The sequence below is a fragment of the Brevibacillus sp. B_LB10_24 genome (genome assembly GCF_046036945.1).
GTDB lineage: Bacteria > Bacillota > Bacilli > Brevibacillales > Brevibacillaceae > Brevibacillus_C.
In genome coordinates this window covers 1-48,991 of sequence record NZ_JBJQOQ010000038.1, presented here as the reverse complement: position 1 = coordinate 48,991, position 48,991 = coordinate 1, and the positions used below count along the sequence as shown (strand labels likewise).

Sequence of the window (48,991 nt, the reverse complement as noted above, 5' to 3'; positions counted from 1 at the left end):
GAGAGATTGGAAATCCTTGTTAGATAATTGGTCAGTCGTAGTTTTAAAAACCGATTTGCAGTATTTCAGTTTAAAAATGATACCTGAGGTTGCTTCCCTAAACAAAAATAATGTTAAGATATTAAATCCCAAACATGCATGGAATAGAATTGTTGAAAATCCAAACGATTGGAACGCGATTTCGGTGATCATCTCTAAGGTAATGAGAGAAGGTGCTAAGAACGTCTTTATGAAAACAAATGGCGTGAAAAACACTGCATTTTACAAGGCATTGCAAATTGGTGACAATATTGTTGAAGTAACCCTATCAGAAAATAGATGGTGTTATTAGAATTTCTAATGCGTGGGTGAAAACAAGATGATAAAAGAGGCAATTTTAAAAGGGGATTTGTTAACCGCGAAGGAGCAAGTGGCTGCAATTGACTTTTCTGTACTTAGCGATCTTTTGCATGAACTGGCATACGAAACTGGTGATTTGGTTTGCTACACCTTTGTTAACTTTTTAATTTACTCTCAGGGAGAAAGTAGTGATCTACATCACCTTGCATCATCTTTGCTCAGTCATCCTTTGTGCTATATTGAAGGAGCGTATCGATCTGCATTGTTACATTCTAGAAGAGCATTAGAACTGTCTCCTGAGGATGTAGGTTTAAAAGAGTATTTGTTGCTTTTTCATATTATCCCGGAAGAATTGGTCTCCAAAGAAGAAGCTATTGAAATAGCAAATATGGTGTTACAAATTGATCCAAAGAGTCAGGTTGCAAAGAATATTATATCAAGGTACGAATAGTTAAAAGATATCCATACCCCAGATGAGTAAACAACGCTCGTCTGGGTTTCCTTGTGCGCCCGGCATGGGCGTCCATCTATAGGGTGAAAGTTCCGAACGGGGGCTGGCGATAGGAGGAAGTATTGATGCTGACTAGCCACCCTTGAAAGAAAAGAACAATTGAAATAAAGAAACTTAGTACCGAATGAATCCATCATTTAACCGCCAACATAATTAACGGCAGAAAACAGTTGCAGAAACTTTCTCAACGCAAACGAATGATAGGCTCCTTTTTTTGTTACAAAGCCTAAATTCCATAAAAGAGGTGATTTTAATGGAATCGTTTTAATGGTTGGATTGCTTTGCCTTTCAAAAAGGATCTTGGGCAATAGCGTTATGCCAAGTTTAGAAGCAACCAGTTCCAAAATTAGATCCCACTGTGAACTCTTATAAGAAATGGAAGGGGTAAATCCTGCCTTTTCACACGCATTGATGATAAAGTTGTGCAAGGTGAAATTTCTTGAAAAAATAATAAATTGTTCGTCTTTTAATTCATATAAAGCAACAGATTCTCTATTGGCAAGCAGGTGTTCGCGATGAATACACAAGACAAATTCGTCGCTGAAAAATGGATAAATATGGAAAAGAGTTTCATCAACGGGCAGAACAATTAATCCAAGGTCAATCTTTCCTTCTTCAACAAGCTGCTCGATCAATTTTGCCCCCAGTTCTACCAGTTCAAGTCTCACATTCGGATATTTCTCTTTGAAAGTACTGGCAATATGCGGAAAAAAAAGCGTTCCAATCAGCGGCGGTATCCCGAATTTTATTTCCCCCACTGCCACATCAACTAACTCCTTCAACAAATTATGGATCTCATTCAGGGACGAAATGGCTAATTGCCCTTGTTTGTAGACAATTTCTCCAGCGTCAGTCAAGTGAAGATCTCGTGATGAACGGTCAAAAAGTTCAACTTGTAATTCTTCTTCCAGCTTTTTAACGGCCTTGCTTAACGAAGGTTGTGATAAATACGTATTCTCTGCTGCTTTCGTGAAACTACGGTGATTAGCTACTTCAATAAAAGACTTTATATCGCGAATCTCCATGTAAAAAATCTCCCTATTATTCTATATGAGAATGAAATGTATTCCAATTATTAATTTTACTTATATTCATACAAAATGTAAACTTCTACATAATAAACAGCATGAGGAGGTATTGATGTGAGCAAATTAATGAATTCTGCTTTGGAAGCGATTTCAGATATTCCAAACGGTGCAACACTTGTTGTTGGCGGATTTGGCTTATGCGGCATACCTGAGAAGGCGATTGAAGCCCTTCATCAACAAGGGACAAAAGATCTTACCGTTTACAGCAATAATTGCGGTGTAGATGATTGGGGGCTCGGCCTTCTGTTAGCGAATAAACAGATTAAAAAGATGATTGCTTCATATGTTGGTGAAAATAAGATTTTTGAACAACAATATTTAAGCGGCGAACTCGAAGTGGAGTTGACGCCGCAAGGAACGCTTGCAGAGCGCATGAGAGCCGGAGGAGCCGGAATTCCTGGTTTTTATACCGCGACTGGTGTAGGGACGCCAATCGCTGAAGGGAAGGAAACAAAGGTATTTAACGGAAAAACATATTTGCTTGAAGAAGGGATCGTTGCGGATTTTGCTCTGGTAAAAGCGTGGAAAGCCGATACTCTCGGTAACCTTGTATACCGAAAAACGTCTCGCAACTTTAATCCCCTTGCAGCAATGGCAGGCAAAATCACGATTGCAGAAGTAGAGGAAATTGTAGAGCCAGGCGAACTGGATCCGGATGAAATCCATACACCCGGCATTTATGTGCAACGGCTCATCGTCGGAACAGATTATCAAAAACGAATTGAACGCAGGACCGTGTTCAAGGCGTAAAAGAAAAACAGGAATGGATTGAAATCTGCGTTCCATAAAAGACGGCTTTCCCAGGACATATAAAGGAGCGGATGATGATGAGGGATACGCGTTTAACAATTGTGAAACGAGCGGTACAAGAAATTAAAGATGGAATGAATGTGAATTTGGGCATCGGGATACCGACACTTGTGGCCAACGAAATTCCCGCCGATTTTAACGTCTTATTGCAATCAGAAAACGGCTTGCTTGGTATCGGTCCATATCCGGTGGAAGGCGAAGAAGATCCAGATTTAATTAATGCCGGTAAAGAAACGATAACCACGGTTCCAGGCGCCTCATTTTTTGACAGTGCCGAGTCTTTTGCCATGATTCGCGGCGGACATATCGACCTGGCCATACTTGGCGGCATGGAAGTCTCTGAAAATGGCGATCTGGCAAACTGGATGATTCCCGGTAAAATGGTCAAGGGAATGGGCGGCGCTATGGACCTTGTGAATGGGGCGAAACGTGTCGTTGTCGTAATGGAACATGTCAATAAAAACGGTGAAGCGAAAATTAAAAAAGAATGTACCTTGCCGCTAACCGGTAAAGGGGTTGTACATCGTTTAATTACGGATTTGGCTGTGTTTGATTTTACGGAAAATGGCATGGTACTTGTGGAGGTGGCAGAAGGCGTAACGGTAGATGAAGTAAAAGAGAAAACAGAAGCAAGCTTTACGGTTTTACCCGAACTTGAGGAGGTGAAAAAATGATCAAAACCGTCATTATTGAAGGTGCCCGTACTCCGTTTGGAAAATTTGGCGGCGCTCTCTCATCATTAACAGCAGCAGAACTTGGCGGAATCGCAATGAAAGAAGCGATGCGGCGTGCAGAAGTAAGTCCGGAAGATTTAGATGAAGTCATTTTTGGAAATGTACTGCAGGCAGGACAAGGGCAAATCCCATCGCGTCAAGCAGCACGAGAAGCAGGCATTCCGTGGAACATCAAAACGGAAACCGTTAATAAAGTGTGTGCTTCCGGCCTTCGAAGTGTGACATTAGCGGATCAAATAATTCGTACCGGTGATGAGGAGATCATTTTAGCAGGCGGAATGGAATCGATGTCAAATGTACCCTATGCAGTGTTCAAAGCACGATGGGGTGCACGAATGGGTGATACACCTATGGTTGATTTAATGATCCACGACGGTTTATCATGCAGCTTTACTGGCGTTCACATGGGCACATATGGCAATACGACTGCAGCAGAGCTTGGCATTACGCGCGAAGAACAGGACTCATGGGCAGTGCGCAGTCACAAGCGGGCGATTGCCGCTATTGAAAACGGAACCCTAGCCGAAGAAATGGTTGCAGTAGAAGTACCGCAGCGAAAAGGTGACCCGCTCGTGATTGATACAGATGAAGCCCCGCGTAAAGACACATCCATGGATGTCCTTGCGAAATTACGTCCTGTATTTGGTAAAGAGGGTACGATTACAGCTGGAAATGCTCCTGGCGTGAATGACGGAGCGGCGGCTCTCGTGTTAATGAGTGATGAACGGGCTAAAAAGGAAGGAAAAAACGTACTCGCAACGATCATCGCACATGCTGAAGTAGCAGTGGAAGCTGAGAAATTCCCGCAAACGCCGGGTCTTGTCATAAACGAACTTTTAAAGAAAACAGGTAAATCCGTTGATGACATCGACTTGTTTGAAATTAACGAAGCATTTGCGGCTGTTGCCCTTACAAGCAATAAAATTGCCCATATCGATCCGGACAAAGTGAATGTAAATGGCGGTGCCGTTGCACTTGGACATCCGATCGGCGCAAGCGGTGCGCGCATTATTCTTACACTTGCCTATGAATTACGCCGCCGCGGAGGCGGTGTAGGTATTGCTGCAATTTGCTCCGGCAGCGGGCAAGGCGATGCGATTATGATTGAAGTAAAGAAATAACAACGAAAGCTATCATTTCTATTTCGTATATTCCCAAAATATAATCATTTTTCCGTGGGTGGTGTGTGTTAGATGGAGATAAGAAAAGTAAATGAAGAGCAAGAAAGTCTGTCAGTACATGAAAAACAAGAGGGTTTTTTGGCCCGCATGGGTATTTCACTGGCAAATTGGAGTGAAAAGTGGTTCCCAGATGCCTATATTTTTGCTGCGGTTGCAGTTGTTTTGATTGCAATCATTGCATTATTAATGGGAAGGACACCTGTCGAAATTGGGGTAGACTTTGGAACGCACTATTGGGATCTGATTCCTTTTACCATGCAAATGGCCTTTATCATTATTACAGGTTACGTAGTAGCTTCTTCTAAACCGGTTCATCAACTAATTGCAAAGCTTGCCGAGATTCCTAAAACAGGAAAAGGCGCAGTAGCTTTTGTCGCTTTTTTTTCCATGTTTACTTCGCTCATAAGCTGGGGTTTTAGTCTGGTGTTTAGTGGAATCCTCATTAAGGAAATTAGCAGTCGGGTAAAAGGCGTAGACTATCGGGCAATGGGGGCTGCAGGGTTCCTTGGGCTTGGCAGTGTTTGGGCATTAGGACTATCATCTTCAGCTGCTTTGTTAATGGCAACGAAAGCTTCCATTCCAGCTGATTTATATAAAATTAGTGGTACAATCTCAATGTCACAAACGATTTTTACTTGGCAAAACTTTGTCTTGATCGTTGTTCTCATCGCTTTATCTGTTTGGATTGCTTTTGTCTCTGCCCCGAATAAAGAAAAAGCGAAGACAGCTGAAATGGCTGGGATTGATTACGGCAGAATCGGAACTGTCGAGGAGAAGAAGAAAGCTCAAAGACCGGGAGAATGGTTGGAATATAGCCCGCTCTTAAATCTCTTATTAGTTGCTGTCGGATTCATTTATATTATACATGTGATTTCAAAAACAGGAGCAATCGCGGCACTTAATCTTAATAATTATAATTTTATGTTATTAATGATCGGATTACTATTGCATTGGACACCTAGAAATTTCTTGAACTCCGTCTCGAATTCTGTTCCGGCTATTGGAGGCGTGCTCATTCAATTCCCTCTTTATGCAGGGATTTTCGGAATCTTAATGAACTCCGGACTGAATGATGTATTGGTGAAATTCTTTCTTTCCATTTCAACGGAGAATACATTTCCACTCGTCGCGGGAGTCTATTCAGCTATTCTAGGGCTTTTCCTTCCTTCAGGCGGCGGAAAGTGGATCGTGGAAGCACCATACTTGCTCGAAGCTGCAAAAGAATTAAATGTCAGCATGGCCTGGGTTGTACAGGTATACAATGCGTCTGAAGCACTTCCTAACATGGTCAATCCATTCTTTATGTTACCCTTACTGGGTGTCTTAGGCGTCAAAGCAAAAGATCTCGCTGGGTATTCGATGTTGCAATTGATTTTCCACGCTCCTGTTGTCCTTTTCTTACTTTGGATCTTAGCCAAAACAATGCCGTATGTAGCTCCGATATTTGAGTAAGGGGTAATACCAGCGAAGCTGTCACAGCCCGCAAAGGAAGCATCGGGGGGGTGTTCCATAAGTTCCAAAACTTGTGGGACAACCCCAGTTGTTTGTTGTTCCGAGGGGGAATAAATAACGGACTATTCCCAACTTTCCATCCGATCATGATATAATCACCCTAAGAACATGCGCTTTGCCCAAAACGAGGGCAAAAAAGGGGCGATAAAAGATGGATATGGAAACGGCTTATGAACAGGCCAAGCGGGACTATCTGCTGAGAACAAGCTCATCCCAAAAGGTTTTTGAACAGGCCGGACAGGTGATGCCAGGCGGAGATACGCGGACGACTGCCTTTTACAAGCCCTACCCGCTGACGATCAGCCGGGCGGAAGGGCCGACTCTGTACGACGCTGACGGGAATGCGTACACGGATTTCCTGAACAACTATACCGCGATGATTCACGGGCACGCCCATCCCGCCATCGCCAAAAACGTGCAGGCGGCACTCGCTCTTGGAACCGCTTACGCTGCGGTCATTCCCGAGCAGCTGCAGTTGGCCGGCATGATCTGCGAGCGGGTGCCGGGAATCGAGACGATTCGGTTTTGCAACTCCGGAACGGAGGCGACGATGTTTGCCGTCCGGGCCGCGCGCGCTTTTACGGGCCGTTCGGGGATCATCAAGATGGAAGGCGGATACCATGGGACGCATGAGACGGTCGAGTTTTCCATCGCTCCGCCGCACCGGCCGGGACTCCCGCCAGCCCCTTTGGTGCCGGTGCCCGCTTCGCCCGGCATCTCCGCCAATGTCTCTCGGGATGTGTACATTGCTCCGTTCAACAATCTGGACGCGATCGAAAGCATTCTGCGAACGAAAGCAAATGAAATTGCCGCCATACTTGTGGAGCCGGTCATGGGAGTAGCCGGTGTTATTCCTCCGCAGCCGGGGTACCTGGCCGGACTGCGCCAATTGGCAGACCGGTATAGTGTGCTCTTGATTTTCGATGAGGTGCAGACCTTGCGCCTTGGTCTGGGCGGAGCGCAAGGATTGTATCAGGTGACGCCTGACCTGACCGCCTTGGCCAAGATCATCGGCGGAGGCTTTCCCGTAGGGGCATTTGGCGGCCGAGCGGAAATCATGGCGATGTTCGATCCGACCCGGCCGAGATCTGTCTCGCAGGGCGGAACCTTTAACGGAAACCGAATCACTATGGCGGCCGGGATTGCAGCCATGGAAATGTTAGACGAAGCGGCTATTGCCCACTTGGAGGCGATGGCAGCGGAGCTGGAAGCGCGGATGGTCCGCAGCGTCCGGCAATCGGCTGTTCCTGTTTCCGTTACCCGAGTCGGTTCCTTGCTGAACGTTCACTTTACCGAGCAGCCGCCGACCGACTATGCATCCACGTACAGCCCGCACCAGCAGCTGGCCGGATTGGTACATCTGGAGCTGCTCAATCGCGGCATCTTTACGGCTCCGCGGGGCATGTGGAACCTGTCGACGGTGATGGGCCAAGAACATATTGTGAAAGCCGCAGACGCTTTTGCCGACGTCATGCAGCTCGTGGCCAGACTTGTTTAGGGAGTAGATCAGGCCGGCAACAGAAGAAAGCAGCCGTGGGCATCGCTGCCCCCGGCTGCTGCTTTTTTTCCAACGATTCCTACTGCGTGCTTTTTACTTCGGACCAGATGCGGTCGTACAACTTGATCGCATCTCCGACATCCTTTACGCCTTCCACGCGGCTCATTTCTTCCGCTGGCGGGTAGATGGCAATATTCTCGAGGACGTCTTTGGGGAGCAGCTTGCGAGCCTCTCCGTTGGGATTGATGTATGGGAAGGATTCGGAGATTTCGGCGCTGATCTCCGGCTCCAGGATAAAGTTGATAAAGGCTTCTGCCGTCTTTTTGTGCTTGGCACCTTTGGGGATGACGAAGTTGTCCATCGTGATCATGAGTCCTTCTTTTGGCAAAGCGGTCTTGATCTGGGGCTTTTCCCGCTGGGCGAGCGCGATCTCCGGCCCCCAGACGAGGGCGATGTTTACCTCGCCGTTGATCAGCAGGGTTTTCGGACTGTCACTGTCGAACGCCTTCACATTTGGCATCAGCTTCAGCATTTTCTGCTTGGCTTCTTCCAGATGAGCGGGGGCGGTATCGTTGCCTGGGTACCCGAGTGTCTTCAGCACGATGCCAATGATGAACCGCTGATCATCCACCAAGACGATCTGCCGTTTGAACTCTGGGTTCCACAGGTCGTCGTAGCTGGTGATTTCGCTTGTGATCTTGTCGGGATTGTAGCCGATCGAGACCGTATTGCCCATGTAGGGAACGGAGTACCTGTTGCCGGGGTCGAAATCCTTGTTGATAAAATCCGGCAGGTAATTCTTAAAGTTGGGAATGTTGTTCACATCCATCGGTTCGATCATGTCCTGCTTGATCATCGATTCGATGAAGTAGTCGCTGGCGACAGACAGGTCAAACACACCGCCGCCGGCAGACAGTTTGGCCAGCATCTCTTCATTAGACGAGAACATGCTGTAATTTACTTTTACGCCATACTTTTCTTCAAACTTTTTGATCACCGACTCTGGCAGATACTCCGACCAGTTGAAGACGTTCAACTCTTTGTCCAGGCCGGATTCGCTCTGTCCGGAGCCGCCTGATGAAGAGCTGCAGCCTGACACAGCCAGGGCTAAGGTAACGACCGTGGAGACGATAATGGACATCCATCCTTTTTTCATCTGTAGACCTCCCTTTTTCTCTTTATGCATTCTTTTTCATTCGCAAGCGCTCGGCGATGATCACGACGACCAAGGTGACGATCAGCATCAGCGTGGAGAGGGCGTTGATCTCCGGGGTTACGCCGAACTTGATCATCGAGAAGATCTTCAGCGGAAGCGTGGTGCTGCCCGGACCGGCGACGAAGAAGCTGATGATCACATCGTCGATCGACAGGGTGAAGGCGAGCAGGGCGCCGGCTACGACTCCGGGCGCGATAACCGGGAGCGTAACCTTGACAAACGTCTGCCAGGGGGTAGCTCCAAGATCCATCGCCGCTTCTTCCAGACTTCGGTCGAAGCCGTCAAGCCGGGCTCTGACTACGACGACAATGTACGGGATGGAGAAGGTGATGTGGGCGGCGATCAGCGTAAAATAGCCCAAGGGGATTTTAATTTGAGAAAACAGGGCGAGCAGGGAGATCCCCATGACGATTTCCGGGATGACCAGCGGCAGGTAGAGCATCGAATCCAGGACTGTCTTGCCGCGAAATTTGTACCGGTACATGCCGACTGCGGCCAGCGTGCCGATCACGGTGGCGGCGATCGTGCTCAGCAGGGCGACCGCCAGTGTCGTCTTGGCGGCCTCCAGCACTTCTCCGTTTTGGAACAGCCTGACGTACCAATCGAAGGTAAAACCCGTCCAGACCGCGTTGAGCTTGGACTGATTGAACGAGTAGGTGATCAGGATCGCGATCGGCGCATAGAGAAACAGATAGATCAGAAAAGCGTAGAAAAGCGCTGCCTTCCGTCCAAGAGAGAGGCGCATTTACAGCAGCTCCTTTCCTTGTTTGTCATTGGTGGTGCGCATGTAGGCGACGATGCAGAGCAAGGTGAGCGCCATCAGGATGATCGAGACGGCCGAACCAAACGGCCAGTCGCGAGCGGTCAAAAACTGGTTCTTGATCAGGTTTCCGATCAGCACGGACTTGCTGCCGCCCATCAGGTCGGGAATGAAAAACAGGCCGAGCGAAGGGACGAACACCAACAGGGAGCCGGCGACAATCCCCGGGGTCGTCAGCGGAAACGTAATCTTCCAGAACGCCTGCCAAGGCTTTGCGCCCAGATCGGCGGCGGCCTCCAGATACGATTTGTCCAGCTTCTCGATCGAGGCGTACAAGGGCAGCACCATGAACGGCAGCATCGTGTAGACCAGGCCGACCAGCACGGCGAAGTTGTTGTACAAGAGGGTCAGCGGCTGTTCGAAGATGCCGGCATTGACCAGCAGCGTGTTGATCACGCCTTCTGTGCGTAGCAGGAGGATCCAGGCATAGGTGCGGATCAGCGAATTTGTCCAAAACGGAATGATGATGAGAAAAAGCAAAATATTGCGATACCTCTGCGGCGACCGGGCGATGATATAGGCAAACGGGTAGCCGAACACCAGGCACAGCAGGGTCGTTGCCAGGGAGAGCAAGCAGGATACCCAAAGGATTTTTATGTAGAGACTGTCAAAAAACCGCGTGTAATTCTCAATCGTAAGCGGCAGCTCAATGCCGCCGAACGAACTGCGGGAGAAAAAGCTGACAAGCAGGATCAGCAGCAGCGGGATGAGAAAAAAGAAGGTCATCCACAGGGTTACAGGCGACAGCGTCCACCATTTGGCCCCATCCTTTGGCTGGCGCTGTTTGGGCTGTGATGGCATGCCTGTTTCGGCGGCAGTCGGCAAGGTTTCCATTTTCATGCGGTCAACACCACCGAATGGGCGGGATTCCAGGTGACGAACAGGTCGTCTCCTGCGGACACAGGTAGCAGCTGGTCTGTTTTCTCGTGAGCTACCAGTTGTTTTCCGCTGGGTGTGGCGACGACTGTCTTGGTCGTGACGCCAGTGTAGATGCGCTCCACCAGTTTGACTGGCAGTTGGTTGACGCCGGAATCGGCCGCCGCGGGAGGCTTAAGCGAAAGCAGGGCCTTCTCGGGACGGATCGCCACTGTGACATCTTGAAGCTTCCGGACCGCAATGCCGGCAGGGGCGATCAGGGAGCGTCCGTCACTTTCGATCACCAATCGGGATTGCCCAACCTCTTTTACCGTGCCGGTGAGCAGATTCGTCTCGCCGATAAATTCTGCGACGAACCTGCTGACAGGCCGGTCGTAGACATCGGTCGGCGTCCCGACCTGTTCAAGCTTGCCGCTGTTCATCACGGCAATGCGGTCTGACATCGTCAGGGCTTCTTCCTGGTCGTGGGTGACAAAGATAAAGGTGATGCCAAGCTGCTGTTGCAGGTGCTTTAATTCAACCTGCATCTGTTTGCGCAGCTTCAGGTCCAGCGCTCCCAGCGGTTCGTCGAGGAGCAGCACTTTGGGATTGTTGACCAGGGCCCGAGCGATCGCTACCCGCTGTTTCTGACCGCCGCTCAACTGATCCGGTTTGCGCCCGGAAAACTCTTCGAGCTGCACCAGCTTTAGCGCGTCTCTCACGCGTTTTTCGATCTCGCCTTTGGCGATCTTCTTCAAGCGCAGACCGAAAGCGACGTTTTCGAAAGTGGTAAGATGTGGAAACAAGGCGTAGTTTTGAAACACGGTATTTAGATTTCGCTGATAGGCGGGCCGATGCTGCACGATTTCACCGTCCAGCAGGATTTCACCCGATGTAGGCGGCTCAAAACCGGCGATCATTCGCAGGGTCGTCGTTTTTCCGCAGCCGCTGGGACCGAGCAGTGTCATGAATTCGCCTTGTTGAATCTCGAGCGATAATTGTTCCACAACTGTATTCTGGTCGTATTGTTTGGTAATCTGCTTCAACTCGACCATGCAATTTGTCAAATTGGATCCCCTCCCGGTGTCTTGTTTTTCTAACCACCTGAATATAGCAAGAATGGTGCCATTGTCATGAGCGGAAATAAAGATCAAATACCTATACATATTTCCCAATAGTTGGAATATTTGTTTAACCGGAAGGGATCGTACTGGATAAATTGGCTCTTATCTCCTGAATTTTCAATCCGAATAGTTCTTAATATTTAGAACTATTTCTCGATTTTGAGAAGCTTATAGGATTCCAGTTTCCGGTATAACGTGGCCAGGCCGATGTCCAGCTTCTCGGCGATCATCCGCTTTGCCTCGAGGGAATCGCCGTACCGTTCGAGATACTCCTGGATGATCAACTGCTCGTGCCGTTTCAGCAAGTCTTTGAGTGAATAGGTTTCATCGGTGGAATTGTCCGGAAGCGGGGCGTACACCGCATTCGTGATCCGCGGCGGAATCGCCTCCACGCCGATAAAGGGACTGCTTGCCATGTTGACAGCGTACTCAATCGCATTTTCCAGCTCCCGCACGTTGCCGGGCCAATGGTACTTCATGAAGATGTGCCGCACTTCCGGCGAGTAATCCAGGAGTTCGTGATCCGTGATCTGCCGGTGCTTCGCCAAAAAGTATTCCATCAAGAGCGGAATGTCTTCGATTCGATCGCGGAGCGGGGGCATGTGCAGCGGGATGACGTTGAGACGGAAGTAAAGGTCTTCGCGAAATTCCCTTGTTGCAACCATCTCTTCCAGGTTCTTGTTGGTGGCAGAGATCACGCGGATGTCGACCGGGATCACCTGATTGGAGCCGATCCGTTCCACTTGTTTTGCCTGCAGGACGTGGAGCAGTTTTACTTGCAGGTGAAGGGGAAGATCGCCGATCTCATCGAGGAAGATCGTACCCCCGTCGGCCAGCTCGAATTTTCCCGCTTTTCCTTCCCGCCTCGCCCCGGTAAAGGCCCCGCCGGCGTAGCCGAACAGTTCGCTCTCCAGGAGCGCTTCGGGGATCGCCCCGCAATTGACGAGAATAAAAGGACCGGAGCGGCGGCTGCTCGCAGAGTGGATCGCGGCGGCGAGCATGCTCTTGCCGGTCCCGCTTTCCCCGGTGATCAGAATGTTGGACGCCCCTCTCGCTACTTGTTCCGCCTGTTTTTTTACCAGTGCAAGCGCTCGGCTCTGTCCGTAAATCTCGGAAAAATACAGGTCTTTTGGCTCATTGGTCAGCACGTAGGCGAGTCGGCGCATGTCAGCCATCCGGCGGAAAGTGGCAACGGCTCCGATGACGGATTCATTGGCCAGGATGGGGCGGGCGGTGACGATGAAGTGCATGTCGCGGCCGTCCAACTGGTAACGTTCTTCCTGTTCGATGTACCCTTTGCCGCTGGACAGCACCGTAAGCATCGGCGATGCGGGCCAGATCTGTTCGAGCGGTTTTGCGATCAGTTGCTCGCGCTTCAGCCCGATGAGCTGCTCTGCGGTTTGATTGCAGGTGCTGATCACGCCTTTTTCGTCGATGGCGATGATCCCTTCGTGAATGGATTCGATCAGCACCTCCAGCTGGTGGGTGGCTTTTTGCCAGTTTTGCAAGGCAGCCTTCTCGGCGATCTTGCTGGTCAAAAGTTCGGACATGCGCTGAAGAAAGGTGAGAAAGGGCATTTTGTTCACAATCAAGGAGCGGTGTTGGGACTCGTCGAATGCGACCAATCCGATCACGCCGATCACTCTGCCGCCGTAGTGGATCGGGCAGCAAAGTTCAGCCATCTCCGGCGTCTGGCCCGTCATCACGGACGGGTCGTACGACGGGTCGTTGCGGGCGTCCTCGACAAAATAAGGCTGATTGTTGCGGATGACCCTCCCGTAAAGGAACCCTGCTTCTACCTGGCCGCCTTCTTCCTTCGTATCGATCTGATCCTTGTACAGTCCGGTGCCGGCGATGATCGTCATCCCATCATCGACGATTTCTGTCTCCAGCTGCAGGGCGGCAGAGATCGCCTCAGCCACCTGCTGGGCGGTTTGCTGAATCCCTTTTAACAAACTCAACTTTTACACCTCCGCGTTCACTTGTGGTTTCCCAAAACCGGGAATGCTTTATTTCTCTTAAAGCTAACATAGAATCCGTGTATTTTGAAGATTCAAATTATTATTCGTGAGAAGGGAGTTGTGCCGCGGCAGAGAAATCATTCTGCAGGATATAGACATAAAGCGGAATGGGTGAATCTAGATGAACCGAACAGATCGAATGCTTGCGATCCTCTTGGAACTGCAGCACGGCGGGAATTGTCGGGCAGAGGATTGGGCCGGGCCAAGCTGCAACTGAAGGCGGAGCGGTTTGAAAGACCGGCCGATTTCGACCTTCACGCCTGCAAACCGCAGAATGACCGGAGTGTTACCGTTCGCGTATTATTTGACCATGCTGTCAGCGAAAGCGTGATCGAGACCCGCTACTTCTACCTCCATCACTGCGAAATGACGGAAGCGGGCATGCTGGCAGAGCTTCGCGTCAGGGAGCCGGAGGAGGTGCTTTCCTGGCTGCTTGGCTGGGGCGCCGGCATGCATGTATTTGCCGCAGGAGAATTCCCGCCTATGAGAATAAAGGTGCCGGAATCTCCCGATTATACACCCGCCAACCCGACTGATCTGGAAAGCGTGAGAGAGCAGTTTCTCCAGCTGATCAAAACGATGAGGGAGGTGGAACCGTCCTTGTCTCAAATCCCCGCCGACGTCAAAATAGAGCATCCTCGTCTTGGCTTTCTGAATGCGAAAGAATGGTTCCAGCTTGTCTGCATGCATTTTCCGCACCACCTGCGGCAGAAGGAGAGGCTGGATCATATGATCCGCTCTGGGAAGTGACCCGTTGGCACGCAAGGTTTCGGCCTTGGGTGCTTTTTTTATGTTTTTACCGGGGGAGAGTTGTTCCTTGTTGGCAGAGTCAAAAGAATATATAATCGGGGTACGGCTACATGGGGGCGGTTGCAGTGCTGTTAAAACTTATCATCGGGATTCTGCTGGCTGTTTTTTTATGGTCGATCATCAAGTGGACGTGGAAATCATTCCTCTTGTTGTGCTTGATCGCGATCGTGTTGTTTTTCGTCTGGAAGGGCGCCTTGATTTTGATCGGCGGAAGTTTTTTGTTTATGTTCGGTCTGCTGGGGACCTTGCTCCTCTTGGTGATCGGCGGCTTTCTCTTCTGGAAATAACAAAAAAGAAAAGGAGCGGGATAACCTGCTCCTTTCCTTTTTTGTGGTATGTAAAAGAGCCGCAGCATCGTCTTCATGCTGCAGCTCGAAGCCCAATTGCTCCGATCAGGATGCAAGCCAGAAAGACCCATTGAAGGGAATTCAGCTTCTCTCTGAACAAGAACACTCCGACGATGCTGATGCCGATGGTGCCGATCGCGGTCCAGATGGCATACGCGACACCGGCCGGAATGACCTGCATGGCTTTGGACAAGAAGAAAAATGAGCAGGCAAAGCCTCCAACCATCAGCGCGATCGGCCATTTCCGCTTCCATCCGTCAATCTGCTTCATCACCACAACGCTGATCACTTCCTCAATCCCCGCAAGCGCCAAAAAGAGCCAAGCCATCAGTTCCTCACCTCCTTGCTTTCTTCTTTTGTCGTCAACTGCAGACCGATCACGCCGGCCAGCAGAAGCAGCAAAAATACGATCTGTTTCAACGAATAAGTCCCACCGAGCAGCACGCCGGTCACGTACGTTCCTACCGTGCCAATCCCGACAAACACGGAGTAGGCGGGAGCGACCGGTATCCGTTTGTACGCTCGGATCAGCATGATGAAGCTCACGGCGACGAGCACGGCAATCACTGCCCAATCGAGGAAGGAGTCAGCATAGGCCAATGCAGACGCCCAGACCACTTCGATTAGGCCTCCTACAACAACGAGCAGCCAACCCATGGGCAGCACCTCCTTACTAATGATAGTGAATGAATGTCAGTCATTTTCGGGCGATAAGAAGGATTTCTCCCGCTTATCTACCTGAACCTACAGCATGCCTGATAAAAGAGAGCAGCTTTTCCTTCAGATCTGGGGCCGAGATGTCCTTTTCTTTGGAAAGGTACAGCCTTTCCGCCGTAATTTCGATCAGGTTGATCATCATTCTGACCGTCTGAGCGCTGTCGAGCTCGGCACGCACCTCGCCGCTTTTTTTCGCGTTCGCAAATTGGCCTTCTAGCCATTGGTAGTAGGGATCGTAGATTTGTTCCCACTTGTCGAAAGCATTCTCGATGGCAAATCCCGAGTAGCACAAGACGAGCACATCACGGGTGCGCTCGGTGACGGCGAAGGTCTCATCAATCATGATCGTGAGCAGGTCAAAAAAGCTTCCGGCAGTAGCGCCCTTCTCCTTGATATGGGAGAAAAGCTGGTTCAAGTGCTCCATGGCGATCGCGAAGACGACAGCGTTTTTAGAAGCGAAATACAGGTAAAACGTGCCTTGGGCCACGCCTGCTTCCTTGACAATATCTGAGACGGTTGTCTTCTCCAGCCCTTTTTGGGCAATCATTCTTTTGGCGGCTTCCACTAATCGCTCATACTTTTCATTTTGGGCAGTACGCACAAAGGCACCTCCACGATTCAATAGAAGAAAAACAACGATGACTGACTGACTCTCATTCATTATTGTATCCTGCCCGATCGATACTGTCAACCCGGCTCACTGGTGGACACCCTCTTTCAGCGACGTTTCTATCACCTTTGGCGAAAAAAAGGGTGGGCAGAAGGGCGTGTTGCTCATTCGCTATACGATACGTATATCGGATTCCAATAACTGACATAGCTTTCTTTTTCGCTGCTGCTTTATACTCATAAGATGGAGAATTCTGCAGAGATATGCGACGGAGGAGGGGAGGCAGGAAGATGGTCGGTGCAAAAGATGCGCAAACACAATTCGCGGTGAACCCTTCCAAAGGAAAGAGGCTCCGCTTGGGGCGAATTGCACTACTCGTCGGTACTGTCATCATCTATATCATACTATCGACTGGGGCCTTGGTACTGTACGGCCCGTTTGAAAATATCCGGCGGACAGTGATAGGTGCGATCCTGACCAGCCGCCATCCCTGGGTGATTACGCCCTTCTTTTCTGCGCAGACGCTGGCCAAGTACCGGCCGATCGGATTTGACCAGATGGACGAGGGGAGCATGCAAGCCGGTGATTTCTCCGCCATCCACGACGACGGCATCGAGGTCGTTCCGATCAATACGGCCAAGTACTCAGGCAGTCTGCTGGTTATCAAGGACCCCAAGCGGGTCCACGTAGCGGTGACGAAGGAATTGAACAATGTCGGGCAAACGGTGAGCGAGATGGTCAAAGATGCGAACGCCGTTGCCGGGATCAATGGCGGCGGATTTTACGACGTGGCCGGACGCGGTACGGGCGGCATGCCTCTGGGACTGACGATCTCGCACGGCAAGTTTATCGGCGGCGATCAGGAATCGGCCCAGCCGGTCATTGGGATTACCAAGGACGGGGGATTGGTCGTCGGCAAGTACACCTACAAAAAATTACAGCAGCTCGGCGTCTCCGAGGCGGTTTCATACGGCCCGCAGCTCGTCCGCGACGGCGAGCCTTATCTGAATGAGTCAGAAGACACCTGGGGAGTGGCACCCCGCTCGGCGATCGGGCAGCGAAAAGACGGGGCGATTCTCTTCCTGGCTCTATCCGGGCGGGGAAATAACGGAATTGGCGCCAGCCTGTTAGACTGTGAACAGGTCATGCTGGAAAATGGGGCGTACGTCGCCGCCAATCTGGATGGAGGCTACAGTACGGAGCTGTACTACGCCGGAGATTTTCTCGTGACGCCGTCCAATCCGCTTGGCGAGCGATACGTGGCGACCAGTTTTATCGTGGATGGAGTGGGGAAATCTTGAGCAGCTTGAAGAGAAAAAAACGACCCTTCTTTTCGTCGAAGCGGCGTGTTTGGCTTGGTGTACTTGCCCTTGTAACGACTGTCCAACTGGGGGGACTGTACGGCGTCGACCAATTTTTGCGTGTGCCTGCCATTACCGCTGCAGCCAAAACCCCCGAGATCAAGACTGTCAAGGAGTCGGCGATTCCTGCAGACGCCGCTCAGGTCACGTTCAACCCGGACCGACGCTTTGCCGCGTACATCTCGGCTGACGGCGAGCTGGTACTCCTGGACAGCGAGGGAGAAAAATATCGCGATAAAGTTGGCAATGTTACCTTCCTTCAGTGGCTGGGGGATACGGATACCCTGTTCTATTTGACACAGGGCAGCAATCTCTCAGGGTATTTGCTGCGGATTCACTCGCCCGTACCGACGCGGATTCACACCTGGACGGGGCATCGGCGGGAGATCATAAACACCTATTTTTCTCCTTATTTGGAATTCTTATATATGGAATTCCGCAAAGGCGATGTCACGGAAGTGTACAAGTACGATGCCGTCGACGGCATTAGCCGTCTTCCGCTTGGCGACGTCCGGATCGACCACATCGAGTACGACGACAAGCTGGACGTCATGAAGCTGACGACTGACTCCGGCGAAGTGTGGCGCTACGAACACGACCGCCTCTACCGGCCGGACAGCGGTCAGGAAGGCGATAACGGGCAAGCTCGGCCCCGCCGCAACAGCGGAGCGGACTACCCGTCCGGGTCGGGGGAGAACGAAGAATAATAAGTGGTGAAGAGACAAAAATCCCGGGATCTCCTGGGATTTTTCTTTTCATCTGTTTCGTTGCACAATTCCGTCTTTGTTTTTTTGGTTCATGAGCCATAGCCTATTTGCGCCATTTCTGGGTAAGGTAAAGGTAGGTTTTTCTACACAGAAGGGAGATGTTCTCATGGCAAGACGTCTGCTCACACAAGAAGATGCAAATGCTGCCGTTATCGGAGGCGCGGTACTCGGCGGCGGTGGAGGCGGGTGGATCGACCAGGGTGAAACCATCGGCAAACTGGCCGTGGAGATGGGTACCCCCTCTTTGATCACGCCAGACGAGCTGAATGACGATGACTTGTTGGTGACGGTCGCGCTGGTCGGAGCGCCGGCGGCGAAAGACCAATACGTGAAGCCGGTTCATTACGTGCAGGCAATCGAACAACTGCAAACCTACCTCGGGAAAGAAATTGCCGGGATTATCACCAATGAAAACGGGGCGGGCACTACCGTCAACGGCTGGATTCAATCGGCAATCCTGGGGATTCCCGTCGTCGACGCCCCTTGCAACGGACGGGCGCATCCCACTGGCGTGATGGGATCAGTCGGCCTCGATCGGCTGCCCGGCTACACCTCGGTCCAGACGGCGGTAGGGGGATATCAAGAGCGCTTTGTCGAAATGGTTATCAGCGGCTCGCTTTCGACCTGCGCGTCCATGGTGCGCAAGGTGTCGGTAGAAGCAGGCGGACTCGTGGCCGTCGCCCGCAATCCGTTTACAGTCGGCTACGCGAAGAAGCACTGTGCCGTAGGTGCCATCGAACAAGCGATCAATCTCGGAAAACGCATGCTGGAGAAGCAGCAGCAGGGAGGACGTGCGGTGATAGAGGCAGTCGTCGATTATTTGGGCGGCCAGATCGTCACCGAGGGGACCGTCGAAACAGTCGAACTGAAGACAGAGGGAGGATTCGACGTTGGCTTTGTCAAGCTGGGCAGCTACGAGATGACTTTCTGGAACGAGTACATGACGCTCGAACACAACGGACAGCGCCTCGGCACTTTCCCGGATCTGATCATGACCCTCGATCTGGCCACCGGACGTCCGATCATTACCGCGGAGATCAGCCAGGGACAAGATGTCGCCGTCATTTCGGTGCCGAAGGAAAAACTGTCGCTGGGCGCTGGCATGCGGGATCAAGCGCTGTTCAAACCGGTTGAAGAAATTGTCAATAAAGAAATCATTTCCTACGTGTTCTAATTACTAACTCCATTGAAAGGAAGCGAGCAAGGATGTCATTAAAACAGACGATCGAAGTATTTGAATTATTGGATGACGCTACGGTATCTGGTGAAAAGGTAAAAGCGTTTTTTGAACAGCGGGGGGCAAGCAACGTCTCCTATACGACTGTAGAAGGCGAAAAGGGCACGACTGATTTCGTCAAGATCGTGATTCCCGGCAAGAAAGGAAAAGTGTACGGCGGAAAAGCCCCAACGCTCGGCGTAGTCGGCCGTCTCGGCGGCATCGGTGCGCGTCCGGAGCGGATTGGCCTCGTATCTGATGCGGATGGTGCCGTTGCTGCGCTGGCGACGGCGCTCAAGCTGGTGGACATGCAGTCCAAAGGCGACGTGTTGGACGGCGACGTCATCATCACCACCCACATTTGCCCGAATGCGCCGACGAGACCGCACGAGCCTGTCGCATTCATGGACTCTCCGGTTGACATCCTGGCGATGAACCAGCACGAAGTGACGGAGGAGATGGAAGCGATCCTCTCCATCGACACGACGAAGGGGAACCGCGTCTTCAACCATCGCGGAATCGCCATCTCGCCTACTGTAAAACAGGGCTACATCCTGCGCATCAGCGACGACCTGGTCTCTCTGATGGAGATGAGCACCGGTCAATACGCCCATACGTTTGCCGTCACGATGCAGGATATCACACCGTACGGCAACGGCCTCTACCACATCAACAGCATTCTGCAGCCGGCCGTAGCTACGTCGGCACCGGTCGTTGGCGTCGCGGTCACGGCACAGACTGCTGTTCCCGGCTGCGCTACCGGAGCGAGCCACGAAGTGGATATCGCACTGGCAGTCAAATTCTCGATCGAAGTGGCCAAGGCTTTCGGGGAAGGCAAATGTTCCTTCTACAGCGAGGAGGAATTTGACAGAATCGTCAAGCTGTACGGTGATATGAGCCACCTGCAGACCTTGGGCAAAGACGCGTAGGCACAAATTCTATAAGCAATGTTTCGACTTGGCTTGGGGAAGATATAGGAAACGTATCTTCCCTTTTTTTCATCATCGCAATGCCTCACATGAAGCTTTTCTTTTACAATAGAGTTGTTCAAAAAGGGGTGATTCAGATTGGAAAAAGCGGCTTTTACCGTTGAGGACCTGCTGCGGCTGCCCGTGATGAAAGACGCAAAATTGGTGAGCGGCGAAGGAGGGATCCAAAAAGAGATCTACTACGTCGATATCATGGAAATTCCCGATATGGAAGGGTGGCTGCGGCCCAAAGAATTCGTGCTGACGACTGGATACTCGTTTCAGGATCAGCCGCTGCACCTCAGCCGTCTGCTGGAAGAGATGAAGCGCGTGGGCGGTTCGGCGGTCGGCTTGAAGTCCAAGCGTTTCCTGCAAAAGACGCCGGCCGATGCGATCGCCAAAAGCAACGAGTACCAGATCCCGATTATTGACATACCTCCAGAAGTGACGTACATCGACATCACCCACTCTGTGATGGAAAACATCCTGAACAAACAGCTGGTGCTCCTGCGAAAAGTCAACGATGTCAGCAGCATGTTTACAGATCTCGTGCTGAACCGCCGCGGCTCAGAGCTGGTGAGCATGATCGGGAAACTGCTCAACTGCGAGACGGCTATCATGAACAGCGACGGTGTGATCGAAAGCGCGACACCGTTATTTTCGCCGGATGCAGTGGCTGTCACCAAGCCTGTCCAGATTGGCGGCAAGATCCTTGGTTATCTGCATATGACCAAGCCGCTCGACGACGATGATCCGTTTCTGAAGATGTGCATTGATCAGGCGCTGACCATGCTGGCGCTGGAATTTACCATCCGCGAATCGGCCCGGCACCGGAAAGAACACGCCCGCGAGGATTTTTTGATCGAGCTGCTCTCCGGAACCACCCGGATGGAAGACATCTTACGCTATCGGGCCCGGGAGCTCCAGTTTTCACGCGGACGCTACCAGTACATCATTTCGCTGAAAACCTACGAAGCGGAAGACGGGGAGGCTGGGGTTGATACGGTTGAGAAATGGGAATACATCCGTGACGTTATTTTAAAAGAGATCAGACGAACCAAGCGGATCAGTGCCGCGATGGCCATGGGGGAGAATATCGCCGTCCTCTGTACCACCAACCAGACGGACCCTGTCGGCCAATGGCGGGAATCACTTGAAGTGGCAGACGAGTTGTACCTGCGCATAAACAGCCGCCTGCCTGCGGTTGAGCTGTACATCGGCGTTGGCGGGATGACAGACAAGCTGTCGCGAATCAAAGACAGCTTTGACATGTCGAGGCGGGCGCTGGAAGCGGGCAGGCGCGTCCGCCGGGACCGGAAAATCATTCATTATTCCGACATTTACGTCGAAGATATGCTGATCAGCTTGCGTGAGCATCCTGCCCTGACGTCCATGTACAATCAACTGCTGAAGCCAGTCCGCGAATACGATCAGGAAAACGGGACCGATTTGTTCAAAACCCTTGAGTGCTACGTCCGGCGCGGCGGAAATACAAAGCAGGTGGCAGAGGAATTATTCGTTCACCGCAACTCAGTCAATTACAGGCTGGAACGGATCCAGAGCATCGTCGGGGCCGACCTCGGCGATCCGGAAACGAGGCTTCGGCTCGATCTGATCTTGCGGGCGTGGAAACTGGGAATCCTCAGCTGAGAGGCTGTTTGTTTCGCTGCCCAAATCCGGTGCGTTACTTTTGGAACGCGGTCCATACGATTATTTTCGGTTCAAATGTATAATGATAATACCCTAATTTCAGTAAAGTCACACAATAAGGCGGGGGAAGAGAGAATGATCGGAGTTATTCGCGTATTTACTACCGAGGATCAGACAATCCTAAGGGAGCATGGAAAAGTGATCGAAACGCTGTACGGGATTCCAACGGTGAACAAGTGCATTCCCGATCAGCCATTCGGCATTCACAGCGACGAAACCGAACGGATTGCGATTCCGAAAATTGTTGCCCTGGGCAAGGAGTTAGAACAGCAGGGATGCAAAGTCCTTGTGTTGAGCTGTGCAGCTGATCCCGGCATCGCGGAGCTTCGCCGGCAAGTCTCGATTCCAGTTGTCGGGGCGGGCAGCACGACGGCGATTGCCGCCAAAGGCTACGGCGAACCGGTGGGCGTGATGGGCATCACCCCGGATCTGCCGAACGTCATGAAAGAACTCCTTGGCGACCAGCTCGTCGCCTACGGCAGACCGGAAGGGGTAAGCAAGACGACCGATCTGCTGACGGAAGCAGGCAGAAAGAACAGTCTGGCTGCTGCCCGGTCATTGGTAGAGCAGGGTGCGAAGGTATTGGCATTTGCTTGCACCGGCTACGCTACGATTGGACTTGCGGGCGAGATTCGCCAAGAGCTGGGCTTTCCGGTCATCGACCCGGTTGAGGTAGAGGGCTGGTTCGCTGCTTACGCCCTGATGAGCTCCTCCTCACAGTCCCATTAAGGGAGGAGAGGCGGTGTCGATGCGGTCGTGCTTGACTGCATGGGCTATACCGCCGAGATGAAACAGATCTTACAAGAGGTGCTGCCTTGTCCAGTGATCCTGTCACGTTCCGTTTTGGCGCGATTCGCCGCCGAACCGGCCTGACTTCACCGGCATCGTGTACCGCAGGTAAAGGGGAGATATGATGAAGGGAAACACGACACAACAGGAGAAACATCCGCGCTTATTTGAGCCTTCAAGCATGGTCGTAAACATCGTCGTAGGCTTTCTGGGAGCGATCATCGGTCTGCAGTTGATCGTCACCCTGGGGGTTACGCCCAATACGGCTATCATCGGGGCGATAATCGCGATGCTGATCTCCCGCATACCACTTGCAGGATTTTCAAAATTCCGTTCGATTCATAGGCAAAATTTGGTGCAAACAACGATTTCTGGAGCTACCTTTGGCGCGGCCAATGCTCTGCTCCTGCCGATCGGGATCCCTTATTTGATGGGCGATTCCAGCCTGGTGTTTCCGACACTGATCGGCGTTTTGATCGCGACTATCATTGACGCAACCATTTTGTACAGAGTATTTGACTCGCAATTGTTTCCGGCCTCCAACGCATGGCCTCCGGGCGTGGCAACCGGGGAAGCGATCCTTGCGGGAGACAAGGGCGGCAAACGCGGAAAGCTCCTGCTCTACGGAACAGGAATAGGTCTTATCGGTTCATACTTCGGCGTCTCTATGTCGGCATTTGGCGTCGCCTTTATCGGAAACATCTGGGCGCTGGCCATGTTCGGGATCGGCCTGCTGGTAAAAGGGTATGACACCCGTCTGTTCGGCGCCGGCATCGATCAGTACTATATTCCTCACGGCTTCATGGTGGGAGCGGGACTTGTTGCCCTGCTTCAGGTAATCTGGATGCTGGTCAAAAAGCCAAAAGACGCCAAGCCTGTCACCTCTCCCGAGGCGGCGACGGCAGGAGCCGCGACCACGGCGGAAACAGGCTCCACCCAGCTTGATATGCCGACCACCCGGACCGCTAAGGACGTGTCCAAGGCGATTAAGTACGGGTTTGTTGCCTACCTCATCTGCGCGATTGTCCTTGCCGTATTGACTGGCTTATATGCACACATGTCCGTTGGCATGCTGATCGGCTGGGTGCTGTTTGCCGCATTGGTCGCATTTGCCCACGAATTGATCGTCGGGCTGTCCGCAATGCACGCCGGTTGGTTCCCTGCCTTTGCGGTTGCTCTCATTTCGCTGGTTTTGGGTATGATCATCGGGTTCCCTTCTGTTCCTTTAGCCATTTTGGTCGCGTTTGCCGCATCGACGGGTCCGGCGTTCGCCGACATGGGCTACGACTTCAAAACAGGTTGGATTTTGCGTTCAAATAATGACCGCGCTTACGAATTAGAGGGACGCAAGCAGCAGTACTGGGCATCTCTGATGGGATTTGCAGCAGCCTTCGTCGTAGTCGCTGTCGCTCACGGAAGCTATTTTGCAAACGGCCTCTTCCCGCCTGTTGACAAAGTGTTTGTCGCAACCATCGAAGCAGGGTTGACGGGAGGACACATCGGAATGAACCTGCTGCTGTGGGCGATCCCCGGCGCAATCGTGCAATTGATCGGCGGACCGTCCCGGCAGATCGGAATTATGTTTGCGACGGGTCTTCTGATCACCAATCCGATCGCAGGCTGGGCAGTTATTGTCGGGATCCTGATTCGCCTGTTCGTGCTGAAGAAGTACGGCAAGGGCGCAGAAAGCACGATGAGCATCATGGCTGCCGGATTTATCGCCGGCGATGCGCTGTACGGATTTGGAAATTCCCTGTACAAAGTAACGAAGTAAGCAGAGCGGAGGGTTTAGGATGAGTCAATTGTCTGAAACAGCGAAGCGGCTGTTGACGCAAAGCTTGAATCTGAAAGCGGGCGAAACCCTGCTGGTGGTCTCAGACGGTACCCGGCCGGAAATCTGTGAGGCTCTTTACCAGGCAGGGCTCGACCTGGGGGCCGAGGCACTGGTCATCTCGATGAAGCAGCGGGCTAAAAGCGGCGAGGAACCGCCGCGGGCATTAGCGGCGGCGATGAAAAGCGCCGACGTGGTGATCTGCCCGACCCAGCACTCACTCACCCATACAGCAGCCCGCAAAGAGGCGTGCAAACAAGGGGCGCGTGTCGCGACCATGCCGGGAATTACCCTGGACATGTTCCAGAATGGACCGATTACCGCCGACTTCGAAGAGGTGGCGGCACTGTCCCGCAAGGTGGCCGATCGCCTCAGCGCAGCCGAACAGGTGCGGATCGAAAAGGACGGAGCGGTGTTTACGTTCAGCTTGAAAGGCCGTCAAGGAATTGCCAGCACAGGACTCTACCGGGAAAGCGGGGAGGGCGGCAACCTTCCGTCCGGCGAAGCGTACATCGCTCCGCTGGAGGGAACGGCTGACGGCACGCTGATTATCGACGGTTCGATCGTCGGGCTTGGCCTCTTGAACAGTCCGCTTACTTTGACCGTGAAAAACGGCTTGCTGACAGAGGCGAAGGGAGAACGCGCCGACGAGTGGCTGGGCAAGCTGGGCGACTCGGCCGAGGCTCGCAACGTCGCGGAATTCGGCGTTGGCACCAATCACAAAGCACGGCTGACAGGTGTTATTCTCGAAGATGAGAAAGCTTTTGGGACGATTCACATCGCCTTTGGCAGCAATGCCACTTTCGGCGGAACAGTGGAAGCGGGTGTGCACCTGGACGGAGTCATGCTGAAGCCGACTGTCTACCTCGACGGAGAATTGTTCATGCGAGAAGGTAAGCTGGTTGAAGAGTAGAAGAACGTTCACCTGCCTCATGGCAAAACCCTTCGATGGAACACAAATCGTTCCGTCGAAGGGCTTTTTTTACTTGATGCGGTGCTCAGCTTACAAGCGGGGCGAGGAGGTCGCGAAGCTCTCTGACGATGACGGTCTGATAGCCGCTGCCCTCTCCGTATTGCTGCAGCATTTCCGCGCGGGCCACCTTGATGTTTTCTTCATAATCCGGGGCGCTGCGGTCGGGGTTGGCTTGTTTGAATGCGACCATGACCGCTTGCACGTGCTTCGGGCGCGGACCCCACTGAGCGAGGACATTCCCGTCGGCGTCAGTGAAGATGACGATCGGAATCGCCCGTCCGCCCATCGTCAGGAATTGTTCCATGACGTCCAGATTTTCTTCCATGATCAGGACTTCTACCGGCATGCCCGACTCCGCCAGTGCCTGGAAGACGACAGGAACATTGCGGACGACGTCACCGCACCAGTCAGAAGCCAGGATCAGGCAGTGCAATCCGCCTTCCCGGCTGCAGGCGCGGAAAAACTGGCGGTCTGCCTCGTCCTTCCATTCAAACGCGTCGTACCACTCCTGAAACGCTTCCTTGTTTTTGGTCATGCCGTCCATAAATTCCCGGGGAGAAATGCCGCTGCCCAGTTTTTCCTTGAGATTTTTTTCCATTTTTGTCCAGCCTCCTTTGTTTTTTGCCCGTCAAGCTCGCAGTCATATTTTTCTTGTTCTTCATGTAAGTTTGACACCAGACTGTGGAATCCTGCTAAGATAAGAGCGTAAGGAGGGCGGCAGGAGTTGCCGAAGCTGCCGTTGAATCTAAAACACGTACAATAATGATCGAGAGGGGAAGCACGACATGCAGTACATCAGAATTACAGATATTCACGATCCGCTTTTTACGAAAATGCACCAGCTCATGCAAACGGTATTTCCGCCCGAAGAGGTACTGGAGTTTTCCCTCTGGGAAGAGCCGCTCGCTGATGACGGCATCCGCGTATGTGTCGCCGTCCATCAGGGGGAAGTGGTCGGTGCTACGGAATACCGCTACTATGAGGATGTGAACGTGGCCATGACCGATTTTACGATCATCGGCCGCGAGGGGCTGGGTGTCGGACGCTTCTTGGCGGAGCGGCGAAAAGCAGATCTCAACGCTTGGGCCGAATCGTGCGGCAAGAAGCTGTACGGCATGTTTGCGGAGATTTACGATCCGTACCGGGTGGAGCAGCTAGCCTTTGGCGGCGTCAAGCCGATGGATCCGTTTGTGCGGCGTGAAGTCTTGTCGCATTTGGGATACAAGCGGCTGGACTTTCCGTATGTACACCCGTCGTGGAACAACGACGGAGAGGCGGTCAGCGGACTCGACCTTTGTTTCCTGCCGATCGCGAATGACCTGACCGAACTGAATGCGGATCTGGTCGCCTCGTTCGTCAAGCGGTACTACACCGTTCTGCCCAACAAGCCGCAAGCCTGGCACGATATGGTGAAGCAGCTGGAAGAGATGGAGACGATTCCTCTGCTGCCAATCTAACCGGAAAGAGGAGGAGATGTATGCAGACAGCGATCACTCTGACCCATGCGGGCATGACGCTGCGGGGGATGGAGCACATTCCTGATCACTCGACACAAGAGCGCTTTCCCGCCGTCATTCTGTTTCACGGCTTTACCGGTACCAAGCTGGAACCGCACCGGATGTTTTTAAAGCTTTCAAGAGCGCTGGAAGGAGTCGGCATCGCAAGTGTCCGCTTTGATTTTCTGGGCAGCGGGGAGAGCGACGGCAACTTTGAGGAGATGACTCTCTCCAAGGAAGTCGCCGAAGCCCACAGCATTCTCGATTACGTAAAGGGACATCGCCGGTTTGACCCCGCCCGCACAAGCCTCATTGGATTGAGCATGGGGGGAGCCGTGGCCGGTATCCTGGCTGGAGACCGACCGGACGAGATCGAGAAGCTGGTGCTGCTGGCCCCCGCCGGAAACATATACGAGATTGTCCAGCACGTGGCTGGAGAGTACCTGGCCGATCCGGAGGTGAAAGTGGCGGACTACGGCGGCAACCTCGTCGGGCGGGCGTTTGCCGAGGATCTGAAAGAGATGGACATCTTTGAACGGTCCAAACCGTTTTCCGGAGAGGTGCTGCTGATTCACGGCACCAACGACGCGACTGTCCCGGCAGAGGTATCCCATCGCTACAAGGAACGCGTATACGGCCCAAGGGCCGAGGTTCACTTCATCGAGGGAGCGGACCACACCTTTAACAGCGCGGTTTGGGAGTCGGAGATGATCCGGTTGGCAGTCTCATTTTTGCAAGACGACTAACCGCTCCGCCGTTGATACGCTTGTGCAGGGCGGGCCTTCCAGGACTTGCATTTTTGCGCTGAACAGTTGATAATACTGGTGAGGAGAATGTATGTTTGGGGGCTTCCCGATGAAGAAGTACCTGCACCTTGATTTGGACGCCTTCTTTGCCAGTGTTGAACAGCTGGATCACCCGGAACTGCGCGGCAAGCCGGTGATCGTCGGCGGTACCCGCCGCCGCGGCGTGGTGGCCACCTGCAGTTATGAAGCGCGGGCATACGGGGTAAGATCGGCGATGCCGGCTGCTCTGGCCCGGAAAAAATGCCCTCACGGGGTATTTTTGCCAGTGCGGTATGAGCGGTATCAGGAAAAGTCCGCCGAGATTCGCGCGATCTACACACAGTATACGCGTACATACCAAACCGTGGGTCTTGATGAGGCTTACCTGGATCTCACCGACTATCCCGACGCGATTCCCGTCGCCCGGGAGCTGAAGCGGCGGATCAAGGCGGAGACCGGGCTGACTTGCAGCATCGGCCTTTCCTACAACATGTCGCTGGCCAAGATCGGCAGCGATTTGAAAAAGCCGGACGCCTTCGTGGTCATCCGCCCGGAGCAGGCGCTGGACGTCCTCCGGGAACTGCCGATCGGCAGCCTGAACGGCGTAGGCAAGAAGTCGCAAGAGATGCTGGCATCGCGCGGGATTTACACCGTTGAGGACTTTTGGGCTTTGTCCCGGGAAGAGGTCGTCGGCTTGTTTGGCAAATACGGTCATACGCTATACGGCTTGGCACGCGGCGAAGATTCGCGGGATATCGTGATGAACCGGCCGGTCAAATCAGTCAGCAGGGAAACGACGCTGTCCGTCGACATCTACACGCGGGAGAGAGTGCTGGCGGCGGCTCGCAGCCTGCTCGTGAAAGTGCTGGAGGATGTGGAGGAGGAAGGTGTCCGGCCGAAGACCTTGATCCTGAAGATCAAGTACTCCGACTTCACCCAGCGCAGCAAGCGGCGCAAGACGGATGGTGACGTGAACTGGCAAAGGCTGCTGGAAGAGCTGGTCGACGCTTTCGACTACTCGGCAGGCGTGCGGCTCGTGGGAGTGGGGTTTTCCGATTTCGCCCCGCAGGGCCCAGACGAGGGCAGCCAACCGCGCTACGAGCAGCTCAGCTTTTCCTGGGAAAGCGCAAAAATAGACAAATTGTGATGATAAGCAGTCATGAATCGAAGGGAGAGATTGACGATGGATTGTATTTTTTGCAAAATCAGCAACAAAGAACTGCCGGCGAACATCGTGTACGAAGATGATCAGGTGATCGTCTTCCGCGACATTCAGCCCATCGCGCCGGAGCACGTGCTGGCCATCCCCAAGAAGCATATACCTTCTCTGATGGCCATTCAGCCGGAGGACAAGGAGTTGATCGGACATCTGCATCTCGTTCTGCAGAAGGTAGCCAAGGAGTTGGGGGTAGATGAGGACGGATTCCGGGTTGTGACCAACATTGGGCCGCACGGGCAGCAGACGGTCTTTCACCTGCACTATCATTTGATTGGCGGTCGTCAGTTGAATTGGAACATGTAAGCATATTTGAAACGGGAAACGCGAGGTAAAGTACCCCGCTTCCTCTTTGACGTTTGAGAACATTGTGGGTGGAGAAAGACAAAAATGGGCCCGCTTCGTTCGTGGCACGCCAGCGGGGANACATGTAAGCATATTTGAAACGGGAAACGCGAGGTAAAGTACCCCGCTTCCTCTTTGACGTTTGAGAACATTGTGGGTGGAGAAAGACAAAAATGGGCCCGCTTCGTTCGTGGCACGCCAGCGGGGAAGCTGGACTGGCCGTCTGCACTACAAAAAACGGCACGTCGACCAAAAAGGACTGTAGGCATCTCAACGTAGAATTTGGTCGACAAGCGTGTGCCGTTTTTTTTTCGTTCCGACTGGGTGGGCGTTGCCAAGGCCTGCGTTCGCTCCATTTTTTTCTTTCTGCCTGCACTTTATTCTCTTAGCAAGTATGTCCACGAAGCAGGACACGGCAACAGGACATCAGTCACTGTTGTCCTTGTGGATATCGTAAAGGCGAAGGAGTTCTAGGACCTCCTGCTGTTTTTCTGCTGGCAAGGTCTCGATTCGCCGGATGAACAGGGCCAGCATCTCGCGCTTTTCCTCGTCAGTCATTTCGCGGTTGACTAATTGAGGATAGCGCCTTTTTTGATACTGGCGATGCTTCATGTTGAGGGTTTGCGCTTCGGCAAAGATTTTCAGCAGCTTTCGCTCCAATAGGTCCAGAGAGGACATAGATCATCATCTCCATGGGAAAATCGGGAACGACTTTCGGGCTATAAGTGTAAAGTCTCCTCATTTCGCTTCTTTATAAAGTTGGACCCGTTGATAAAAATCTGGAGGGTCTCCTTCTATCATAATGCTTCATGCCTCCGAGTGCCAGATTGCACGACATTTTTTCAGCTTGGTCAGCACACTTTGGGCAGCCGCTTCCATTTCTCATACACAGAGAATCTGTTATAATAATCATTTAAGACAGAAATAAGGGTAAAAAGGAAGGTACACAAATGATAAGTACAAGTGGAGTTTCCCTGCAGTACGGGAAACGGGTGCTGTTTGAGGATGTTACCATCAAGTTTACGCCCGGCAATTGTTACGGGCTTATCGGGGCAAATGGAGCGGGGAAATCCACGTTTCTGAAAATACTTTCCGGAGAGATCGAACCGACCAAAGGGGAAGTCTTCATCACACCGGGCGAGCGCTTGGCCGTGCTCAAGCAAAACCACTTTGAATACGACGAGTTCCCGGTTTTGACCACCGTCATCATGGGGCACGGCAGGCTGTATGAGATCATGCAGGAAAAAGACGCCCTCTATTCGAAAGCTGATTTTTCCGAAGCGGACGGCATCAGAGCCTCAGAGTTGGAAGGGGAGTTCGAAGAGCTGAATGGCTGGCAGGCGGAAGCGGAAGCGGCGGAGCTCTTGATCGGGCTCGGTATTCCGACACAGCTTCACGACAAACAGATGAAAGACCTCAGCGGAAACGAAAAAGTGCGCGTGCTGCTGGCTCAGGCCCTGTTTGGCCGGCCAGGGGTCCTGCTTCTGGACGAGCCGACGAACCATCTGGATATCGAATCGATCAACTGGCTGGAGAACTTTCTCTACAACTTTGAGAGCACAGTGATCGTCGTCTCCCATGATCGTCACTTTCTCAACCAGGTTTGTACCCATATCGCGGACATCGACTTTGGCAAAATTCAGCTCTACGTCGGCAACTACGATTTCTGGTACGAGTCCAGCCAACTGGCGCTGCAGCTAGCCAAAGATTCAAATAAGAAAAAAGAGGAGAAAATAAAGGAGTTGGAGCGTTTTATCCAGCGCTTCAGCGCCAACGCCTCCAAGTCCAGACAGGCCACCTCGCGGAAAAAGCAGTTGGAAAAACTGACGCTCGAAGACATCAAGCCGTCTTCCCGCCGCTATCCGTACATCAATTTCAAACCGGACCGGGAAGCGGGCAAGCAGATTTTGACGATCGAGCAGCTCAGCAAGACGATCGACGGCGAAAAGGTTCTCGACAACATCAGTTTTACGGTCAACAAAGGAGACAAGATCGCCTTCGTCGGACCGGATGGGTTGGCGAAGACCACGCTGTTTCGGATCATCATGAATGAACTGGCAGCAGACAGCGGAGAGTTCAGTTGGGGGGTCACTACCACGCAGGCGTATTTCCCCAAGGACAACTCTGCCTATTTCGATACGGATCTGTCACTGGTCGATTGGCTGCGGCAGTACTCCAAAGAGCAGGATGAGACCTTTGTGCGCGGGTTTTTAGGGCGGATGCTGTTCTCCGGCGAAGAGGCCTTGAAGAAGTCCAATGTCTTGTCCGGAGGAGAAAAGGTGCGCTGCATGATGGCAAAGATGATGCTTACGGGAGCCAATGTGCTGCTGCTGGACGAACCGACCAACCACCTGGATCTGGAGTCGATTACGGCTCTAAACAACGGGCTGTCCGAGTTTACCGGCACGCTCTTGTTCGTCTCGCACGACCATCAGCTGATCCAGACCGTGGCCACCCGGATTATTGAAATCACTCCGTCCGGCCTGATCGATAAGGAAATGAACTACGACGATTATTTGGCAAACGAAGAGGTGCAAAAGCAGCGTCAGCTGATGTACGGCGCTACGTCTACAAACTGACGCCAGACGTTTCGTGAAAGAGGGAAAGACACATGAAGAAATCACCAGCAGAAACGCGCGTGATCGTCGGGATGTCAGGTGGTGTAGACTCGTCTGTGACGGCTTTGCTCTTAAAAGAGCAGGGGTACGATGTAGTCGGGATTTTCATGAAAAACTGGGATGATACAGACGAGTTCGGCCACTGTACAGCCGAAGAAGACTTTCAAGATGTAAGGCGGGTATGCGATCAAATCGGCATCCCGTACTATACGGTCAACTTTGAGAAAGAGTACATGGACAAGGTGTTTACCTACTTTCTCGACGAGTACCGCCGGGGGCGCACGCCCAATCCCGACGTCATGTGCAACCGGGAAATCAAGTTCGGCGAACTCTTGTCCAAAGTGCTGAAGCTGGGGGGCGACTACATCGCGACCGGCCATTACGCCCGCGTGGAAAATGAGGGCGGGGTGTACAAGCTGCTCCGCGGCGTGGACCAAAACAAGGATCAAACCTATTTTCTCAACGCCTTGAATCAGGATCAGCTTTCCAAGACGATGTTCCCGATCGGCCATCTGCCCAAGCAGCAGGTGCGGGAAATCGCGGAACGGGCCGGTCTTGCTACGGCAAAAAAGAAAGACAGCACGGGAATTTGCTTCATCGGCGAGCGCAATTTCCGCGAGTTTTTGCAGCACTACCTGCCTGCCCAGCCCGGCGTGATCAAAACGGTGGACGGACAGGAGATCGGCCGCCACGACGGCTTGATGTACTACACGCTGGGTCAGCGGCAGGGACTTGGCATCGGCGGGATCGGCAGCGGGGAACCGTGGTTTGTCGTCGACAAAGATCTGGAGAAGAACGAACTGATCGTCGCCCAAGGAGCCTCCCACCCCCGCTTGTTTTCTACCAGTCTGGTCGCGACAGGTGTCAACTGGATCAGCGGAAATGCCCCGCAAGCGGAGTTTCACTGCACGGCAAAGTTCCGCTACCGCCAGCCTGATCAAGGGGTCACGGTGCGCCCCCTGGACGGCGACCGCGCGGAAGTGCTGTTCGATCAGCCGCAAAAAGCGGTCACACCAGGGCAAGCCGTCGTCTTTTACGACGGGGAGGTCTGCCTGGGCGGAGGAACGATCGATCAGGTAGTAAAAAGCGCATAAGCCTCTTTCACATAAAAATTCCTCGCTATGCACAAAATGTAAGGGTAGCAAGGAATTTGAAATGACAGGAGTGAAGAGGACATGGCAAAACCGGATGATCGATCTGACAACGTGGAAAAACTGCAGGAAATGGTCCAAAATACGATGGAAAACATGCGTGAAGCGCGTGATTATCTGAAGGCTCACGGGGAAGAGATGTCCCAAGCGGATAAAGCCGATATCGAGGCGAAAAATCAGCGCCGCGAAGAGAGCGTCGAAGGCTTTCGCGAGGAGATCAGGGACGAAGCGAACCAATAGTCAGGGAAAAGGCGGGGAAGGAGACTTCTCTGCTTTTTTATACTTAAGGATAATTTAATTTCGCTAACGCATTAAATGAGGAAAGAATAAGAAAAACGAAGGCTTTCGCTATTTGACTTGGCGATAAGCCAAGTTTTTCTAATTGCACTGTGGTAGAATAGAATTAGTTTTTGTCATTTCAGGAGTAATAGTTAAAGGATGGAGAGAGCCTTGGATCCAACAAAAAAATCAAAGCTAATCATTTTGACTTTTCTCGGTCTTGCAATCATTTTCGGCCTCATCGCTTACTTTGGGATGAAAAACAGCGCGAAGGCGCAAGTGGAGCTGATCCATCAAGAGATTGCCGCACGCGGCGGGACTGTGACCAAGATCGAAGTGATGCCGCCGGATGAGAGTCCGTTTCCGACGGCGGGAAAGGGCAACACGATTTTTAAGATTGACTACGAAAAATCCGGCCAGAGCCACATCGCCTGGTATTGCTCGATCAACGACTCCTCGATCATCAGAGAACAGGAGCAGTGGAAGTTTGACGAATGATTTGCTGGAACGGGCAGGGAAGTTCATCGTATAATAAAGGAGGCGTCACCTGCCCGGTGAGGGCATGCCAAAGTGACACAGGAGGTGCGAGTGCTGGCTATGACGGATTACGCGGGGCTGCGCTCCTTGGCTGGATTGATTCACCGTTTTGAGCCTGCTTTGGATGGAGCTGTACTGACGATCCTAGCCGCCGAGCAGCGTCAAGAGATTACCCGGCTGCTGCTCGATGGACTCACCGATGTGACTCCCCGGCCGGACATAAAAGTGGAGGCCAGTTCTGGCGAGTACGCGAGTCACATCGCCGTGCTTCGGATCGGCAATCGTAAATATACATTTGCAAAAGATTACCGGGAAACGTTCATCGGCGAAATCGGTGAATACGCATGCCGGATCACCCCGGACGCCGATGGGGTACTGGTGTACCACATCGATTATCCCGGAGTCGTCCGGGACGTGTCCCGGATACTCGCCGAGTACATGATCAACATCTCCAAACTGAACGTATCGCGCGAGCAGAAGGGGAAAGATGCATTATTGGTCTCCCTGACAGACGAAGGAATTCCACCTGAAGTTATTGCGAAAATCGATCAACTGCCGAACGTGACCAAGGTGATTTCTCTGCGGTAAAAAGAGCTATCCGATCGGGATGGCTTTTTCTGTGATGAGCATTTTGTTTCGCCAGGCAGGAGATGATCGAGGAAAGGGGAACTGCATCATGGCCATGTACGACAAGAAACGGCCCTATCTCTTCTGTGAGCTGCCCGGCGTCAAAACGTATTGCTGCTGCGGTCTGTCGGAAGAACCTCCGTACTGCGACGGTTCCCATAATGGAAAACACGTAAAGCGCCGGCCGTATATCACCAAAGTGGACAAGCCGAAGCGAGTGGCACTGTGCGGCTGCGGTCAGTCAAAACAGCTGCCCTACTGCGACGGCACGCACGAACAGCTGGCCGGCAGGCCGGCAGGCAAAGAGTAGAGGTGCGCAAGAAAAGGCGGAAAGGACGTTGGCTAACCCATGATCGAAGTAAAAAATTTAAAGAAGTCTTTTGACAATCTCGAGGTACTGAAGGATATCAGCGTGACCGTCGCCCAGCAGGAAGTGATCTGTGTCATCGGTCCGTCCGGCTCGGGGAAGAGCACGTTCTTGCGCTGCCTGAACCTGTTGGAAGAGCCTACTTCCGGAACGATCCTGATCGAAGGCGAAAACATCCTGGACAAGCAGGCGAATATCAACAAGCTGCGGCAGAAGGTAGGCATGGTCTTTCAGCAGTTTAACCTGTTTCCCCATATGACCGTGCTGGAAAACATCATGCTCGGCCCAGTCAAACTGCGCGGCAAATCCCAGCAAGAAGCGGAAGCGCTTGGCATGCAGCTGCTCCGCAAGGTAGGTCTGGCCGAAAAAGCGAACGTCTATCCGGCAAGCTTGTCCGGCGGCCAGCAGCAGCGGGTGGCTATCGCCCGTGCGCTGGCGATGGAGCCGCATGTGATGCTGTTTGACGAGCCAACTTCTGCCCTTGACCCGGAAACAGTCGGGGAAGTGCTGCAGGTCATGAAGGATCTGGCGGCGGAAGGCATGACGATGGTGATTGTCACCCATGAGATGGGCTTTGCCCGCGAAGTAGCCGACCGCGTCATTTTTATGGACGGGGGATACATCGTCGAGGAGGGGCAGCCTGAACAGATATTCAAAAATCCGCAGAACGAGCGGACAAAAGCGTTCCTCTCCAAGGTGTTGTAAGGGGAAAGGTAAAGGTGCCTGCGCATGAAAATAAACCACACAGCCTTTTGCTGGCTGTGTGGTTTATTGTTACGTCCCCCCGGAAGCGAAGTAAATGATTTGTTCATTGGTAGCGATGCTCCCGTCCAATTCTTTGACGATCATGCCATTGTGCATGACGAGAATGCGATCGCACATGCCGACGATTTCCGATAAGTCTGAGGAGATAAAGATAATTCCTTTGCCATTGCGGACAAGTTCGTTCATGATATTGAAAACTTCAACCTTGCTGGGAATATCGATGCTTTTTGTGGGTTCGTCCAGGAGAAAGATATCGCTGTTGGAAAAAAGCCACCTGGCGAGCAGCACCTTCTGTTGATTTCCGCCGCTTAATTGGCGAATCGGCTGTCTGGGCGAAAACCACTTGACGGCCAGCTTCCTCAGGTATGTATGAATGCGGTTACTTTCGTATTTTTTATCGATAAGAAAGCGAAGAACTTCGTTTTCTACACCTTGCAGGTGAGAGATAGAAGTATTTCCGATAATATCCAGCTTCGGGATTAATCCGCTCAAATTACGATCTTCGGGTACAAAGGCAATTCCGTGTTTGACCGCGTCTTGCGGTGTGGACAAGTCAACTTGTCTGCCTTTTATCTGTACAGAGCCTTCATATGGGCCGTTTGCCCCAAACAACGTTTTTAGCAATGTCGTTCTGCCGGACCCGACCAACCCGGCAATGCCGATAATTTCTCCCCGATGCAAGGTAAAGGATATGTCTTTGATGATGCCTTGATGATGCAGCCCTTTCACCCTTAGAATCTCACTTTGTTTGGGGACGGGAAGTTTGGGATACCGTCGTTTGAAGTTCTTCCCGGCCATCGCATGAAGAATATCGTGGCTGCCTATCTCATCTGTGGAAGTGATGACCTTGGCAATCTCTCCGTCATTAATGATGGCAACGCGGTCCGCAATTTGATACATGTCCTGAATATTGTGAGTAATAAAAATAACGGAAATTCCCTCTTTCTTGATTTGCCGCAGCGTGTGAAAGAGCTTCTGAACGTCCAGTTCGGAAAGGGAATTTGTCGGTTCATCCATTATAATGATTTTCGTATTTTGCGACATCGTCTTTAAAATGGCAACAAGCTGTTGGTCTCCTCTGCCCAGTTCCCTCACTTTTTTTCTGACGTCCAAGGCATAGCCATAAGAATCGCAGAGTGTTTGCGTGTGCCTGTAAAGCGCAGGCCAATCAATTGTCGAGAACCGCTTCATTGGATACTGGTGAAAGAAGAGGTTTTCCGCTACCGTCAAATTATCAAAAAGGTGAAGCTCTTGATAAATGACGCTGATCCCGTGTTTGATGGCTTCCTGAGGATTTTGAATGGTTACTTTTTGGCCATCGATGTAGATATCGCCGCTGTCAGCCGGTATGGCACCGGAAATGATGTTTGTCAAAGTGGATTTTCCCGCACCGTTTTTTCCGAGAAGAGCAAGAATCTCTCCTTTATTGAGCGAAAGGCAGACATCTTTCAAGGCAACCTGATTATGGTACACCTTGCGTATATTCCTTACTTCGAGCAGAGGATGTGAAGATTCCAAGGGTTTCTCCCCCCTTAGTCCAGTCGATAAGTAGTGTATATGGGAATATCGTGCTCAAAAAAGTATTGAATGTACTCCTCAGGTACTGATTCATCAGAGATGACCTTATCAGCTGACAGCAAGTCGCCCAACGGGGAAAAAGCGATTTTATTAAATTTGGTATGGTCAGCTACGATGATCAGTTCATTGCTGGATTTGGCAATAGCAGCAGCGATTGCCGCATCATTGGAGTCGTGAACGGTAAAACCTCTTTTCTGGCTGATTCCCCCAACTCCGATGAACGCTTTGTCTACATAGATTCCTCCTATCTCATCCAATACCTGTTGGCCCACGACAGATTGGGTAAAGGCATCCGCCCGAACGTCACCGCCGGTTAGTACCACGCGAATCGTAGGAACAACGGAAAGCTCAACTGCAACACTGATGTTGTTGGTAACAACAGTAAGGTTCTTCCTGTCTTTGATATGTTTAGCAATTTGCAGACAGGTGGAGCCGGCGCCAATAAAGACAGCTTCATTGTTCGCGATCATTTGCGCGGCAATGATGCCAATCATTTGTTTGTTTTCGAATTCAGGAATTTCCACTAGATTTTGGGGGATGTCCAGGGGACTCAGTTCGTTTAGTACAGCCCCCCCATGTATCTTCGTCAAAAAGCCCTCGTTCTCCAACTTCTCCAAGTCCTTCCGGATCGTCACTTCAGAGACAGAGAAAATCTGGCTGAGGTGTGAGACATCCACCTTTTTATATTCCAGCAGGATTTTCTTTATTTTCTTTATTCTTTCGGCAGCAAACATTTTATCACCTAATTTTAAACATGATCGAAACCGTGCCGAACTCCCATATAGATGAGATGAATAGCTATTATTCATTATAATTTTAAAAGAATCATTTCACAATAAGCCCGATAACGATTTGAAAAACAAAGCATTCGTAACTTTAATAGGTTATATTTCTTTTTTAATGGTTGCTTTTTGTTACGTATTAACTTAATATAAAATCAATCGAAACTAATCGAAATATTCCGTTTCGATTTGCAGTGCTGGGAGGTGGGAAATTGGAAGAGAAGTACCTGCTGAGGATGGAGAACATCTGCAAATCGTTTCCAGGGGTTCAAGCCCTGGATCATGTCAGTTTTACCTTGAAGAAAGGCGAGGTTCACTGTTTGTTGGGAGAAAACGGAGCGGGCAAATCTACGTTAATCAAAATATTGAGCGGCGCTCAAAAAAAGGACGATGGGGAAATTTACCTGCAGGATGAAGAGGTCGAAATCCATAACGCCCTTGATTCCCGGCGGCTCGGGATCAGCACCATTTATCAGGAAATGAATCTGATCCCGGCTATGACGGTAGCTGAAAATGTCTTTTTTGGAGAAGAACTGACCCGCAGTCTGCCAATCGTCGACTTCCCGTTAATGGAAAAACAGACGCGAGAAATTTTACAGAAGATGAAAGTCCAAATCGATCCCGGAAGCCTGGTGAAAAATTTAAGTACGGCTCAGCAACAAATGGTCGAAATTGCCCGTTCCTTAATCAAGAAACGTCAAATCATTATCATGGATGAGCCAACCTCGTCGATTTCCGAAAAAGACGCGGCTGAATTGTTCAGAATCATCAAGGAATTAAAGCGGGAAGGGGTGGCGATTATCTACATATCACACCGGCTGCATGAATTTAAGGAGATCGTTGACCGCGTCACCATCTTGCGTGATGGGCAGTACGTGGACACTGTCCGCATGGAAGATGTCACAACAGAGGAATTGATCAACAAGATGGTAGGGCGGAAGATAGACAGGCAGCGTGGAACCGCCAATCGAACTGTCGAAGAGACCGTATTGAGGGTGGAAGCGCTAACTTATAGGCAGTTGGTGAAAAATGTCAGCTTCGAATTAAAAAGAGGGGAGATCATCGGTTTTGCCGGTCTGGTGGGTTCTGGGAGAACCGAACTGATGAAAACGATTTTTGGCGCATACCGGCCCGATGACGGATCGTTATTCCTGAACGGAAAGCCGATCCGGATAGGCTCTCCTAAAGACGCGGTAAGGCATGGCATCGGCTATTTAAGCGAGGATCGAAAAAGAGAGGGGTTGGTGCTTGAAAGCGGCATTGAAAAGAATATCACGTTGGCCAATTTGAAAGCGGTCTCAAAAGCGTTTCTGCTCCATTTGGCCAAGGAAAAAGAGGTTGCTGTGCAGCAGATGAAGACCTTGCAAATCGCAGCCAGCTCTTATGACAAAAAAGTAAAGCTGTTGAGCGGAGGAAACCAGCAGAAGGTGGTTATCGCCAAGTGGCTGCTTACAGACTGTAACATTCTCATCTTTGACGAGCCTACCCGGGGGATTGACGTGGGAGCGAGGGAAGAAATTTATCAGCTCATCGAGAATCTCGCTTCATCGGGAAAAAGCATCATCGTCGTTTCTTCCGATCTTCCGGAAGTGCTGCGTGTCAGCAACCGAATTATCGTCATGAACGAAGGCAGGATCACAGGAGAGTTCATCAACGATGGACGCTTAACACAAGAGCAAATCATGTCAGTTATGGTTGGGGGATAAGTGATGCTTCAGAAGATTTCTGACAGGCTGGGTATCGGTGTGGCGATCATCGTCCTGTTTCTTTTGCTTTCATTTTCCAGCCCGTACTTTTTAGATGTTACCAATCTGATGAATATTCTTTTGCAGGTTTCGATTTCATCTATTTTGGCCGTTGGCATGACCTTTGTGATCATTACTGCCGGGATCGACTTGTCGGTCGGGCCTTTGACGGCACTAAGCAGCGTTATCCTGGGTCTAACGCTAAGCTCGGGATGGGGTGTTGGGCTCCCGTTGGTATTTTGTATTTTGATGGGAGCCGTACTGGGTTTGATTAACGGCGTGATCATCGCTAAATTCAGGGTACCTGCCTTTATTGCCACTTTAGGCATGATGAGCATTGCCAGAGGTACCGCTCTTTACATAACGAATGGCCAAACGATCCACATGTTTCCAGAAACATTCGTAACGATTAGCGCAGGATCGATCGGGTTCATACCGCTGCCAGTCATATACGCCTTGGCAGTAGCCATCATCGCCAGTTTTATTCTGAACTACACCAAGTTTGGCAGGTATGTGTATGCATTGGGCGGCAATAAGGAAGCCGTCCGCTTATCGGGAATCAACACCATGAAGATCGAAATCTGGGTGTACGTGATATCCGGCATCTGCAGCGGACTGGGAGCCATCATCCTGGCAGGCCGCTTGAACGCTGCTCAGCCGATTGCCGGGGTAGGGTATGAACTTGATGCGATTGCGGCCGTGATCATCGGCGGAACAAGTCTGTCCGGTGGAGAAGGCAAGATCAGCGGTACCATCATGGGAGCCATTTTAATCGGCATGTTAAAGAACGGGTTAAACCTGTTGAACGTGTCTCCGTTTTTACAGCAGATCATCATTGGAGCGGTGATCATCGGAGCCGTCTTTTACGACCAGTTCCGTCGAGCCAAAAAAGATCTGGCAGGTAATAACTAACAGCACGGGCCCGCTGTTATTTATTAGATAAAGTTTTATTCTATCTTATCTATTCTTTTTTCGAGGGGGAGAAAGCATGATCAATTCGAAACGCCTGTTCCAGGCAATCGCAGGAATCTTCCTGCTGGCTTCACTTGCAGCCGGATGCAGTACCACTCAAACCGCACCGAATGCCGGCACCTCTGAAGGAGGATCGCAACCGCAGGGAAAAAAACAACTGCAGGTGGCACTCGTCATGAAGACGTTAAGCAACCCTTTCTTCATCGCCATGGAGGAGGGGGCAAAAAAGGCGGAAAGTGAATTTGGGATCAAGCTCTATGCCCAGGCTGCCCAGGAGGAGACCTCGGTGGAACAACAGATTGCCATCGTCGAAGACATGATCGCGAAAAAAATGGATGCCATCGTCATCGCCCCAAGCGCTTCAAAAGAAATTGTCCCCGTCCTGAAAAAGGCACAAGACGCCGGGATTACAGTTGTGAACATCGATAACCAGGTAGACCCGGAAACGGCAAAAGCTGCAGGACTGCGGGTTCCCTATGTCGGCGCCAGCAACTTAGATGGGGGGTACATGGCGGGCAAGTATCTCGCTGAGCAGCTGAATGGCAAAGGGAAGGTTGCGATTATCGAAGGGATTCAAGGCGTCGACAACGCCGAAAATCGAAAAGCCGGCGCTATGAAGGCATTTAGTGAATACAGCGGCATCGAAGTGGTGGCTTCCCAATCGGCCAACTGGAAGACAGAAGAAGCGCTTAACGTGATGACCAATATATTGCAAGCCAATCCCGAACTGGATGGCGTATTTGCCGCCAATGACATGATGGCCTTTGGAGCGGTTCAGGCGATTGCTGCCGTTGGCAAGACGGATCGGATCAAAGTGGCGGCCTACGACGCCCTTGATCAGGCGAAGCAGTACATCAAAGAAGGCAAGATGATCTCCACGATCGATCAACGACCCGATGAAATGGGGTACTATGGCGTCAAATACGCTCTCGATTTAATCAACGGCAAAGAGGTTCAGGATGAGTACATGGTGGAATTAATCAATATCACGAAGGAGAATGTTAAATAAAAGCTGTATAAATGGAATTAATTTACAATATCTGGTCAAAAAAGAGGAGGAGTCTGAATGAAGCGTTTCAAATTTGTCCTATTGTTTACAATGGCTGTTCTCCTGTTAGTCACTCTTGGCATGCCTGCAGGCAACAACGGGTTGATCCCGACAGCAAGCGCTGCAGACAAGAAAGAGAAAGTCATTATTGATGCAGATATGGGACAGCTAAACGATGATGCCTATGTGATGTATATGCTCGCCAATTCGGATCATGTAGACGTGCTGGGAGTCACCACCGTAGCCGGCAATACCTGGGTAGAAGAAGGTACCGCATACGCCCTGCGGCAGCTGGAGTTGATTGGCCGTAAGGATATCCCCGTCGTGATGGGTGCGGGAGAGGCATTAATGGGCAATCGCATGGGCCATCTGGATGCGGAAGAGAAATTATACGGAAATACCGAGTATATGGGTTCATACAGCCGCCCTCGCCCTGCATCCTATTTGCAATTGGCAAAAGAACCGTACGGCGGTTATCCAAAAACCAAACCGCTGGATACGACTGCAGTCGATTTTATTGTGGATCAAGTGAAGAAAAATCCGAACGAGGTCACGATCTTTGCCCTGGGCCCTGCCACGAATCTGGCTTTGGCTGTGAAAAAGAATCCGGAAATCGTGCCGATGGTCAAACAGGTAATCTACATGGGAGGAGCGATCGATATCCCCGGCAATACGACCCCTGCTGCCGAGTTTAACTGGTGGTATGATCCGGAATCGATCAAGATTGCGCTCCGCACGCCTTTTAAGCGGCAAATTGTCGTTCCCAATGATATCGCTGAAAAGTTCTCCTTTAATAAGAAAATCTATGACCGAATCGTAAGTCATCCGGAAACGCCGATCGTCAAACAGTTTAAAGATTTGAAAGGACCTCAGTTCCAAAATAATCCGCAAGCGACCAGTTATGTATGGGATGCCATCACGGCAGCTGTTTTCCTCGATCCAAAAATTATCACAAAAATGGAAAAAAGGTATATCGACATTGATACCAATTACGGGCCAAACTACGGACGCGCTATCGGGTATCACGAGTCCCGCCGCCGCGACTTTACTCATCCGGAAAATTTCCCGGCAGGTACGCAGCTAGTGGATATTGTGTTTGATATTGACCAAGAGGCATTCTGGGATATCGCTATCGGGCTGTTGACAAAGAAGAAGTGATTTGGAAAAAACGCCTTGCATTCGCTGCAGGGCGTTTTTATGATAGCCTATGACCAATGAAGGTCGGGCCGATCCGTCGTCTCCACCCGGCAAATAACCCCAGGGATTTTTTTCATGTTATACTATAGAGACGAACGAAAGGAGTCTCTGCCAGTGAAGTATCTCTTTGTCGTATTTTTGCTTTTCATGACATTTGTCACCGGATGCCAAGGGAATGAACTCAGTGCCGGTCCCGCGGAAAATCACCAGCCGAAATCGCTGCAAGAGGCCGTGCAGGAGAGCGGAGTGCCAAATATTCTCCATACGGTTGAGCGGGATCAGTACGCCTTTTCTTTCGCCCATTCGCAAGAAGATTCAAAGCAGGACTTGAAGCTGCTTCATTTTTTCCATGACGAAGAGGGGTGGCATTACCAGGGTAATTCAGGTTTTGGAGTTGCGGATGCTGTGCCCGTCACCTACGGGGCAGCTACCTGGATCACGAACAAATACCAGGCCCAAGGGGAAAATACATATGCATCGGTACATTTAGGTCAGGTACTGGACACGAATATCGAAAAAGTGGTTTTGACGCTTGGCCAAAAGACGCATGAGGCGAAACTAGTAAATGAGGACGGGTTCACGCTGTGGTATGTCGCGATTGACGACAGCGGAGAAGGTGACCAGCACGGTTCGGTTGCCGCATACGGACGGGACGGGGAATTGATCTTTCAGTCTCCGTCTGCGCAGAGCAACAAGTTGTGAAGGCTGGATTTGAAAAAGGGAGTTGCGGGCCGGTCGCAATTAATGGAGAAATTAGATGACATAATAAATGTTATGTTATCTAATCTCAACGATTGCGAGTGAATGTGTGTTTTAGATCACCATTTTGATTCTCGCCACCGCTTTATTTGGCAGCGTGTTTTCACCGCTCGAATGCTAAACGACGCGGTGTTTTTCTTTTTTCGACATTTCGATTTTTCAAAATGGGAGAAGTTGGTGTAAAATAGATTCTGGGGATTTCACCCAATAGATGGTTTTCTTGGCATACGTAGAAGGAGAATGCCTACCTTTTTATATCGGCAGGAGAAGGATGAATCATAAGACATGAACAATACGACTGAAGTAGATCAAACGGACTTGCGGGAACAAATGTATGAAAGGCTTTACGGATTGTACAACAGAGCGAAGTATGAGGAGGCGATCGCGAGCTCGTACGAACTGCTGCGGGAGAATCCGCAGGATGCGGTGGTGTTGTATCTGCAGGCGATGGCGTATCGCCGTCTCAAGCAGTATGAAGAAGCAGAGGAAAGCGCACGACAAATCCTTGCCGCCTACCCGGATATGGCAGCCGGTCTGGATGTGATGGGTCAAATTTGCAGTGATAAGGACGAGTTTGATCAGGCAGCCGTTTTTTTTGAGCGGTGTATCGAAAGGGAACCGGAATCCCCCTCCTACCGTTACAGTCTGGCGAGTGCGCTATATAATGGCCTGGACAGGAATCGGGCAACGGGAAGACTGTGGTCCCGGAATGAGATACAGCCGGCGTATTTGTCACGCGTGAACCGGGCGATCGAGATGCTCCATGAGGCGAATCGCCTTCAGCCCGATGATCCGCAGCAATACAGGCTGCTGGGTTTATGCTTTGATGCGCTGGGCAAACCGGCGGAAGCTCTTGAACACCTGAAAACAGCCATCGTTCTCGATTCTGCGCAAGCCGGAATTCATGCCAATCTGGCGTTCCTTTATATGAGATACGGTGACCTGCGTTCCGCCAAATCCCATTCCGAACAAGCGCTTATGCTTGATCCACACCTGGAGGAGGGGTTGAACGCACAGCAAACGCTTGACGCATACCAGCAGAATCCAAAAGAGTACTACCGTCTTTTGAAAAATTATTGGAAGCAGCTCTGCTCGGTCTATCCGGAAGATCCTGCAAATTGGCTCACAGCGATTCAGCTCCAATTGGAATTCGGCATTGATCGGCCGATCAAGGAGCTCAAGGCGTATTTGCAGCTCAAGCCCGAGGACCTGGAAATGCAGGTGACGTACGGAAAAATGTTGTACGAGGAGAAGCGTTATTTGGCGGCCGTGCGTCATTTTCGCGAGTTGGAGCGGCTGTTCCCGGATAATGCCGCGATCCAATCCTGGCTGGAAACACTCTCCCGGATCGGCAAAAGCAAGCTGTATACAACACCCATCTGGAAAGGGCTGTACCGCTGCCTGATTCACTATCCATACCTGCTTCTGATTCTTTTGCTTGGCATTATCTTTGCCATTTTTGGTTTGTTCAAAAAGCGGCAATAGTGCAAAAAACGATTTCGGTGTGAGAGGGGTCGCAGAGTCTTTGGAATATGCAACGACATTCGTGCAGGCGTTAAGCGAGGCCTGCTCAGCTTATAAAGGAGAAAAATGCTATATTGACGAAATCCCGCAGAAAATAGAATCCCGGCTGCGGCAAAAATTTGAGGTGCCGGAGGAAGCGCGGTTGATCGCCTTTTTCGATGGTACGGTTTTCGGTTACGGGAAGGACGGCATTGTCGTTACGACAAGAGGTATTTACTGGAAAGCACTTTGGTCCAAGATGTTCCTCCCCTGGTCTAAACTGGCAAAAATCACTGCGATTCAAATTCAGAAAGGTGATCTGAAACTGGATTCGGTTTTCGAATTCAGTTTGGCGTCGTGCCCTTTGTCCGGAGACCAGTTGGCAGCCTTGGTAACGGAACTGCGGGATGTGGCACAGAAATTTGCCCTGCTAGAAGACCAGGGGAATCAGGGGAGTGCCGGGCGTAACGAGGAGACGTTGGGACAAGCGCTGCTTCGCGTCTGCAGCACCTATCTCCGGAACAAAGTCTACGCTCATCCGATTCCCGAAGAGATGTTGGAGAAGGTTCGCTCCCACTGCAATATCCCGCAGGATGATCCGGTTTTGGTCTATTTTGACTTTACCATGATCGGCAAAGGCCGGGGAGGCATCGCGTTCACTGAGGAGGGACTGTACTGGAAGGCCTTCTCGGGATCCTTTGTTTCCTGGACGAACCTTGAGCCTCCGAACAAGTGGAGTTCCGATGCAGGGACACTTCGTTTTTCCAATAATGAGATCCCGCTTTTGGGCAGTCCGTTGAAGGTTTTCGAATGGATTGATTTGCTGCAGGAGATATCCGAACTGCCGCAGGTCGTCTTACTGCGAGAGGAAATCGGGTCGACGGATGATGGACCCGGCCTAAAAGCCGATACAACTGTTGAGAGCACGTTGGATCAAGCTCTCTTGAGGATCCTTCAGCCGTACGGCGGTGCCGGCATCTATAAGAAAACGCTGCCCGGTCCGATTCACGAGCGGATTCGCGAGCATTTTGACATGGCGGCGGAATGCAGCGTCTGGGCGTATTTCGATTTTACGAATTTCGGCAAAGGAAAGGAAGGGATCGTGTTCACCGATCAAGGGCTTTACTGGAGGGTGTATGGGAGCGGCAAGGCGTTTATCCCCTGGTACCGCATCCGCCAAGCCGAAGTGGCGTTTGTGCCTGATCAGAGTGCGGTGTTTCTGGACTCCGTTGAAAAGTATTCCATACTCGGGAGCCCGATCAGCGGGGAAGAATGGATCGATTTGTTGGAGAAGGTAAAGGCGCTGCCTCACCTGGCCGAATTCGATACGCCCATCCTGGCCAGCTACCCTGACGAGTCATATCCGCTTTTGGACGAGGAATTTATCGAGGCGGTTTGCCGGGCACATGCTTTTTTTGACAAACTAAGCGACTACGAACGTCCTCCCGAACAGATAGCGCTCATTCGTCAAGCCTGCCAAATTCCAGACCCGGAACAACTGGTGGCGTTTCATGAGACGGCGCAGGGGAGTCAGGGGCCGTTCGGTGTGGCCATAACGGGCCGGGCAGTGTGCATCCACAATGCGTCGCACTCTTGCAAAAGAGCCAGAGTCATCCTCCCTTTGGCCGGATTGGCCGAGTTGAACCTGATTCTTCGCGACAAGTCGCTTTATCTGGGGGGAGAGGAAATTTTCCACAGGGGGGACGCGGCTTCGCTTCATGCTCTATTAGCCGATCTGCAGGTGTACGCCGAATCGATCCATGCGGCAGAAAATCCGGTTGAATATCCGTATGATCCCTCCTATGCCGCCTCCTGGCATGCACCCGTACAGATTGTGGACGAGGAGCGGTGGATCGTCGCGGTTGGGGGGATGCTGCAGGGCGTTTACAGCACCTCGGAACTCAAGTGGGTTGCGGAAACAGCGCAATTAGATCCCTGGCAAACCCGCCTCTGGAAAAAGGGATTGCCGGCGTGGGTTTCGGCCAAGACGGCTGGTCTCGTAGAGTAACAAGCATTTGCTAAACCATTCTTCGATATGAGAAAGGATACGGAACAGATGGACAGGCTCACTTTTTTGAAACGAATGGCGCTGGAGCATACGGGCGATGCAGAAGCCTTGTACTGGTTGGCCAAAGAATACGCGGAGCGCGGGCAGTGGGTGGATGCCATCGGACAATTCAGCGCCGCTCTCGCCGTCTGTACCGATGACGTGCTCCGCATCGCATTGATAGACGGCATCGCATTAGCGACCGCACGGCTGCAGCAAGGCGGTGACCAAGCCGCCGAACAGCCTGCGTCGGGCGATCACGGGACGTATGACGAGGACGTGGAATTCCCAGATGATGACGAAGCAGATGAAGAAGATATTGCCGAAGATGACGGAGATGACGGAGATGACGATGAAACCGAGGCGGACCCTAACGATCGTTCTGCCGTCTTCGCCAGATCGGCCGTCGGGCTGCAGGTGCTGGATGGCGGAAAATCCGCCGTGCCGCCCCGTCCGAGCTCCCTTGAGAAAGTAACGTTTGCAGATGTAGCCGGCCTAAAGGAGCTCAAAAAGACGATTCAACTGCGGATTATCAGTCCTTTTCAGAACCAGGGGCTGTTCTCCAAATTTCGCAAAAAGGCGGGCGGGGGCGTGCTGATGTACGGTCCGCCGGGCTGCGGCAAAACGTTTATGGCGAAGGCGACGGCAGGGGAGTGCCGGGCGACGTTCATCCCCATCCATATTACCGATATTCTGGACAAATACATCGGCGTAAGCGAACAGAATCTGAGCGATCTATTCGACAAGGCGAGGGCCCATAAACCCAGCATTATGTTTTTCGACGAGATCGATACGATCGGCTTCAACCGTTCCAAGTCTTCTTCCAGCATGCGGGGGATGATCGATACCTTCCTCACCGAGATGGAAGGTGTCGATACAGACACGGATCAGGTGCTGGTCATCGGCGCCACCAACATGCCGTGGGACGTCGATGACGCGCTCAAGCGTCCCGGCCGGTTCGACCGGCTCGTGTTCGTCGCACCTCCGGACGAGGAAGCGAGAGAGCACATGTTTCGCCTGAAGCTTGCGGGCCGCTACATCGAGAACATCGACACCAAGCTGCTCGCGGGCAGAACGGAATTTTTCTCTGGAGCGGATATTGAAAACCTGTGCGAAAGGGCGGCCGAACGGGTCCTCGGCGAGATACTCGAAACCGGCTCCGAGCGTCCGATGCGCATGGCTGATTTCGAAGCGCTGCTGGAAGAAGTGCGGCCTTCCACACTGGAGTGGCTGCGCAAAGCAAAAAACTACGTCAAGTACGCCAACCAGTCAGGGGTCTACAACGATGTGGAGGATTACCTGAGGAGATACGGCCGGCGGATTTAACTTCCCTCCGAAAGAAGTCTCCCACTTCTAAACGTAAAGG

Annotated in this window: 49 protein-coding genes and 1 pseudogene; 37 read left to right on the top strand and 13 right to left on the bottom strand. The window is 51.7% G+C overall.

Annotation, left to right across the window (positions count from 1 at the left end; translation table 11 throughout):
* On the top strand, positions 1 to 331 hold a 331-nt coding region (locus tag ACI7RC_RS23925), incomplete at its 5' end, for a polymorphic toxin type 35 domain-containing protein (RefSeq protein ID WP_408110699.1).
* A 27-nt stretch (positions 332 to 358) separates the two neighbouring features.
* Positions 359 to 790, top strand: coding sequence for a hypothetical protein (locus tag ACI7RC_RS23920; RefSeq protein ID WP_408110698.1), 432 nt, complete (start codon positions 359 to 361; stop codon positions 788 to 790).
* A gap of 197 nt (positions 791 to 987) precedes the next feature.
* Here the strand turns inward: ACI7RC_RS23920 and ACI7RC_RS23915 are convergent, their stop codons facing one another.
* A complete protein-coding gene (locus ACI7RC_RS23915; RefSeq protein ID WP_408110697.1) occupies positions 988 to 1,875 on the bottom strand; it encodes a LysR family transcriptional regulator in 888 nt (295 codons plus the stop codon).
* Between the two features lie 129 nt (positions 1,876 to 2,004).
* Between ACI7RC_RS23915 and ACI7RC_RS23910 the strand changes: the two genes are divergently transcribed.
* The 5 genes from ACI7RC_RS23910 to ACI7RC_RS23890 all read left to right on the top strand — a co-directional run bounded on the left by ACI7RC_RS23910 (position 2,005) and on the right by ACI7RC_RS23890 (position 7,673).
* Positions 2,005 to 2,688, top strand: a complete 684-nt coding sequence (locus ACI7RC_RS23910) for a CoA transferase subunit A (RefSeq protein WP_408110704.1) — start codon at positions 2,005 to 2,007, stop codon at positions 2,686 to 2,688.
* A 77-nt stretch (positions 2,689 to 2,765) separates the two neighbouring features.
* Positions 2,766 to 3,422, top strand: a complete 657-nt coding sequence (locus ACI7RC_RS23905; RefSeq protein WP_408110696.1) for a CoA transferase subunit B — start codon at positions 2,766 to 2,768, stop codon at positions 3,420 to 3,422.
* Positions 3,419 to 4,603, top strand: a complete 1,185-nt coding sequence (locus ACI7RC_RS23900; RefSeq protein WP_408110695.1) for an acetyl-CoA C-acetyltransferase — start codon at positions 3,419 to 3,421, stop codon at positions 4,601 to 4,603. The genes ACI7RC_RS23905 and ACI7RC_RS23900 overlap by 4 nt, the downstream gene beginning before the upstream one ends.
* Before the next feature lie 72 nt (positions 4,604 to 4,675).
* Positions 4,676 to 6,115, top strand: a complete 1,440-nt coding sequence (locus tag ACI7RC_RS23895; protein WP_408110694.1) for a short-chain fatty acid transporter — start codon at positions 4,676 to 4,678, stop codon at positions 6,113 to 6,115.
* Between the two features lie 211 nt (positions 6,116 to 6,326).
* Positions 6,327 to 7,673: an aspartate aminotransferase family protein gene (locus ACI7RC_RS23890; protein WP_408110693.1), complete on the top strand. Its 1,347-nt coding sequence runs from the start codon at positions 6,327 to 6,329 to the stop codon at positions 7,671 to 7,673.
* Positions 7,674 to 7,752: 79 nt separating this feature from the next.
* Here ACI7RC_RS23890 and ACI7RC_RS23885 read toward each other — a convergent pair whose 3' ends face one another.
* The 5 genes from ACI7RC_RS23885 to ACI7RC_RS23865 form a co-directional block, all read right to left on the bottom strand.
* Positions 7,753 to 8,829 (bottom strand): ABC transporter substrate-binding protein, encoded by a 1,077-nt coding sequence (locus ACI7RC_RS23885; RefSeq protein WP_408110692.1) that lies wholly within the window; start codon positions 8,827 to 8,829, stop codon positions 7,753 to 7,755.
* Positions 8,830 to 8,851: 22 nt separating this feature from the next.
* A complete protein-coding gene (locus ACI7RC_RS23880) occupies positions 8,852 to 9,634 on the bottom strand; it encodes an ABC transporter permease (protein ID WP_408110691.1) in 783 nt (260 codons plus the stop codon).
* Complete coding sequence (locus ACI7RC_RS23875) at positions 9,635 to 10,510, bottom strand: ABC transporter permease (RefSeq protein WP_408110703.1); 876 nt, start codon at positions 10,508 to 10,510, stop codon at positions 9,635 to 9,637.
* A gap of 35 nt (positions 10,511 to 10,545) precedes the next feature.
* The gene (locus tag ACI7RC_RS23870) at positions 10,546 to 11,631 is read right to left on the bottom strand and encodes an ABC transporter ATP-binding protein (RefSeq protein WP_408110690.1); all 1,086 of its coding nucleotides are present in this window, start codon (positions 11,629 to 11,631) and stop codon (positions 10,546 to 10,548) included.
* A gap of 203 nt (positions 11,632 to 11,834) precedes the next feature.
* Positions 11,835 to 13,649, bottom strand: a complete 1,815-nt coding sequence (locus ACI7RC_RS23865) for a sigma-54-dependent Fis family transcriptional regulator (RefSeq protein WP_408110689.1) — start codon at positions 13,647 to 13,649, stop codon at positions 11,835 to 11,837.
* 171 nt (positions 13,650 to 13,820) lie between these two features.
* Between ACI7RC_RS23865 and ACI7RC_RS23860 the strand changes: the two genes are divergently transcribed.
* Positions 13,821 to 14,459 carry a WCX domain-containing protein gene (locus tag ACI7RC_RS23860; RefSeq protein ID WP_408110688.1) on the top strand — a complete coding sequence of 213 codons (639 nt, stop codon included), beginning with the start codon at positions 13,821 to 13,823 and terminating at the stop codon, positions 14,457 to 14,459.
* Between the two features lie 125 nt (positions 14,460 to 14,584).
* Positions 14,585 to 14,806: a hypothetical protein gene (locus ACI7RC_RS23855; protein WP_408110687.1), complete on the top strand. Its 222-nt coding sequence runs from the start codon at positions 14,585 to 14,587 to the stop codon at positions 14,804 to 14,806.
* Between the two features lie 73 nt (positions 14,807 to 14,879).
* On the opposite strand, the gene ACI7RC_RS23850 is transcribed toward ACI7RC_RS23855, so the two are convergent.
* From ACI7RC_RS23850 to ACI7RC_RS23840, 3 genes are all read right to left on the bottom strand, one after another.
* Positions 14,880 to 15,194 (bottom strand): DMT family transporter, encoded by a 315-nt coding sequence (locus tag ACI7RC_RS23850; protein ID WP_408110686.1) that lies wholly within the window; start codon positions 15,192 to 15,194, stop codon positions 14,880 to 14,882.
* Positions 15,194 to 15,523 (bottom strand): DMT family transporter, encoded by a 330-nt coding sequence (locus ACI7RC_RS23845; RefSeq protein WP_408110685.1) that lies wholly within the window; start codon positions 15,521 to 15,523, stop codon positions 15,194 to 15,196. The genes ACI7RC_RS23850 and ACI7RC_RS23845 overlap by 1 nt, the downstream gene beginning before the upstream one ends.
* Before the next feature lie 73 nt (positions 15,524 to 15,596).
* Positions 15,597 to 16,184: a TetR/AcrR family transcriptional regulator gene (locus ACI7RC_RS23840; RefSeq protein ID WP_408110684.1), complete on the bottom strand. Its 588-nt coding sequence runs from the start codon at positions 16,182 to 16,184 to the stop codon at positions 15,597 to 15,599.
* Between the two features lie 299 nt (positions 16,185 to 16,483).
* Between ACI7RC_RS23840 and ACI7RC_RS23835 the strand changes: the two genes are divergently transcribed.
* The 9 genes and pseudogenes from ACI7RC_RS23835 (at position 16,484) to ACI7RC_RS23795 (ending at position 25,748) form a co-directional block, all read left to right on the top strand.
* The gene (locus ACI7RC_RS23835) at positions 16,484 to 17,494 is read left to right on the top strand and encodes a phosphodiester glycosidase family protein (RefSeq protein ID WP_408110683.1); all 1,011 of its coding nucleotides are present in this window, start codon (positions 16,484 to 16,486) and stop codon (positions 17,492 to 17,494) included.
* A complete protein-coding gene (locus ACI7RC_RS23830) occupies positions 17,491 to 18,261 on the top strand; it encodes a hypothetical protein (RefSeq protein ID WP_408110682.1) in 771 nt (256 codons plus the stop codon). The genes ACI7RC_RS23835 and ACI7RC_RS23830 overlap by 4 nt, the downstream gene beginning before the upstream one ends.
* 166 nt (positions 18,262 to 18,427) lie before the next feature.
* The gene (locus ACI7RC_RS23825; RefSeq protein ID WP_408110681.1) at positions 18,428 to 19,495 is read left to right on the top strand and encodes an S-methyl thiohydantoin desulfurase family protein; all 1,068 of its coding nucleotides are present in this window, start codon (positions 18,428 to 18,430) and stop codon (positions 19,493 to 19,495) included.
* Positions 19,496 to 19,527: 32 nt separating this feature from the next.
* On the top strand, positions 19,528 to 20,466 hold the full coding sequence (locus ACI7RC_RS23820) for a DUF1177 domain-containing protein (protein ID WP_408110680.1): 939 nt from the start codon (positions 19,528 to 19,530) through the stop codon (positions 20,464 to 20,466).
* 138 nt (positions 20,467 to 20,604) lie between these two features.
* Positions 20,605 to 22,155 (top strand): PucR family transcriptional regulator, encoded by a 1,551-nt coding sequence (locus ACI7RC_RS23815; protein WP_408110679.1) that lies wholly within the window; start codon positions 20,605 to 20,607, stop codon positions 22,153 to 22,155.
* A gap of 135 nt (positions 22,156 to 22,290) precedes the next feature.
* Positions 22,291 to 22,944: an aspartate/glutamate racemase family protein gene (locus ACI7RC_RS23810; protein ID WP_408110678.1), complete on the top strand. Its 654-nt coding sequence runs from the start codon at positions 22,291 to 22,293 to the stop codon at positions 22,942 to 22,944.
* A 24-nt stretch (positions 22,945 to 22,968) separates the two neighbouring features.
* Positions 22,969 to 23,088: pseudogene (locus ACI7RC_RS23805) on the top strand (AroM family protein); the annotation flags it as partial.
* Between the two features lie 40 nt (positions 23,089 to 23,128).
* Positions 23,129 to 24,778: an OPT/YSL family transporter gene (locus tag ACI7RC_RS23800; RefSeq protein WP_408110677.1), complete on the top strand. Its 1,650-nt coding sequence runs from the start codon at positions 23,129 to 23,131 to the stop codon at positions 24,776 to 24,778.
* 19 nt (positions 24,779 to 24,797) lie between these two features.
* The gene (locus tag ACI7RC_RS23795; protein ID WP_408110676.1) at positions 24,798 to 25,748 is read left to right on the top strand and encodes an aminopeptidase; all 951 of its coding nucleotides are present in this window, start codon (positions 24,798 to 24,800) and stop codon (positions 25,746 to 25,748) included.
* Between the two features lie 85 nt (positions 25,749 to 25,833).
* On the opposite strand, the gene ACI7RC_RS23790 is transcribed toward ACI7RC_RS23795, so the two are convergent.
* Entirely contained in the window at positions 25,834 to 26,406 is a 573-nt protein-coding gene (locus ACI7RC_RS23790) for a thioredoxin family protein (protein ID WP_408110675.1), read from the bottom strand.
* 187 nt (positions 26,407 to 26,593) lie between these two features.
* Here ACI7RC_RS23790 and ACI7RC_RS23785 point away from each other — a divergent pair, with 187 nt between their 5' ends.
* The 4 genes from ACI7RC_RS23785 to ACI7RC_RS23770 all read left to right on the top strand — a co-directional run bounded on the left by ACI7RC_RS23785 (position 26,594) and on the right by ACI7RC_RS23770 (position 29,611).
* Complete coding sequence (locus ACI7RC_RS23785) at positions 26,594 to 27,265, top strand: GNAT family N-acetyltransferase (protein ID WP_408110674.1); 672 nt, start codon at positions 26,594 to 26,596, stop codon at positions 27,263 to 27,265.
* Between the two features lie 20 nt (positions 27,266 to 27,285).
* The gene (locus tag ACI7RC_RS23780) at positions 27,286 to 28,050 is read left to right on the top strand and encodes an alpha/beta hydrolase (protein WP_408110673.1); all 765 of its coding nucleotides are present in this window, start codon (positions 27,286 to 27,288) and stop codon (positions 28,048 to 28,050) included.
* Between the two features lie 109 nt (positions 28,051 to 28,159).
* The gene (dinB, locus tag ACI7RC_RS23775; protein WP_408110672.1) at positions 28,160 to 29,236 is read left to right on the top strand and encodes a DNA polymerase IV; all 1,077 of its coding nucleotides are present in this window, start codon (positions 28,160 to 28,162) and stop codon (positions 29,234 to 29,236) included.
* Positions 29,237 to 29,272: 36 nt separating this feature from the next.
* Positions 29,273 to 29,611, top strand: a complete 339-nt coding sequence (locus tag ACI7RC_RS23770) for a histidine triad nucleotide-binding protein (protein ID WP_408110671.1) — start codon at positions 29,273 to 29,275, stop codon at positions 29,609 to 29,611.
* Between the two features lie 465 nt (positions 29,612 to 30,076).
* Here the strand turns inward: ACI7RC_RS23770 and ACI7RC_RS23765 are convergent, their stop codons facing one another.
* Positions 30,077 to 30,328, bottom strand: coding sequence for a hypothetical protein (locus tag ACI7RC_RS23765; RefSeq protein WP_408110670.1), 252 nt, complete (start codon positions 30,326 to 30,328; stop codon positions 30,077 to 30,079).
* Positions 30,329 to 30,600: 272 nt separating this feature from the next.
* Between ACI7RC_RS23765 and ACI7RC_RS23760 the strand changes: the two genes are divergently transcribed.
* The 7 genes from ACI7RC_RS23760 to ACI7RC_RS23730 all read left to right on the top strand — a co-directional run bounded on the left by ACI7RC_RS23760 (position 30,601) and on the right by ACI7RC_RS23730 (position 35,934).
* Positions 30,601 to 32,229 carry an ABC-F family ATP-binding cassette domain-containing protein gene (locus ACI7RC_RS23760; protein ID WP_408110669.1) on the top strand — a complete coding sequence of 543 codons (1,629 nt, stop codon included), beginning with the start codon at positions 30,601 to 30,603 and terminating at the stop codon, positions 32,227 to 32,229.
* 32 nt (positions 32,230 to 32,261) lie between these two features.
* Complete coding sequence (gene mnmA / locus ACI7RC_RS23755; protein ID WP_408110668.1) at positions 32,262 to 33,362, top strand: tRNA 2-thiouridine(34) synthase MnmA; 1,101 nt, start codon at positions 32,262 to 32,264, stop codon at positions 33,360 to 33,362.
* A gap of 81 nt (positions 33,363 to 33,443) precedes the next feature.
* The gene (gene tlp, locus ACI7RC_RS23750; RefSeq protein ID WP_408110667.1) at positions 33,444 to 33,659 is read left to right on the top strand and encodes a small acid-soluble spore protein Tlp; all 216 of its coding nucleotides are present in this window, start codon (positions 33,444 to 33,446) and stop codon (positions 33,657 to 33,659) included.
* A 210-nt stretch (positions 33,660 to 33,869) separates the two neighbouring features.
* Positions 33,870 to 34,196 (top strand): hypothetical protein, encoded by a 327-nt coding sequence (locus ACI7RC_RS23745; RefSeq protein ID WP_408110666.1) that lies wholly within the window; start codon positions 33,870 to 33,872, stop codon positions 34,194 to 34,196.
* A 99-nt stretch (positions 34,197 to 34,295) separates the two neighbouring features.
* Positions 34,296 to 34,823 carry an ACT domain-containing protein gene (locus ACI7RC_RS23740; protein ID WP_408110702.1) on the top strand — a complete coding sequence of 176 codons (528 nt, stop codon included), beginning with the start codon at positions 34,296 to 34,298 and terminating at the stop codon, positions 34,821 to 34,823.
* 34 nt (positions 34,824 to 34,857) lie between these two features.
* The gene (locus ACI7RC_RS23735; protein ID WP_408110701.1) at positions 34,858 to 35,172 is read left to right on the top strand and encodes a CDGSH iron-sulfur domain-containing protein; all 315 of its coding nucleotides are present in this window, start codon (positions 34,858 to 34,860) and stop codon (positions 35,170 to 35,172) included.
* A 39-nt stretch (positions 35,173 to 35,211) separates the two neighbouring features.
* Positions 35,212 to 35,934: an amino acid ABC transporter ATP-binding protein gene (locus ACI7RC_RS23730; RefSeq protein WP_408110665.1), complete on the top strand. Its 723-nt coding sequence runs from the start codon at positions 35,212 to 35,214 to the stop codon at positions 35,932 to 35,934.
* A gap of 69 nt (positions 35,935 to 36,003) precedes the next feature.
* Here the strand turns inward: ACI7RC_RS23730 and ACI7RC_RS23725 are convergent, their stop codons facing one another.
* Both ACI7RC_RS23725 and ACI7RC_RS23720 read right to left on the bottom strand, forming a co-directional pair.
* Positions 36,004 to 37,512, bottom strand: coding sequence for a sugar ABC transporter ATP-binding protein (locus ACI7RC_RS23725; protein WP_408110664.1), 1,509 nt, complete (start codon positions 37,510 to 37,512; stop codon positions 36,004 to 36,006).
* A gap of 14 nt (positions 37,513 to 37,526) precedes the next feature.
* Positions 37,527 to 38,306: a DeoR/GlpR family DNA-binding transcription regulator gene (locus ACI7RC_RS23720; RefSeq protein ID WP_408110663.1), complete on the bottom strand. Its 780-nt coding sequence runs from the start codon at positions 38,304 to 38,306 to the stop codon at positions 37,527 to 37,529.
* Between the two features lie 284 nt (positions 38,307 to 38,590).
* Between ACI7RC_RS23720 and ACI7RC_RS23715 the strand changes: the two genes are divergently transcribed.
* The 8 genes from ACI7RC_RS23715 to ACI7RC_RS23680 all read left to right on the top strand — a co-directional run bounded on the left by ACI7RC_RS23715 (position 38,591) and on the right by ACI7RC_RS23680 (position 48,951).
* Positions 38,591 to 40,060: a sugar ABC transporter ATP-binding protein gene (locus tag ACI7RC_RS23715; RefSeq protein ID WP_408110700.1), complete on the top strand. Its 1,470-nt coding sequence runs from the start codon at positions 38,591 to 38,593 to the stop codon at positions 40,058 to 40,060.
* A gap of 3 nt (positions 40,061 to 40,063) precedes the next feature.
* Positions 40,064 to 41,011: an ABC transporter permease gene (locus ACI7RC_RS23710; protein ID WP_408110662.1), complete on the top strand. Its 948-nt coding sequence runs from the start codon at positions 40,064 to 40,066 to the stop codon at positions 41,009 to 41,011.
* A gap of 76 nt (positions 41,012 to 41,087) precedes the next feature.
* Positions 41,088 to 42,080 (top strand): sugar ABC transporter substrate-binding protein, encoded by a 993-nt coding sequence (locus ACI7RC_RS23705; RefSeq protein WP_408110661.1) that lies wholly within the window; start codon positions 41,088 to 41,090, stop codon positions 42,078 to 42,080.
* Positions 42,081 to 42,137: 57 nt separating this feature from the next.
* Positions 42,138 to 43,277: a nucleoside hydrolase gene (locus tag ACI7RC_RS23700; RefSeq protein WP_408110660.1), complete on the top strand. Its 1,140-nt coding sequence runs from the start codon at positions 42,138 to 42,140 to the stop codon at positions 43,275 to 43,277.
* Positions 43,278 to 43,430: 153 nt separating this feature from the next.
* Positions 43,431 to 44,018: a hypothetical protein gene (locus ACI7RC_RS23695; protein ID WP_408110659.1), complete on the top strand. Its 588-nt coding sequence runs from the start codon at positions 43,431 to 43,433 to the stop codon at positions 44,016 to 44,018.
* A 342-nt stretch (positions 44,019 to 44,360) separates the two neighbouring features.
* The gene (locus ACI7RC_RS23690; protein ID WP_408110658.1) at positions 44,361 to 45,560 is read left to right on the top strand and encodes a tetratricopeptide repeat protein; all 1,200 of its coding nucleotides are present in this window, start codon (positions 44,361 to 44,363) and stop codon (positions 45,558 to 45,560) included.
* 40 nt (positions 45,561 to 45,600) lie between these two features.
* Positions 45,601 to 47,586 carry a hypothetical protein gene (locus tag ACI7RC_RS23685; protein ID WP_408110657.1) on the top strand — a complete coding sequence of 662 codons (1,986 nt, stop codon included), beginning with the start codon at positions 45,601 to 45,603 and terminating at the stop codon, positions 47,584 to 47,586.
* Between the two features lie 48 nt (positions 47,587 to 47,634).
* Positions 47,635 to 48,951, top strand: coding sequence for an AAA family ATPase (locus ACI7RC_RS23680; RefSeq protein ID WP_408110656.1), 1,317 nt, complete (start codon positions 47,635 to 47,637; stop codon positions 48,949 to 48,951).
* Positions 48,952 to 48,991: the final 40 nt, after the last annotated feature.

Coding starts and splice junctions, on each gene's coding strand:
- ACI7RC_RS23850 (WP_408110686.1), bottom strand. CDS start 15,194: ATGGCTTGGCTCTTTTTGGCGCTTGCGGGGATTGAGGAAGTGATCAGC.
- ACI7RC_RS23845 (WP_408110685.1), bottom strand. CDS start 15,523: ATGGGTTGGCTGCTCGTTGTTGTAGGAGGCCTAATCGAAGTGGTCTGG.
- ACI7RC_RS23770 (WP_408110671.1), top strand. CDS start 29,273: ATGGATTGTATTTTTTGCAAAATCAGCAACAAAGAACTGCCGGCGAAC.
- ACI7RC_RS23825 (WP_408110681.1), top strand. CDS start 18,428: ATGGCAAGACGTCTGCTCACACAAGAAGATGCAAATGCTGCCGTTATC.
- ACI7RC_RS23915 (WP_408110697.1), bottom strand. CDS start 1,875: ATGGAGATTCGCGATATAAAGTCTTTTATTGAAGTAGCTAATCACCGT.
- ACI7RC_RS23690 (WP_408110658.1), top strand. CDS start 44,361: ATGAACAATACGACTGAAGTAGATCAAACGGACTTGCGGGAACAAATG.
- tlp (WP_408110667.1), top strand. CDS start 33,444: ATGGCAAAACCGGATGATCGATCTGACAACGTGGAAAAACTGCAGGAA.
- ACI7RC_RS23720 (WP_408110663.1), bottom strand. CDS start 38,306: ATGTTTGCTGCCGAAAGAATAAAGAAAATAAAGAAAATCCTGCTGGAA.
- ACI7RC_RS23920 (WP_408110698.1), top strand. CDS start 359: ATGATAAAAGAGGCAATTTTAAAAGGGGATTTGTTAACCGCGAAGGAG.
- ACI7RC_RS23800 (WP_408110677.1), top strand. CDS start 23,129: ATGAAGGGAAACACGACACAACAGGAGAAACATCCGCGCTTATTTGAG.
- ACI7RC_RS23785 (WP_408110674.1), top strand. CDS start 26,594: ATGCAGTACATCAGAATTACAGATATTCACGATCCGCTTTTTACGAAA.
- ACI7RC_RS23790 (WP_408110675.1), bottom strand. CDS start 26,406: ATGGAAAAAAATCTCAAGGAAAAACTGGGCAGCGGCATTTCTCCCCGG.
- ACI7RC_RS23700 (WP_408110660.1), top strand. CDS start 42,138: ATGAAGCGTTTCAAATTTGTCCTATTGTTTACAATGGCTGTTCTCCTG.
- ACI7RC_RS23880 (WP_408110691.1), bottom strand. CDS start 9,634: ATGCGCCTCTCTCTTGGACGGAAGGCAGCGCTTTTCTACGCTTTTCTG.
- ACI7RC_RS23905 (WP_408110696.1), top strand. CDS start 2,766: ATGAGGGATACGCGTTTAACAATTGTGAAACGAGCGGTACAAGAAATT.
- ACI7RC_RS23765 (WP_408110670.1), bottom strand. CDS start 30,328: ATGTCCTCTCTGGACCTATTGGAGCGAAAGCTGCTGAAAATCTTTGCC.
- ACI7RC_RS23910 (WP_408110704.1), top strand. CDS start 2,005: ATGAATTCTGCTTTGGAAGCGATTTCAGATATTCCAAACGGTGCAACA.
- ACI7RC_RS23780 (WP_408110673.1), top strand. CDS start 27,286: ATGCAGACAGCGATCACTCTGACCCATGCGGGCATGACGCTGCGGGGG.
- ACI7RC_RS23810 (WP_408110678.1), top strand. CDS start 22,291: ATGATCGGAGTTATTCGCGTATTTACTACCGAGGATCAGACAATCCTA.
- ACI7RC_RS23735 (WP_408110701.1), top strand. CDS start 34,858: ATGAGCATTTTGTTTCGCCAGGCAGGAGATGATCGAGGAAAGGGGAAC.
- ACI7RC_RS23890 (WP_408110693.1), top strand. CDS start 6,327: ATGGATATGGAAACGGCTTATGAACAGGCCAAGCGGGACTATCTGCTG.
- ACI7RC_RS23885 (WP_408110692.1), bottom strand. CDS start 8,829: ATGAAAAAAGGATGGATGTCCATTATCGTCTCCACGGTCGTTACCTTA.
- ACI7RC_RS23680 (WP_408110656.1), top strand. CDS start 47,635: ATGGACAGGCTCACTTTTTTGAAACGAATGGCGCTGGAGCATACGGGC.
- ACI7RC_RS23740 (WP_408110702.1), top strand. CDS start 34,296: ATGACGGATTACGCGGGGCTGCGCTCCTTGGCTGGATTGATTCACCGT.
- ACI7RC_RS23760 (WP_408110669.1), top strand. CDS start 30,601: ATGATAAGTACAAGTGGAGTTTCCCTGCAGTACGGGAAACGGGTGCTG.
- ACI7RC_RS23715 (WP_408110700.1), top strand. CDS start 38,591: ATGGAGAACATCTGCAAATCGTTTCCAGGGGTTCAAGCCCTGGATCAT.
- ACI7RC_RS23875 (WP_408110703.1), bottom strand. CDS start 10,510: ATGCCATCACAGCCCAAACAGCGCCAGCCAAAGGATGGGGCCAAATGG.
- ACI7RC_RS23835 (WP_408110683.1), top strand. CDS start 16,484: ATGGTCGGTGCAAAAGATGCGCAAACACAATTCGCGGTGAACCCTTCC.
- ACI7RC_RS23730 (WP_408110665.1), top strand. CDS start 35,212: ATGATCGAAGTAAAAAATTTAAAGAAGTCTTTTGACAATCTCGAGGTA.
- ACI7RC_RS23710 (WP_408110662.1), top strand. CDS start 40,064: ATGCTTCAGAAGATTTCTGACAGGCTGGGTATCGGTGTGGCGATCATC.
- ACI7RC_RS23705 (WP_408110661.1), top strand. CDS start 41,088: ATGATCAATTCGAAACGCCTGTTCCAGGCAATCGCAGGAATCTTCCTG.
- ACI7RC_RS23900 (WP_408110695.1), top strand. CDS start 3,419: ATGATCAAAACCGTCATTATTGAAGGTGCCCGTACTCCGTTTGGAAAA.
- mnmA (WP_408110668.1), top strand. CDS start 32,262: ATGAAGAAATCACCAGCAGAAACGCGCGTGATCGTCGGGATGTCAGGT.
- ACI7RC_RS23895 (WP_408110694.1), top strand. CDS start 4,676: ATGGAGATAAGAAAAGTAAATGAAGAGCAAGAAAGTCTGTCAGTACAT.
- ACI7RC_RS23820 (WP_408110680.1), top strand. CDS start 19,528: ATGTCATTAAAACAGACGATCGAAGTATTTGAATTATTGGATGACGCT.
- ACI7RC_RS23795 (WP_408110676.1), top strand. CDS start 24,798: ATGAGTCAATTGTCTGAAACAGCGAAGCGGCTGTTGACGCAAAGCTTG.
- dinB (WP_408110672.1), top strand. CDS start 28,160: ATGAAGAAGTACCTGCACCTTGATTTGGACGCCTTCTTTGCCAGTGTT.